47 protein-coding genes, 5 tRNA genes and 1 pseudogene are annotated in these 54,271 nt (G+C 67.0%); 16 read left to right on the forward strand and 37 right to left on the reverse strand.

Going from position 1 to position 54,271, the window contains the following annotated elements; all coding sequences use genetic code 11:
- Positions 1-159 precede the first annotated feature (159 nt).
- From asd to leuC, 5 genes are all read right to left on the reverse strand, one after another.
- Positions 160-1,272 (reverse strand): aspartate-semialdehyde dehydrogenase, encoded by a 1,113-nt coding sequence (asd, locus tag P3W75_RS15935; RefSeq protein WP_276228279.1) that lies wholly within the window; start codon positions 1,270-1,272, stop codon positions 160-162.
- Positions 1,273-1,354: 82 nt separating this feature from the next.
- Complete coding sequence (gene leuB / locus P3W75_RS15940) at positions 1,355-2,437, reverse strand: 3-isopropylmalate dehydrogenase (RefSeq protein ID WP_276228280.1); 1,083 nt, start codon at positions 2,435-2,437, stop codon at positions 1,355-1,357.
- Between the two features lie 73 nt (positions 2,438-2,510).
- Positions 2,511-3,275 carry a class I SAM-dependent methyltransferase gene (locus tag P3W75_RS15945; RefSeq protein WP_276228281.1) on the reverse strand — a complete coding sequence of 255 codons (765 nt, stop codon included), beginning with the start codon at positions 3,273-3,275 and terminating at the stop codon, positions 2,511-2,513.
- A 33-nt stretch (positions 3,276-3,308) separates the two neighbouring features.
- Positions 3,309-3,953: a 3-isopropylmalate dehydratase small subunit gene (gene leuD, locus P3W75_RS15950; RefSeq protein ID WP_276228282.1), complete on the reverse strand. Its 645-nt coding sequence runs from the start codon at positions 3,951-3,953 to the stop codon at positions 3,309-3,311.
- Between the two features lie 11 nt (positions 3,954-3,964).
- Positions 3,965-5,392 carry a 3-isopropylmalate dehydratase large subunit gene (gene leuC / locus P3W75_RS15955; protein WP_276228283.1) on the reverse strand — a complete coding sequence of 476 codons (1,428 nt, stop codon included), beginning with the start codon at positions 5,390-5,392 and terminating at the stop codon, positions 3,965-3,967.
- A 173-nt stretch (positions 5,393-5,565) separates the two neighbouring features.
- Between leuC and P3W75_RS15960 the strand changes: the two genes are divergently transcribed.
- A complete protein-coding gene (locus P3W75_RS15960) occupies positions 5,566-6,459 on the forward strand; it encodes a LysR family transcriptional regulator (protein WP_276228284.1) in 894 nt (297 codons plus the stop codon).
- A 106-nt stretch (positions 6,460-6,565) separates the two neighbouring features.
- Here the strand turns inward: P3W75_RS15960 and P3W75_RS15965 are convergent, their stop codons facing one another.
- Positions 6,566-7,189: a helix-turn-helix domain-containing protein gene (locus P3W75_RS15965; RefSeq protein WP_276228285.1), complete on the reverse strand. Its 624-nt coding sequence runs from the start codon at positions 7,187-7,189 to the stop codon at positions 6,566-6,568.
- A 107-nt stretch (positions 7,190-7,296) separates the two neighbouring features.
- On the opposite strand from P3W75_RS15965, the gene P3W75_RS15970 reads away from it, so the two are divergent.
- The 3 genes from P3W75_RS15970 (at position 7,297) to P3W75_RS15980 (ending at position 9,959) form a co-directional block, all read left to right on the forward strand.
- The gene (locus tag P3W75_RS15970; protein WP_276228286.1) at positions 7,297-8,418 is read left to right on the forward strand and encodes an NAD(P)/FAD-dependent oxidoreductase; all 1,122 of its coding nucleotides are present in this window, start codon (positions 7,297-7,299) and stop codon (positions 8,416-8,418) included.
- A 22-nt stretch (positions 8,419-8,440) separates the two neighbouring features.
- Positions 8,441-8,815 carry a RidA family protein gene (locus tag P3W75_RS15975; protein ID WP_276228287.1) on the forward strand — a complete coding sequence of 125 codons (375 nt, stop codon included), beginning with the start codon at positions 8,441-8,443 and terminating at the stop codon, positions 8,813-8,815.
- A gap of 76 nt (positions 8,816-8,891) precedes the next feature.
- A complete protein-coding gene (locus P3W75_RS15980) occupies positions 8,892-9,959 on the forward strand; it encodes a YkvI family membrane protein (protein WP_276228288.1) in 1,068 nt (355 codons plus the stop codon).
- A gap of 74 nt (positions 9,960-10,033) precedes the next feature.
- On the opposite strand, the gene P3W75_RS15985 is transcribed toward P3W75_RS15980, so the two are convergent.
- Complete coding sequence (locus P3W75_RS15985) at positions 10,034-10,480, reverse strand: Hsp20 family protein (RefSeq protein WP_276228289.1); 447 nt, start codon at positions 10,478-10,480, stop codon at positions 10,034-10,036.
- Between the two features lie 143 nt (positions 10,481-10,623).
- On the opposite strand from P3W75_RS15985, the gene P3W75_RS15990 reads away from it, so the two are divergent.
- Positions 10,624-11,370 carry an SDR family oxidoreductase gene (locus tag P3W75_RS15990; protein WP_276228290.1) on the forward strand — a complete coding sequence of 249 codons (747 nt, stop codon included), beginning with the start codon at positions 10,624-10,626 and terminating at the stop codon, positions 11,368-11,370.
- 128 nt (positions 11,371-11,498) lie between these two features.
- Here the strand turns inward: P3W75_RS15990 and P3W75_RS15995 are convergent, their stop codons facing one another.
- From P3W75_RS15995 to P3W75_RS16040, 10 genes are all read right to left on the reverse strand, one after another.
- Positions 11,499-12,458 carry a tRNA dihydrouridine synthase gene (locus tag P3W75_RS15995; RefSeq protein ID WP_276228291.1) on the reverse strand — a complete coding sequence of 320 codons (960 nt, stop codon included), beginning with the start codon at positions 12,456-12,458 and terminating at the stop codon, positions 11,499-11,501.
- A 66-nt stretch (positions 12,459-12,524) separates the two neighbouring features.
- On the reverse strand, positions 12,525-12,968 hold the full coding sequence (locus P3W75_RS16000) for an acyl-CoA thioesterase (RefSeq protein ID WP_276228292.1): 444 nt from the start codon (positions 12,966-12,968) through the stop codon (positions 12,525-12,527).
- Between the two features lie 97 nt (positions 12,969-13,065).
- Positions 13,066-13,911 carry an alpha/beta fold hydrolase gene (locus tag P3W75_RS16005; RefSeq protein ID WP_276228293.1) on the reverse strand — a complete coding sequence of 282 codons (846 nt, stop codon included), beginning with the start codon at positions 13,909-13,911 and terminating at the stop codon, positions 13,066-13,068.
- A gap of 21 nt (positions 13,912-13,932) precedes the next feature.
- The gene (locus P3W75_RS16010; RefSeq protein ID WP_276228294.1) at positions 13,933-14,505 is read right to left on the reverse strand and encodes a TetR/AcrR family transcriptional regulator; all 573 of its coding nucleotides are present in this window, start codon (positions 14,503-14,505) and stop codon (positions 13,933-13,935) included.
- Between the two features lie 161 nt (positions 14,506-14,666).
- Positions 14,667-14,742: transfer RNA gene (locus P3W75_RS16015), tRNA-Glu, on the reverse strand.
- Between the two features lie 42 nt (positions 14,743-14,784).
- Positions 14,785-14,860, reverse strand: a tRNA-Ala gene (locus P3W75_RS16020).
- Between the two features lie 45 nt (positions 14,861-14,905).
- Positions 14,906-14,981, reverse strand: a tRNA-Glu gene (locus P3W75_RS16025).
- 53 nt (positions 14,982-15,034) lie between these two features.
- Positions 15,035-15,110, reverse strand: a tRNA-Ala gene (locus tag P3W75_RS16030).
- A 277-nt stretch (positions 15,111-15,387) separates the two neighbouring features.
- Positions 15,388-16,872: a glutamate--tRNA ligase gene (gene gltX / locus P3W75_RS16035; protein ID WP_276228295.1), complete on the reverse strand. Its 1,485-nt coding sequence runs from the start codon at positions 16,870-16,872 to the stop codon at positions 15,388-15,390.
- A 50-nt stretch (positions 16,873-16,922) separates the two neighbouring features.
- On the reverse strand, positions 16,923-17,843 hold the full coding sequence (locus P3W75_RS16040; RefSeq protein WP_276228296.1) for a LysR family transcriptional regulator: 921 nt from the start codon (positions 17,841-17,843) through the stop codon (positions 16,923-16,925).
- 107 nt (positions 17,844-17,950) lie between these two features.
- Here P3W75_RS16040 and P3W75_RS16045 point away from each other — a divergent pair, with 107 nt between their 5' ends.
- Together P3W75_RS16045 and P3W75_RS16050 are read left to right on the forward strand one after the other, a co-directional pair.
- Positions 17,951-18,985 carry an HlyD family secretion protein gene (locus P3W75_RS16045; RefSeq protein ID WP_276228297.1) on the forward strand — a complete coding sequence of 345 codons (1,035 nt, stop codon included), beginning with the start codon at positions 17,951-17,953 and terminating at the stop codon, positions 18,983-18,985.
- A gap of 49 nt (positions 18,986-19,034) precedes the next feature.
- Positions 19,035-20,534, forward strand: coding sequence for an MDR family MFS transporter (locus P3W75_RS16050; protein ID WP_276228324.1), 1,500 nt, complete (start codon positions 19,035-19,037; stop codon positions 20,532-20,534).
- A gap of 18 nt (positions 20,535-20,552) precedes the next feature.
- Here P3W75_RS16050 and uvrB read toward each other — a convergent pair whose 3' ends face one another.
- Positions 20,553-22,568 (reverse strand): excinuclease ABC subunit UvrB, encoded by a 2,016-nt coding sequence (uvrB, locus tag P3W75_RS16055; protein WP_276228298.1) that lies wholly within the window; start codon positions 22,566-22,568, stop codon positions 20,553-20,555.
- Positions 22,569-22,751: 183 nt separating this feature from the next.
- On the opposite strand from uvrB, the gene P3W75_RS16060 reads away from it, so the two are divergent.
- Both P3W75_RS16060 and P3W75_RS16065 read left to right on the forward strand, forming a co-directional pair.
- Entirely contained in the window at positions 22,752-23,948 is a 1,197-nt protein-coding gene (locus P3W75_RS16060; protein ID WP_276228299.1) for an amino acid aminotransferase, read from the forward strand.
- Between the two features lie 69 nt (positions 23,949-24,017).
- A tRNA-Asn gene (locus P3W75_RS16065) sits at positions 24,018-24,093 on the forward strand.
- Between the two features lie 189 nt (positions 24,094-24,282).
- Here the strand turns inward: P3W75_RS16065 and P3W75_RS16070 are convergent.
- From P3W75_RS16070 to mtnA, 15 genes are all read right to left on the reverse strand, one after another.
- Positions 24,283-24,624 (reverse strand): ComEA family DNA-binding protein, encoded by a 342-nt coding sequence (locus P3W75_RS16070; protein ID WP_276228300.1) that lies wholly within the window; start codon positions 24,622-24,624, stop codon positions 24,283-24,285.
- Between the two features lie 177 nt (positions 24,625-24,801).
- Complete coding sequence (locus tag P3W75_RS16075) at positions 24,802-26,793, reverse strand: polysaccharide biosynthesis protein (RefSeq protein ID WP_276228301.1); 1,992 nt, start codon at positions 26,791-26,793, stop codon at positions 24,802-24,804.
- An 82-nt stretch (positions 26,794-26,875) separates the two neighbouring features.
- Positions 26,876-27,883, reverse strand: a complete 1,008-nt coding sequence (locus P3W75_RS16080; RefSeq protein WP_276228302.1) for an MraY family glycosyltransferase — start codon at positions 27,881-27,883, stop codon at positions 26,876-26,878.
- Positions 27,880-28,839: an NAD-dependent epimerase/dehydratase family protein gene (locus tag P3W75_RS16085; protein ID WP_276228303.1), complete on the reverse strand. Its 960-nt coding sequence runs from the start codon at positions 28,837-28,839 to the stop codon at positions 27,880-27,882. The genes P3W75_RS16080 and P3W75_RS16085 overlap by 4 nt, the downstream gene beginning before the upstream one ends.
- Positions 28,840-28,897: 58 nt before the next feature.
- Complete coding sequence (locus P3W75_RS16090) at positions 28,898-30,052, reverse strand: tetratricopeptide repeat protein (RefSeq protein WP_276228304.1); 1,155 nt, start codon at positions 30,050-30,052, stop codon at positions 28,898-28,900.
- A gap of 6 nt (positions 30,053-30,058) precedes the next feature.
- Positions 30,059-30,361, reverse strand: a complete 303-nt coding sequence (locus P3W75_RS16095; RefSeq protein WP_276228305.1) for a LapA family protein — start codon at positions 30,359-30,361, stop codon at positions 30,059-30,061.
- A gap of 26 nt (positions 30,362-30,387) precedes the next feature.
- Positions 30,388-30,675 (reverse strand): integration host factor subunit beta, encoded by a 288-nt coding sequence (gene ihfB / locus P3W75_RS16100; protein WP_276228306.1) that lies wholly within the window; start codon positions 30,673-30,675, stop codon positions 30,388-30,390.
- A gap of 135 nt (positions 30,676-30,810) precedes the next feature.
- The gene (gene rpsA, locus P3W75_RS16105) at positions 30,811-32,493 is read right to left on the reverse strand and encodes a 30S ribosomal protein S1 (RefSeq protein ID WP_276228307.1); all 1,683 of its coding nucleotides are present in this window, start codon (positions 32,491-32,493) and stop codon (positions 30,811-30,813) included.
- A 249-nt stretch (positions 32,494-32,742) separates the two neighbouring features.
- The gene (gene cmk / locus P3W75_RS16110; protein WP_276228308.1) at positions 32,743-33,447 is read right to left on the reverse strand and encodes a (d)CMP kinase; all 705 of its coding nucleotides are present in this window, start codon (positions 33,445-33,447) and stop codon (positions 32,743-32,745) included.
- Positions 33,447-35,660, reverse strand: a complete 2,214-nt coding sequence (locus tag P3W75_RS16115; RefSeq protein WP_276228325.1) for a bifunctional prephenate dehydrogenase/3-phosphoshikimate 1-carboxyvinyltransferase — start codon at positions 35,658-35,660, stop codon at positions 33,447-33,449. Before P3W75_RS16115 ends, cmk begins: the two co-directional genes overlap by 1 nt.
- A gap of 4 nt (positions 35,661-35,664) precedes the next feature.
- Positions 35,665-36,777: a histidinol-phosphate transaminase gene (hisC, locus tag P3W75_RS16120; protein WP_276228309.1), complete on the reverse strand. Its 1,113-nt coding sequence runs from the start codon at positions 36,775-36,777 to the stop codon at positions 35,665-35,667.
- 81 nt (positions 36,778-36,858) lie between these two features.
- On the reverse strand, positions 36,859-37,956 hold the full coding sequence (pheA, locus tag P3W75_RS16125) for a prephenate dehydratase (RefSeq protein WP_276228310.1): 1,098 nt from the start codon (positions 37,954-37,956) through the stop codon (positions 36,859-36,861).
- On the reverse strand, positions 37,956-39,041 hold the full coding sequence (gene serC, locus P3W75_RS16130; RefSeq protein WP_276228311.1) for a 3-phosphoserine/phosphohydroxythreonine transaminase: 1,086 nt from the start codon (positions 39,039-39,041) through the stop codon (positions 37,956-37,958). The genes pheA and serC overlap by 1 nt, the downstream gene beginning before the upstream one ends.
- Before the next feature lie 17 nt (positions 39,042-39,058).
- Positions 39,059-41,818 carry a DNA gyrase subunit A gene (gene gyrA, locus P3W75_RS16135; RefSeq protein WP_276228312.1) on the reverse strand — a complete coding sequence of 920 codons (2,760 nt, stop codon included), beginning with the start codon at positions 41,816-41,818 and terminating at the stop codon, positions 39,059-39,061.
- A gap of 212 nt (positions 41,819-42,030) precedes the next feature.
- Positions 42,031-43,107 (reverse strand): S-methyl-5-thioribose-1-phosphate isomerase, encoded by a 1,077-nt coding sequence (gene mtnA / locus P3W75_RS16140; RefSeq protein ID WP_276228313.1) that lies wholly within the window; start codon positions 43,105-43,107, stop codon positions 42,031-42,033.
- A gap of 166 nt (positions 43,108-43,273) precedes the next feature.
- Between mtnA and P3W75_RS16145 the strand changes: the two genes are divergently transcribed.
- The 5 genes from P3W75_RS16145 to P3W75_RS16165 all read left to right on the forward strand — a co-directional run bounded on the left by P3W75_RS16145 (position 43,274) and on the right by P3W75_RS16165 (position 48,088).
- Positions 43,274-44,599 (forward strand): TRZ/ATZ family hydrolase, encoded by a 1,326-nt coding sequence (locus P3W75_RS16145; RefSeq protein ID WP_276228314.1) that lies wholly within the window; start codon positions 43,274-43,276, stop codon positions 44,597-44,599.
- 115 nt (positions 44,600-44,714) lie between these two features.
- Positions 44,715-45,413 (forward strand): bifunctional 2-polyprenyl-6-hydroxyphenol methylase/3-demethylubiquinol 3-O-methyltransferase UbiG, encoded by a 699-nt coding sequence (gene ubiG, locus P3W75_RS16150; RefSeq protein WP_276228315.1) that lies wholly within the window; start codon positions 44,715-44,717, stop codon positions 45,411-45,413.
- Entirely contained in the window at positions 45,410-46,090 is a 681-nt protein-coding gene (gene mupP / locus P3W75_RS16155) for an N-acetylmuramic acid 6-phosphate phosphatase MupP (protein WP_276228316.1), read from the forward strand. The genes ubiG and mupP overlap by 4 nt, the downstream gene beginning before the upstream one ends.
- A gap of 83 nt (positions 46,091-46,173) precedes the next feature.
- The gene (locus P3W75_RS16160; protein ID WP_276228317.1) at positions 46,174-46,917 is read left to right on the forward strand and encodes a YciK family oxidoreductase; all 744 of its coding nucleotides are present in this window, start codon (positions 46,174-46,176) and stop codon (positions 46,915-46,917) included.
- Between the two features lie 244 nt (positions 46,918-47,161).
- The gene (locus P3W75_RS16165; RefSeq protein ID WP_276228318.1) at positions 47,162-48,088 is read left to right on the forward strand and encodes a GGDEF domain-containing protein; all 927 of its coding nucleotides are present in this window, start codon (positions 47,162-47,164) and stop codon (positions 48,086-48,088) included.
- A gap of 337 nt (positions 48,089-48,425) precedes the next feature.
- Here the strand turns inward: P3W75_RS16165 and rluB are convergent.
- Positions 48,426-49,649, reverse strand: a pseudogene (gene rluB, locus P3W75_RS16170) (23S rRNA pseudouridine(2605) synthase RluB); the annotation flags it as partial.
- 138 nt (positions 49,650-49,787) lie between these two features.
- On the opposite strand from rluB, the gene P3W75_RS16175 reads away from it, so the two are divergent.
- Positions 49,788-50,237, forward strand: a complete 450-nt coding sequence (locus P3W75_RS16175) for an NUDIX hydrolase (protein WP_276228319.1) — start codon at positions 49,788-49,790, stop codon at positions 50,235-50,237.
- A gap of 139 nt (positions 50,238-50,376) precedes the next feature.
- Here P3W75_RS16175 and P3W75_RS16180 read toward each other — a convergent pair whose 3' ends face one another.
- From P3W75_RS16180 to zwf, 3 genes are read right to left on the reverse strand one after another with little or no spacing between them, the layout of a single operon-like run.
- Positions 50,377-51,027, reverse strand: a complete 651-nt coding sequence (locus tag P3W75_RS16180) for a bifunctional 4-hydroxy-2-oxoglutarate aldolase/2-dehydro-3-deoxy-phosphogluconate aldolase (RefSeq protein ID WP_276228320.1) — start codon at positions 51,025-51,027, stop codon at positions 50,377-50,379.
- 19 nt (positions 51,028-51,046) lie between these two features.
- The gene (gene pgl, locus P3W75_RS16185; RefSeq protein ID WP_276228321.1) at positions 51,047-51,760 is read right to left on the reverse strand and encodes a 6-phosphogluconolactonase; all 714 of its coding nucleotides are present in this window, start codon (positions 51,758-51,760) and stop codon (positions 51,047-51,049) included.
- Positions 51,747-53,216, reverse strand: coding sequence for a glucose-6-phosphate dehydrogenase (gene zwf / locus P3W75_RS16190; RefSeq protein ID WP_276228322.1), 1,470 nt, complete (start codon positions 53,214-53,216; stop codon positions 51,747-51,749). Before zwf ends, pgl begins: the two co-directional genes overlap by 14 nt.
- 200 nt (positions 53,217-53,416) lie before the next feature.
- On the opposite strand from zwf, the gene P3W75_RS16195 reads away from it, so the two are divergent.
- The coding region (locus P3W75_RS16195; RefSeq protein WP_276228323.1) for a MurR/RpiR family transcriptional regulator at positions 53,417-54,271 on the forward strand (855 nt) is incomplete at its 3' end.

Here is a 54,271-nt window from a genome sequence, read left to right on the forward strand (position 1 = left end):
CTGCGAGGATAAGCAGCGCGCGGCCACGGCCAGCCCGCGCTCCGTCACAGAAAGCGATACGCGCGCGGACGAGTTTTCCGTTCTGTCGAGTGATCGACCTTTTCCACCCGCGCAAAGCAAGACGCCGGCACTGGGCCGGCGTCTTCGGGGGTGTCGCTATCAGCGCTCCAGCAGGATGCGCAGCATGCGCCGCAGCGGCTCGGCCGCGCCCCACAGCAGTTGGTCGCCGACGGTGAAGGCGCCGAGGTACTGCGAGCCCATGTTGAGCTTGCGCAGGCGGCCGACCGGGACGCTCAGGGTGCCGGTGACGGCGGCCGGGGTCAGTTCGCGCATGCTGATCTCGCGCTGGTTGGGGATCAGCTTGACCCAGGGGTTGTGCTGGCTGATCAGGCCCTCGATGTCGGCCATCGGCACGTCCTTGTTCAGCTTGATGGTCAGCGCCTGGCTGTGGCAGCGCATGGCGCCGATGCGCACGCAGATGCCGTCCACCGGGATCGGGCTCTTGAAGCGACCGAGGATCTTGTTGGTCTCGGCCTGGCCCTTCCACTCTTCGCGGCTCTGGCCGTTGGGCAGTTCCTTGTCGATCCACGGGATCAGGCTGCCGGCCAGCGGCGCGCCGAAGTTCTCGGTGGGGAAGCCTTCGCTGCGGATGCTCTCGGCGACCTTGCGGTCGATGTCGAGGATGGCGCTGGACGGGTTGGCCAGGTCATCGGCGACCGACGCGTGGATCGTGCCCATCTGCTTGATCAGCTCGCGCATGTTCTGCGCGCCGGCGCCGGAGGCGGCCTGGTAGGTCATGGCGCTCATCCACTCGACCAGGCCGGCTTCGAACAGGCCGCCGAGGGCCATCAGCATCAGGCTGACGGTGCAGTTGCCGCCGATGTAGTTCTTGGTGCCGGCGTCCAGCGACTGGTCGATGACGCGACGGTTCACCGGGTCGAGGACGATCACCGCGTCGTCCTGCATGCGCAGGCTGGAGGCGGCGTCGATCCAGTAGCCCTGCCAGCCGGCTTCGCGCAGCTTGGGGAAGACTTCACTGGTGTAGTCGCCGCCCTGGCAGGTCAGGATGACGTCGAGGGTCTTGAGTTCCTCGATGCTGTAGGCGTCCTTGAGGGTAGCGATGTCCTTGCCGATCAACGGGCCTTCGCCACCGACGTTGGAAGTGGTGAAGAAAACCGGCTCGATCAGGTCGAAGTCCCGCTCCTCCAGCATGCGCTGCATGAGCACCGAACCTACCATGCCACGCCAACCGATCAGACCTACACGCTTCATCGCTACTACACCTTCGAATAAGTAGTGGACCGCCGCCCCCGCCCGTGTTTTCGGGTGCCCGGGGGCGGGCGAACCGGAGAGATTACAGATTCCGCAGCGCGGCGACTACCGCATCGCCCATTTCGCGGGTTCCGACTTTCTTGCAGCCTTCGGACCAGATGTCACCGGTGCGCAGGCCCTGGTCGAGGACCTGGCTCACGGCCTTCTCGATGGCGTCCGCGGCAGCGCCCTGGTTGAAGCTGTAACGCAGCATCATCGACACCGAGAGGATGGTCGCCAGCGGGTTGGCGATGCCTTTGCCTGCAATGTCCGGCGCCGAGCCGTGGCACGGCTCGTACATGCCCTTGTTGTTCGCGTCCAGCGAGGCGGAGGGCAGCATGCCGATGGAACCGGTGAGCATGGAAGCTTCATCCGACAGGATGTCGCCGAACATGTTGTCGGTGACCATCACGTCGAACTGCTTGGGCGCGCGCACCAGCTGCATGGCGGCGTTGTCGACGTACATGTGGCTCAGCTCGACATCCGCGTAGTCCTTCGCCACGTCTTCGACGATCTCGCGCCACAGCTGGCTGGAAGCCAGGACGTTGGCCTTGTCCACCGAGCACAGCTTCTTGCCGCGCACGCGGGCCATGTCGAAGCCGACGCGGGCGATGCGACGGATTTCGCTCTCGCTGTACGGCAGGGTGTCGTAGGACTGGCGCTCGCCGTTCTCCAGCTCGCGGGTGCCGCGCGGGGCGCCGAAGTAGATGCCGCCGGTCAGCTCGCGGACGATGAGGATGTCCAGGCCGGCGACGATTTCCGGCTTCAGGCTGGAAGCGTCGGCCAGTTGCGGGTAGAGGATCGCCGGGCGCAGGTTGGCGAACAGGCCCAGTTGCGAGCGGATCTTCAGCAGGCCGCGCTCGGGGCGGATGTCGCGCTCGATCTTGTCCCACTTCGGCCCGCCCACGGCGCCCAGCAGCACGGCGTCGGCCGCGCGCGCGCGCTCCAGGGTCTCGTCGGCCAGCGGCACGCCGTGCTTGTCGATGGCGGCGCCGCCGATGACGTCCTCGGTCAGTTCGAAGCCCAGCTGGAACTTGTCGTTGGCCAGTTCCAGGACCTTGACCGCCTCGGCCATGATTTCCGGGCCGATACCGTCACCGGGGAGAACCAGAATCTGCTTGCTCATCTTTCCTATGCCCCTTGGCAAATAACGTAACGCTCCGGGCGGCTCGCGCCACCCGGAGCGGTCAGAAGGTTGTTCAACGCTCGGCCCAGAGCACCAGTACGTCAGTGCTGAAGGAGCCCTCGGCGTCGATCTCGAAATATTCGCGCACCTCGTCACCCACGGAAAGCTGCAGGGCGCGAATGGCCTGGCGCATCACGTCCGGCGTGCGCATGCGCTCGACCCAGGAGGTGAACTCCAGGCGCAGGCGCTGGCGGCTGCAACCGGTGACCGCAAGCCCCGCCTCGCCGACCAGGCGCGCCCACTCGGACGGCGAGTAGTCGCGCACATGGCTGGTGTCGCGCAGCAGCTCGACCGCCTGCAGGTGGGTGTCGAGCAGCGGCAGCCCGGGGGCCGCCACGTCGATGAAGCAGGCCACGCCGCCAGGTGTCAGCACCCGGCGCACTTCGCGCAGGGCCTGGCCTACGTCGCGCCAGTGGTGCGCCGAGTAGCGGCTGAAGACGAAGTCGAACTCGCCGTCCTCGAACGGCAGGCGCTCGGCCACGCCCTGGCGCGTACGGATATTGCCCAGGCCGCGTTCGGCGGCGGCCGAGGCCACCACGTCGAGCATCTGCTGGGACAGGTCGTAGGCCACCACCTCGCCGGCCAGCGGCGCGACCTGGAAGCTCACGTGCCCCGCCCCGCAACCCAGGTCCAGCACGCGGGCGCCGCTGCTCGCCGACAGTCGCTCGCGCAGCAGGGCGAATTCCTCGCCCTGGGCGTGTACGGCGCTGGTCAGGTAGGCGTTGGCCTGGGCGCCGAACTGGCGCTCGACCACGGCTTCGTGGCGACTCTGGGTCATGATTCTCTCCGTTCGCGGGGTGCTGCGACGCCCTCAGGCGTCGCGGAACAACCAGGGTTGGCGCTGTTTGTAGCCGGCTTCGAAGTCACGGATGGCATCCGCGGCCTGCAGGGTCAGGCCGATATCGTCCAGGCCGTTGAGCAGGCAGTGCTTGCGGAAGGCGTCCACCTCGAAGTGGTACTGCTTGCCGTCCGGGCGGGTCACGGTCTGCGCGGCGAGGTCGACGGTCAGCTGGTAACCCTCGGTGGCTTCGCACTGCTGGAACAGCTCGTCGACTTCTTCGTCCTTCAGGATGATCGGCAGCAGGCCGTTCTTGAAGCTGTTGTTGAAGAAGATGTCGGCGAAGCTCGGCGCGATCACGGTGCGGAAACCGTACTCGTCCAGGGCCCAGGGCGCGTGCTCGCGGGAGGAGCCGCAACCGAAGTTCTCGCGGGCCAGGAGCACGCTGGCGCCCTGGAAGCGCGGGAAGTTGAGGACGAAGTCCTTGTTCACCGGGCGCTTGGAGTTGTCCTGGTTCGGCTGGCCGACATCCAGGTAACGCCACTCGTCGAACAGGTTCGGGCCGAAGCCGGTGCGCTTGATCGACTTGAGGAATTGCTTGGGAATGATCTGGTCGGTGTCGACGTTGGCGCGGTCGAGCGGCGCGACGAGACCGGTGTGCTGGGTAAAGGCTTTCATCTCGGTTTTCCTCAGGCCTGCATCAATTCACGAACGTCGATGAAGCGACCGGTCACCGCGGCGGCGGCGGCCATCGCCGGGCTGACCAGGTGGGTACGCCCACCGGCGCCCTGGCGGCCTTCGAAGTTGCGGTTGGAGGTCGACGCGCAATGCTCGCCGCTCTCCAGGCGATCCGGGTTCATCGCCAGGCACATGGAGCAGCCCGGTTCACGCCACTCGAAGCCGGCCTCGAGGAAGATCTTGTCCAGGCCTTCCTGTTCGGCCTGCGCTTTCACCAGGCCCGAGCCGGGGACGACCAGCGCCTGCTTGACGGTGGCGGCGACCTTGCGGCCCTTGGCCACGGCGGCGGCGGCGCGCAGGTCTTCGATCCGCGAGTTGGTGCAGGAGCCGATGAACACGCGGTCCAGCTGGATGTCGGTGATCGCCTGGTTGGCGTTCAGGCCCATGTACTTGAGAGCGCGGACGATGGAGTCGCGCTTGACCGGATCGGCCTCGACGGCCGGGTCCGGCACGTTCTGGTCGACGGCCAGGACCATCTCCGGGGAGGTGCCCCAGCTGACCTGCGGCTTGATGTCCTCAGCACGCAGCTCGACGATGGTGTCGAAGTGCGCGTCGGCGTCGGACACCAGGTCGCTCCAGGCTTCCACGGCCTTGTCCCAGTCGCTGCCCTGGGGTGCGAACGGGCGGCCCTTGACGTAGGCGACGGTCTTCTCGTCGCAGGCCACCATGCCAACGCGCGCACCGGCTTCGATGGACATGTTGCAGATGGTCATGCGGCCTTCCATGGACAGGTCGCGGATGGCGCTGCCGGCGAACTCCAGCGCGTGGCCGTTGCCGCCGGCGGTGCCGATCTTGCCGATCACCGCGAGGACGATGTCCTTGGCGGTCACGCCGAAGGGCAATTGGCCCTCCACGCGCACCTGCATGTTCTTCATCTTCTTGGCCACCAGGCACTGGGTGGCGAGCACGTGCTCGACCTCGGAGGTGCCGATGCCGTGGGCCAGCGCACCGAAGGCGCCGTGGGTGGAGGTGTGCGAGTCGCCGCAGACCACGGTCATGCCCGGCAGGGTCGCGCCCTGCTCCGGGCCGACCACGTGGACGATGCCCTGGCGCACGTCGTTCATCTTGAATTCGAGGATGCCGAAGTCGTCGCAGTTCTCGTCCAGGGTCATGACCTGGATGCGCGAGACCTCGTCGGCAATCGCCTGCAGGCCGCCCTGGCGCTCGGCGCGGGTGGTCGGCACGTTGTGGTCCGGGGTGGCGATGTTGGCGTCGATGCGCCACGGCTTGCGGCCGGCCAGGCGCAGCCCTTCGAAGGCCTGGGGCGAGGTCACTTCGTGGAGGATGTGGCGGTCGATGTAGATCAGCGAGGAGCCGTCGTCGCGGCGCTTCACTTCGTGCATTTCCCAGAGTTTGTCGTAGAGCGTCTTGCCGGCCATCAGAGAATCCTCATCAGCGTCTTTCTATGCCCCTTGGGCTTGTGGGGATGATGCTATGGGCTGGCCACGAATAACTCAAATTCATATTTTTTATTCAAAGGATTCCCAGGAGGAATGCGAGTGCGTTATAAATTTCCGCGCCGCCCTCGCCCGCCTCCCGGAGCCAGCCCCCGATGGACCTGACCAGCCTCAATACCTTCCTCGCCATCGCCGAGTCCGGCAGCTTCTCCGAAGCCGGGGAACGCCTGCACCTGACTCAGCCAGCGGTGAGTAAGCGCATCGCCGCCCTGGAAAGCCAGCTCGGTGTGCGCCTGTTCGACCGGGTCGGCCGCGAGGTGAGCCTGACCGAAGCCGGCCGCGCGCTACTGCCGCGCGCCTACCAGATCCTCAACGTGCTCGACGACACGCGGCGCGCGCTGACCAATCTCAGCGGCGAGATCAGCGGCCGCCTGGTGCTCGCCACCAGCCACCACATCGGCCTGCACCGCCTGCCGCCGCTGCTGCGCGCCTTCACCAAGGCGCACCCGCAGGTGGCCCTGGACATTCAGTTCTGCGACTCGGAGGTGGCCTATGAGGAAATCCTCCATGGCCGCGCCGAGCTGGCGGTGATCACCCTGGCCCCGGAAACCGCCGAGCCGGTCCGCGCCGTGCCGGTGTGGGACGACCCGCTGGACTTCGTCGCCGCTCCCGAGCACCCGCTGGCCATGCAGGGCACGGTGTTCCTCGCCGACGTGGCGCGGCACCCGGCCGTATTCCCCGGCGGCAACACCTTCACCCACCACATCGTGCGGCGTATGTTCGAGGCCGAAGGCCTGACACCGAACATCGGCATGAGCACCAACTACATGGAGACGATCAAGATGATGGTTTCCATCGGCCTGGCCTGGAGCGTGCTGCCGCGCACCATGCTCGACGAAACCGTGGCGCGCCTGCCGCTGCAGGACATCCAGCTGAGCCGCCAGCTGGGCTACATCCTGCACACCGAGCGCACCCTGTCGAACGCCGCGCGGGCGTTCATGGCGCTGCTCGACGCCCAGGCCGTATCGCCCATGGCCTGCCTGGTCTGACCCGAAGCACAGCGTTTCTCCCGTAGGAGCGGGCCACGCCCGCGATTCGCACGCATGGCGAGCTCCTACGCAAGAGGCATCGCCCCCCTCTGTCGGTTGGCAGGCCCTAGCGCTCGGACATCACCACCATCACCTGCGCCTCGTCGGCCTCGCCGTCGTTCAGGTACAGGTGGCCGACGCTGCTGTCGAAGTAGGCTGTCTCGCGCGGGCCGATACTCACCGACTCGCCGTTCTCGAACTGGATGCGCACGCGCCCGGACATGACCAGGGCGAACTCCTGGCCGGGGTGGCGCACGAAGTCGTCGAACTCGCCGACGTCGCGGGCGAAGATGCGCGCGTAGAGCGGAGTCATGGCGCGCTGCGGGAAGTCGCCGGCGATCGGGTAGTACTCGTAGCCGCCGGTGTCGTAGCCGGCCACTTCGTCGACCAGGGTCTTCACCACCACCGCCTGCGCCGGATGCACGGCGCGCGGTTGCAACGGACGGAACAGCTGGGCGATGTCCACCTGCAGCGCGCGGGCGGCGGCGGCCAGCTTGTCGTAGCTCACCGCGACCTGCGCCAGCTCCATCTTCGACAGCGTCGAAACCGCCACGCCGGAACGCTCGGAAAGCTGCTTCAGGGTCAGTTTCTGCTGCTTGCGCACGGCCCGCAGGCGCGCGCCGACCTCATGCCGGTCCAGTGACGAAGTAGCGCCCTCGACGGGCAAGGGCTGGGTATCGCTGGCGCTCATGGGAGGTCTCGAAAGTGGATGGGCGGAGTTTACCGGGCCTTGCGTTGGGCGCAAAAATTCTCATATCTTAGATTTCTCACATACGAGAAATATCCTGAGGCGCCACCGTGAGCCCCACCCCACCCTACGATTTCGTCATTATCGGCGCCGGTATCGCCGGCGCGTCGCTGGCCTACCGGCTGAGCGAAAGCCATCGCGTGCTGGTCCTGGAACGCGAGGAGCAACCCGGCTACCACTCCACCGGGCGCTCCGCCGCGATGTTCATGGAGGCCTACGGCACCCCGCAGATCCAGGCGCTGACCCGCGCCAGCCGGGCCTTCTACGAAGCGCCGCCGGCCGGCTTCAGCGACCACCCGATCCTCACCCCGCGCGGCTGCCTGTACGTCGGCGGCCCCGAGCATGGCGCGCTGCTGCGCGACGCCGCCAACACCCCGGGCGTGCATCCCATCAGCGTGGCGCAAGCCCTGGAGCGCCTGCCCTGCCTGCGCGCGGACGCCATCATCGGCGCGCTCTACGAGCCCGACGCCCGCGACCTCGACGTGCACGCCCTGCACCAGGGCTACCTGCGCGGCCTGCGCCAGCGCGACGGCGAGCTGCGTTGCGGCCTGGAGCTGCTCTCGGCGAACTTCGCCGACGGCGCCTGGAGCCTCGAACTGAGCAACGGTGAGCGCCTGGGCACGGCGCAACTGGTGAACGCCGCCGGCGCCTGGGCCGACCATGTCGCCGGCCGTTGCGGCGTCCGCCCGGTGGGCCTGCAGCCCAAGCGTCGCACCGCCTTCACCTTCGCCGCGCCGGAAGGCGTGGATTGCAGCGCCTGGCCGGCGGTGATCGGCATCGACGAGAGTTTCTACTTCAAGCCCGACGCCGGCCAACTGCTCGGCTCGCCGGCCAACGCCGACCCGGTGGAGGCGCAGGACGTGCAGCCCGAAGAGCTGGACATCGCCCTGGGCGTGCACCACATCGAAGAACACACCACGCTGAATATCCGCCGCCCCGGCCACAGCTGGGCGGGCCTGCGCTCGTTCGTCGCCGACGGCGACCTGGTGGTCGGCCGCGACCCGGAGCGCCCGGCGTTCTTCTGGCTGGCCGCCCAGGGTGGTTACGGCATCCAGTCGGCCGATGGCGTCTCGCGCCTGGCCCAGGCGCTGCTGCTGGACCAGCCGCTGCCCGAACCCCTGCGCCAGGAAGGCGTCGATCCCCAGCGCCTGAGTCCGGCGCGCTTCCGTTGATCCACCCCCTGGAGACCAGACCATGAGCGACATCCAGCGTTACCCCAGCAGCCTGCCCTTCCCCTTCTCCCGCGCGGTCAAGGCCGGCGGTTTCCTGTTCCTCTCCGGGCAGATCCCGATGAGCGCCGACGGCCAGGTGGTCAAGGGCGACATCCAGGCCCAGACCGAGGCGGTGATGGAGCGCATCGGCGAAAGCCTGGAGGCCTGCGGCGCCCACTTCGGCCAGGTGATCAAGGCCACCGTGTGGCTGACCGACATGGCCCACTTCGCCGGCTTCAACGAGGTCTACAAGCGCTACTTCGAACAGGGCCTGCCGGTGCGTTCCTGCGTCACCGCCGGCCTGGCGCTGGGCGTGGACGTCGAGGTCGAAGTCCAGGCCTACGTCGGCGCAGCCTGATCCCGCACGCCCGCGGCGCCGGCGAGGGGCCGGTGGCGCGGGCTTCCCAACGAAAAGAACAACAGGGATTCACTTCATGAAGACCAGTCTCAAGCTCGGCGGCGCGTTCATCGGCCTGGTGGTGGGCGTCGGCTTCGCCTCCGGCCAGGAAATCCTCCAGTTCTTCGGCGGCTTCGGCGTCATGGGCCTGATCGGCGCCCTGGTCGCCCTGGCAATGTTCGCCTTCCTGGTGATGAACCTCTACCAGATCGGCAGCCGCCTGCAGACCCAGTCGCACAAGGAGGCCATGGAGTACATCTGCGGCCGCCACCTGGGCCGGGTCGTCGACCTGATGCTCACCTTCTTCCTGTTCGGCACCGTGGTGGTGATGCTCGCCGGCGCCAGCTCGTCGTTCGAGCAGCAGCTGGGCATCGGCCACTCCATCGGCGGCGTGGTCCTCGGCGTGCTGACGGTCATCACCGTGTGCCTGGGGCTGAAGCGGGTGATCACCCTGATGAGCCTGATCACCCCGGTGCTGATGCTGATCGTGGCGATCATCGCCGTCTACGCGCTGACCCACATCGAGAAGCCGCTGGCGGAGCTGGAGCAGATCGCCCTGGCCATGCCGCACCCGGCGCCCAACTGGCTGCTCAGCGCCTTCCTCTACGTGTCCTACAACATCGCCGCCACCGCGGCGGTGCTGGTGGTGATGGGTGGCAGCGTGGCGAACCTGCGCCAGGCCGGCCTCGGCGGCCTGCTCGGCGGCGCCGGCGTGGGCTTGCTGATCCTGGTCATGGCGCTGGTGATGCTGCTGCAGATCGACGTCATCGGCGGCAGCGCCATCCCCACCCTGCTGCTGAGCAACAACATCGCGCCCTGGTTCGGCGACGTGATGCTGGCCCTGCTGCTGGTCAAGCTGTACTGCACCACCACCGGCCTGACCTACGCCCTGGTGGCGCGCTGCGCGGCCTACGGCCTGCCGTTCCGCCTGTGCACCGTGGCCGCGGTGATCCTGGCCTTCGTCGGCAGCCAGTTCGGCTTCGTCAAGCTGGTCGGCATGGTCTACCCGGCCATGGGCTACCTGGGCTTCGTGCTGATGCTGGCCATCGTCGTCACCTGGTGGCGCGATCGCGGCGCTCCGTTGAGCGAGGCACAGCGCGGCTGAGTTTCCCCCGCGCAACGAAAAACGCCCGCCTTGTTCAAGGCGGGCGTTTCTCATTCAGCGTCGGACGGGGCTGTTCAGCCCTCGATGGCCGGACGCTGGCCGTTGATGGCGATCCGCTTGGGCTTGGCCTCCTCCGGAACGATGCGCACCAGTTCGATACTCAGCAGGCCGTTCTTCAGCGCAGCGCCCTGGACCTCGATATGGTCGGCGAGGCGGAACGAAAGCTTGAAGGCGCGCTGGGCGATGCCCTGGTGCAGGAAGGTGACCCCTTCGTTGGCTTTCTCGCGTTTGCCGCCGGTCACGGTCAGCACGCCACGCTCCACTTGCAGTTCCAGGTCCTCTTCCTGCAAGCCGGCGGCGGCGACCACGATGCGGTACTGGTCTTCACCATGCTTCTCGACGTTGTAGGGCGGGTAGGAACTGCCGCTTTCGCTGCGCAGGGCCGACTCGAACAGATCGTTGAAACGATCGAAACCGACGGACTGGCGGAACAGCGGGGCGAGAGAAAGTACGTTGCTCATGCGAATCTCCTGAATAATTCAGCAAGGTTTTTTGTGGAGCCTGTCTGCAGGACTCCGGGAGCGGGACCCGATTTCGGCCTCCCGCACGAATACAGATAGGGGCGCATCGAAGCCTTTCAAGTCCGCTCGTCGAAGGAATGCCCATGAGCAAAGTCATGCTGATCACCGGCGCCAGCCGTGGCATAGGCGCCGCCACCGCACTGCTGGCCGCCGAACGCGGCTACACCGTCGCCCTCAACTACCGGCGCCAGCGCCAGGCGGCCGAGGCACTGGTGCGGCGCATCCGCGCCGCCGGCGGACAGGCCGAGGCCTTCGCCGCCGACGTCGCCGAGGAGGCCGAGGTGGTGCGGCTGTTCCAGGCCGTCGAGCGGACCTTCGGCCACCTCGACGTGCTGGTGAACAACGCCGGCGTGCTGGAGCGCCAGATGCGCCTGGAGGACATGGACGCCGCGCGCCTGCAGCGGGTCTTCGCGGTGAACGTGACGGGCAGCTTCCTCTGCGCCCGCGAGGCGGTGCGGCGCATGGCCCGCGCCCACGGCGGCAGCGGTGGGAGCATCGTCAATGTGTCGTCGATGGCCTCGCGCCTGGGCTCGCCCAACGAGTACATCGACTACGCCGCGGCCAAGGGCGCCATCGACAGCATGACCATCGGCCTGGCCAGGGAGGTCGCGGCCGAAGGTATTCGGGTCAACGCGGTGCGGCCGGGGTTGATCGATACCGAAATCCACGCCAGCGGCGGCGAGCCGGGGCGCGTGGAACGGCTGAAGAGCGCCATCCCGCTCGGCCGTGGCGGTCAGGCGGAAGAAGTGGCGCGGGCGATCCTGTTCCTCGCCGGCGACGAATCGAGCTACAGCACCGGGACTTTCGTCGACGTCAGCGGCGGCCGCTAGCGTGGGGAAGCGCCCTGCTCACGGCGAACTGTAGGAGCGAGCTTGCTCGCGAATGAGCCCCGCAGCGGAGCCTGTTCGCGAGCAAGCTCGCTCCTACGAAAGGCACTTCGGCGCAACCGGCGCCCCTCCTACGCGGCCTCTTCGACCTCGACCTGCAACAGCCGGTCGATCAGCTCGCAATCGCTCTCGCGGCGAATCTGCGCGAACAGCTCCACCGCCTCGGGATAGCTGCGGGTGAGCATGCCCAGCCACTGCTTCAGGCGCCCCGGCGCGTAACGCGGCGCCAGCTTGCGCCGCGCCTGCCGCCAGAAGTCTTCGAGCAGCACGCGCAGCTCTTCCCAGGCCATCGGCTGCACGTCGCGGCCGTCGCGCCAGGCGGCGATCTGCCGGGCCAGGTCGGGGCGCGAGACCAGCCCGCGACCGAGCATGATGTCGTCGACGCCGCTGATGGAACGGCAACGCAGGTAATCCTCGAGCGTCCAGACCTCGCCGTTGGCGAACACCGGCACCTTCACCGCGTCCGCCACCCTGGCCACCCACTCCCAGTGCGCCGGCGGCTTGTAGCCATCGGTCTTGGTCCGCGCGTGCACCACCACGTGGGCCGAGCCGCCGTCGGCCAGGGCGCGGGCGCAATCCAGCGCGCCATCCGGGGTCTCGTAGCCCAGGCGCATCTTCGAGGTCACCGGGATGTGCGCCGGCACCGCGCGACGCACGGCTTCGACGATGGAGAACAGCAGCTCCGGCTCCTTGAGCAGGACCGCGCCGCCGCGCGACTTGTTCACCGTCTTCGCCGGGCAGCCGAAGTTCAGGTCGATCACCGGCGCGCCCAACTCACAGGCGTGGGCGGCGTTTTCCGCCAGGCACTGCGGGTCGGAGCCGAGGAACTGCACGCGCATCGGCGTGCCGGCGCGGGTGCGGCTGCCGTGCAGCAGCTCCGGCGCCAGCTTCTCGTAGGTGGCGAGCGGATGCACACGGTCGGTGACGCGGATGAACTCGGTGACGCACCAGTCGATGCCGCCGACCCGGGTCAGCACATCGCGGAGGATTTCGTCGACCAGCCCCTCCATCGGGGCCAGGGCAATTTGCACGGCGGGGAACCTTTGATTTCGCAGGCGGCGGATTCTAGTGGCTGGCGCCGCCCGCGCAAAGTGCCGTCAGGCCGGCGCGGCGCCGAGCAGCGCGCGGCCGTAGCCTTCGATGAACTCCGCCGGCATGCGCTTGGGCCTGCCGCTGGAGAGCTCGATGCAGACGAAGGTGGTGCGGGCGCGCAGCAGGGTCACGCCATCGGCCGGGCGCACCAGCTGGAAACAGCGGTCCATGCGCAGCTTCTGGTCGGATTCGACGATCCAGGTGCCCATCTGCAGCTCCTCGCCCTCGTAGGCGGCGGCGAGGTAGTCGATTTCATGGCGCACCACGGCCATGGCGCGATCGAGCCGGCGATACTCGGCCAGGTCCAGGCCGAGGCGCTGCGAATGACGCCAGGCGCAGCGCTCCAGCCAGCTGACGTAGACGGCGTTGTTGGCGTGGCCGAGGCCGTCGATGTCCTCGGCGCCCACGCGGATGTCGATGACGAAGGGTTCGGGCAGGTCCCAGGCCATGCGCTTGCTCCAGTCCGGGGCCGGGTCGGGTGACCCGGCCGCATGATCGAAGCCGGCAGTCTACAGGGCCCGGACGCGTCCCGCTGCCCCGCCGTGCTCAGGAGGCCAGGGCGAGAGGTAGCAGGTAACGTTCTTCCTGGCCTTCCAGCAGTGCCAGCACGGCGTCGCTCAGCCGCTGGTCGGCCAGCACGCGCTGGTGACCGCCATCGTCCAGGCGCAGCAGGCGGCTGCGCGGCCAGACCGCGTGGATGTCCAGCGCATCCGCGACGGGTACCTGCGGGTCGTCCTCCGCGTGCACCACCAGGCCGGGCATGTCCAGGTCGTAGCGACTGACATCCAGCTGCGCCGCCGGCATCCCGGTGCTCGCCTCGACCTGGCGGATGAAGCGGTAGCGCGCCTCGGCCGGCAGCCCCATGAAAGCGGCGAAGCGGCGCAGCACGGAGATCACCCGGCTCGGCGCGGCGATGGTGACCAGCGCCTCGGTGCGCAGGCCCATCTGCGTCGCCAGCAGCGCGCTGGCGCCGCCCATGGAATGGCCGATCACCGCGCGCAGCGGCGGCAGCTCGCTGGCGGCCTCCAGCAGCGCGCGGGCGAACAGCAGCGGATGCGCTTCGCGCCCCGGCGAGCGGCCGTGGGCCGGGCCGTCCAGCGCCACCACGGCGTAGCCCGCGCCGACCAGCTCGCGGATCAGGTGGGCGAACTGCGTCGGCCGCCCTTCCCAACCGTGCATCAGCAGCACCGCCGGGCCTTCACCCCAGCGCAGCGCGGAAAGCCCGAAGCGCAGGGTGACGCGCTCGGAACTGGCCAGCAGTGGCAGCTCCCAGTCGCGCGGCTGCAGCGCGCGCGGGGTCATGAAGATGTCGCGCATGCGCCGCGCCGCCCATTCCGGCGCCACACGGCCGAGGCTCGCGTTGATGCCACGTATCCAGGTCAAGCTGCTCATTGCCAGTCCCTCCTTCGAGGATCAATCCACCGCTTTCTTGGCGGCACGCAAAACGCGGTCGGACAAATCGCACGAGCCCAGGGCTCGCGACAGCGCCAGTCCGCCCACCATCAGGGCGATATCGGCGAGCACGGTGTCGGCGTCCTCGGGACGCTCGGCCAGCTCGGCGACCATGAGTTCGATGTGTTCGGCGAGGGTTTGCCGGAAACCCTCCGGGAGCTGCTCCAGGCCGCCCAGGGAGCTGGGGATGGGGCAACCCGGCTCCTCGCTGTCGCGGTGCTTGCGCGACAGGTAGAAGGCCGCGGCCAGCTGACGGCGCTCGCTGAACGGCATGTCCGGATCGAAGTGCTTGAGCTTTTCCCGGCGCGTCGCCAGCAGTTGGCGGAAGGCCTCCAGCATCAGCGCGTCCTTGCTCTCGAAGTGCGCGTAGAAGCCGCCGACGGTCAGCCCGGCGGCGCCCATCACTTCGGCCACGCTGGGCTCCAGCGGGCCACGACGGACCAGCGCGTCGGCGGCCGCGCAAAGAATGCGTTCGCGGGTCTGGGCTTTCTTCTCGCCTACTGCCCTGTCGCTGCTGGCGGTCTTGCGGCTCATGGCGCTCTCCAAAAATATTATGAGTAGAATATTATTCTCATAATAAAAATCGGCAAGCGTTGAGCGCGACCGCTGGTCGGGAAACGAAATTTTCGGGAGGGAAAAACAAAAGGGCCACTCGAAAATTGAGTGGCCCTATAGGCCCCGCAGAGCGGGAAAATTGGCGTCCCCTAGGGGACTCGAACCCCTGTTACCGCCGTGAAAGGGCGGTGTCCTAGGCCACTAGACGAAGGGGACTTAACCTTCGAAGAAATCCGCGATTCGCGAATTCTGGCAATTTGGTGGAGCTAGACGGGATCGAACCGTCGACCTCTTGCATGCCATGCAAGCGCTCTCCCAGCTGAGCTATAGCCCCAGATGACTCTGGCGGACGACGCGAGCGCATCGTCGCTGGAAAAAGTGGCGTCCCCTAGGGGACTCGAACCCCTGTTACCGCCGTGAAAGGGCGGTGTCCTAGGCCACTAGACGAAGGGGACGCAATCCTTCGATTTTCGGCACCGTCAGCGAGTGACGCTGCCTACTGGTAATTTGGTGGAGCTAGACGGGATCGAACCGTCGACCTCTTGCATGCCATGCAAGCGCTCTCCCAGCTGAGCTATAGCCCCAAAGTACCGCTACATCTACCGTTCCCGCTTCGCTCTGTCGTTCAGTTCGTCGCTGGAACGGGGCGCATCTTAGGGGTGGGGCGTAACCCTGTCAACAAGAATTTTCGACTTTTTTAATTTTTTTCTCCCAAAGAACAATCACTTAGCAGAGCGGGCCATTATCCCCTGCCCTGCGTCGCAGGCTTCGGGCCCCGCGCGCAGCGGTTCCAGCGCGGATTATGGACATGAAAAAGGCCGGGCGCTCGAAGGCAGCCGGCCTTTTGTCAGAAGGCGTCCGTCAGCCGGCGATGGCGTCGCGGATCTTCTCCCACTCCTTGGCTTCCTTCTTCGACGCCCCGCCCAGCAGCTCCAGGGCCTGGCGCAGGCGATAGCGCGAGAGGTCGGCACCGAGGATTTCCATGGCGTCGAGCACCGATACCGAACTGGCCTGGCCGGTGATGGCCGGGAACATCAGCGGCATGACGTCACGCAGCTTCAGCTCCAGGTGTTCGGCCACGGCCTGGATGGTCGCGGTGATGCGATCCTTCTCCCACTGGCGCAGCGCTTCCAGCTTCCACAGCACCAGCTGCAGAACCTGGCGCACCTGGGTGGCGTCGAGCTTCTTGTGCTCGAACAGCTTGGCGTCCAGCTGCACGCCGCCGCTGAAGAAGAACCCGGCGAGCGGCGCGATCTGGCTGAAGTTCTCCACCCGGCCCTGGACGTGCGGCGCGATCTGCATCAGGTACTCGGGGTTGAGCGCCCACTTCTGCACTTCGCGGGCGAACTCCTCGACCGACTGCTCGCGAATCCACTGGCCGTTCAGCCAGGACAGCTTCTCCATGTCGAAGATCGGCCCGCCAAGGGACACGCGCGACAGGTCGAAGTGCTCGATCATCTCCGCCAGGCTGAACTTCTCGCGCTCGTCGGGCATCGACCAGCCCATGCGGCCCAGGTAGTTCAGCAGCGCCTGGGGCAGGAAGCCCATGCGCTCGTAGAAGGTGATGGAGGTGGGGTTCTTGCGCTTGGACAGCTTGCTCTTGTCCGGGTTGCGCAGCAGCGGCATGTAGCAGAGCACCGGCTGCTCCCAGCCGAAGTACTCGTACAGCTTGATCAGCTTGGGCGCCGAGGGCAGCCACTCTTCGCCGCGCAGCACATGGGTGATGCCCATCAGGTGGTCGTCGACGACGTTGGCCAGGAAGTAGGTGGGCAGGCCGTCGGCCTTCATCAGCACCTGCATGTCCATGCGGTCCCACGGGATCTCGACGTCGCCGCGGAGCATGTCCGGCACCACGCAGACACCCTCGGTCGGCACCTTCATGCGCACCACGTGGGATTCGCCGGCGGCGATGCGACGCTGCGACTCTTCCTTCGGCAGGTGCATGCAGTGGCCGTCGTAGCGCGGGGTTTCCTTGCGCGCCTGCTGCTCGGCGCGAATGGCGTCCAGGCGCTCGGCGGAACAGAAGCAGGGGAAGGCGTGGCCCTTTTCCACCAGCTCGTCGCTGTACCGCTTGTAGATCGCGCTGCGCTCGCTCTGCCGGTACGGGCCGTGCGGGCCGCCGACGTCCGGGCCCTCGTCCCACTCGATGCCCAGCCAGCGCAGGGCGTCGAAGATCTGCTGTTCCGACTCGCGGGTGGAACGCACCTGGTCGGTGTCCTCGATGCGCAGGATGAACTTGCCGCCGTGCTGGCGAGCGAAGCACAGGTTGAACAGCGCGATGTAGGCGGTGCCGACGTGCGGGTCGCCGGTGGGAGACGGCGCGATACGGGTGCGGACAGTGGTCATGGAGGCTCTCGTGAAAAGCGGGTTGGAACGGCGCGGCGCGTGGCCGGCGCTCATGGTAGCGATGTTAACAGGCGCGCCGCCCCCGGCTCCAGCCGATGGGCTTCGTCGATGGGCAGGCGGTGGATCAGGTAGTCGAGGAAGGTCTTCACCTTCATTGCCTGGAAACGCCGCGACGGGTACACCGCGTAGAGCTCGCCGATAGGCAACTGGACCTGCGGCAGCAGGCGCTCCAGGCGCCCGCCCTGCAGCGCCGCGTCGACGATCAGCTCCGGCAGCGAGGCGATGCCGACCCCGGCCAGCACCGCCTCGCGGGCGAAGGAAACGTTGTTGCAGGACAGCGCGCGCTGGCACGGCACGCTTTCGTGCAGCAGCGGCCAGTAGCGTTGCGAGTCCTGCGACATCAGCACCGCGCGATGCCTGGCCAGGTCCTCGACGCGCTCGGGCCGGCCGTGCCGTTCGAGGTAGGCGGGGCTGGCGCACAGGCAGCGGCTGGTGACCAGCAGGCGGCGGGCGATCAGCGTCGAATCCTCCGGCTGGCCGACGGTGATGGCGATGTCCACGCCCTCCTCCAGCGGGTCGACGTTGCGCGAGCTGAGCTCGACTTCGGCGGTGATCTGTGGATAAAGGCGCATGAAGTCGCCGAGCACCTCGCCCAGGTACATCTGGCCGAACTCGATGGGCGCGGTGATCCGCAGCAGCCCGGTGGGCGCCTGCTGCAGCTGCATCACCGCCTGCTCGGCCTCGGCGAAGTCGAGCATGATCTGCCGGCAGCGGTCGTAATAGGCCTGGCCCACTTCGGTCAGGCGCAGCTTGCGGGTGGTGCGGTTGAGCAGGCGCACGCCGAGGCGCTCTTCGAGCAGGGCCAGGCGCCGGCTCACGGTCGACTTCTGCATGCCCAGACTGTGCGCGGCCTGGGTGAAACTGTGGAACTCCACCACGCGGGTGAAGATCAGCGCATCATCCAGCCCCATTATTGTTCCCTATACACAACAAAGTTTCCGAATTGTAGCGACTGCGCCCCGACCGGGAACACTGGTAAATTGGTGAACATTTTGGCCAACCAAACGCTCGTTTTCCCATGCCCGCACAATTACAACGCCGCCTGAGCATCTTCCTCGTCCTCCTCACCCTGGTCGGCCTCGCCTTCCTCGGCCGCTGGTACTTCATCGGCCGTTTCCAGGAGACCACCGACAACGCCTACGTCCAGGGCGAGATCACGCGCATCGCCAGCCAACTGGGCGCGCGCATCGACCAGGTGCTGGTCACCGACAACCAGCACGTGGAAAAAGGCCAGTTGCTGGTCAAGCTGGAGGACGCCGATTTCCGCCTGGCGCTGGACCGCGCCAAGGCCAGCCTGGCCACTCACGAAGCCGAACTGGTGCAGGCACGCAGCAAGCTCAAGGGCCAGGGCAGCATGATCGCCGCCAGCGAGGCCGACCTGAACGCCAGCCAGGCTACCTTCGGCCGCACCCAGATAGACCTGAACCGCGCGCAGACCCTGCGCAAGCCCGGCTACGTCTCCGAGGAGCGCGTCACCACCCTGACCGCCGACTCCCACGTGGCCCGCTCCCAGGTGGCCAAGGCCCAGGCCGACCTGCAGGCCCAGCACATCCAGGTCGACGCCCTGAACGCCGACATCAAGCGCCTGCAGGCACAGATCGACGCCTCCCGCGCGGAGATCGCCCAGGCAGAGATCAACCTGGCGCGCACCGAGATCCATGCCCCGGTGAGTGGCCTGGTCGGCCAGCGCAACGCCCGCGTCGGCCAGTACGTGCAGGTCGGCAGCCAGCTGCTGTCGCTGGTGCCCGACGACGGCATCTGGGTGCAGGCCAACTTCAAGGAAACCCAGGTCGGCAAGATGCGCCCGGGGCAGAAGGCCCGGCTGATCCTCGACAGCTTCCCCGACCAGCCCATCGAGGGCTGCGTGGACAGCCTGTTCGCCGCCTCCGGCGCGCAGTTCAGCCTGCTGCCGCCGGACAACGCCACCGGCAACTTCACCAAGGTGGTGCAGCGCATTCCGGTCAAGATCACCTTCGCCGCCGACAGCCCGCTCAAGGGCCTGGTGCGCCCGGGCATGTCGGTCGAGGCCGAGGTGCAGATCGGTGAGCGCTGATCCCCTCGTCCGACCGGTCGGGGAACCCAGCCGGCGCGACTGGATCGCCGTGCTCGCGGCGATGCTCGGCGCCTTCATGGCGGTGCTCGACATCCAGATCACCAACTCCTCGCTGAAGGACATCCAGGGCGCGCTGGCCGCGACCCTGGAGGAAGGCTCGTGGATCTCCACCTCCTACCTGGTGGCCGAGATCATCATGATCCCGCTCACCGCCTGGCTGGTGCAGCTGCTCTCGGCGCGGCGCCTGGCGGTGATGGTGTCGATCGGCTTCCTGTTCTCCTCGCTGCTGTGCTCCTTCTCCTGGAACCTGGAGAGCATGATCGTGTTCCGCGCCATGCAGGGCTTCACCGGCGGCGCGCTGATCCCCCTGGCCTTCACCCTGAGCCTGCTCAAGCTGCCGGACCACCACCGGCCCAAGGGCATGGCGCTGTTCGCCATCACCGCCACCTTCGCCCCGTCGATCGGGCCGACCCTGGGCGGCTGGCTGACCGAGAACTTCGGCTGGGAATACATCTTCTACATCAACATCCCCCCGGGCCTGCTGATGATCGCCGGGCTGCTCTACGGCCTGGAGAAGAAGCCGCCGCACTGGGAGTTGCTGAAGAGCACCGACTACGCCGGCATCGTGACCATGGCCGTCGGCCTGGGCTGCCTGCAGGTGTTCCTCGAGGAAGGCCATCGCAAGGACTGGCTGGAGTCGAACCTGATCGTCAGCCTGGGCAGCATCGCCCTGGTCAGCCTGATCCTGTTCGTCATCCTGCAGACCTCGCGGCCCAACCCGCTGATCAACCTCGGCATCCTGCGCAACCGCAACTTCGGCCTGTCGAGCATCTCCAGTGTCGGCCTGGGCATGGGGCTGTATGGCTCGATCTATGTGCTGCCGCTGTACCTCGCGCAGATCCAGGGCTACAACGCCATGCAGATCGGCGAGGTGATCATGTGGATGGGCGTGCCGCAGCTGTTCCTCATCCCGCTGATTCCCAAGCTGATGAAGATCATCCAGCCGCGCCTGCTATGCGCCATCGGCTTCGGCCTGTTCGGCCTGGCGAGCTTCTGCTCGGGGGTGCTCAACCCGGACTTCGCCGGCCCGCAGTTCAACCAGATCCAGTTATTGCGCGCGCTCGGCCAGCCGATGGTGATGGTCACCATCTCGCTGATCGCCACCGTCTACCTGCAACCGCAGGACGCCGGCTCCGCCTCCAGCCTGTTCAACATCCTGCGCAACCTCGGCGGCGCCATCGGCATCGCCCTGCTGGCGACCCTGCTGGATAGCCGCGCCAAGGTCTACTACGACTACCTGCGCGAGGCCGTGGTGCCGCTGAACGGCGCCGTGGACGAGCGCCTGGCGCAGTTGACCACGCAGCTCGGCAGCCAGCAGGCGGCGCTGGCGGAGATCGGCCAGATCGTCCACCAGCAGGCGGCGATCATGGCCTACAACGACGCCTTCCACGCCATCGGCATCGTGCTGGCGATCAGCATGCTCGCCGTGCTGCTGACCCGCCCGCTACCGGCCGGCTTCGGCGCCCAGGCCGGCGCCGGCGCGCACTGACGACGGCGCCGGTGGGGGTCAGCCGACCTCCACCAGGCGCTCGCGCAGCTTGTGGATTTCGTCGCGCACGGCCGCGGCGGACTCGAACTCCAGGTCGCGGGCCAGCTGGTACATCTTCTCCTCCAGCTGGCGGATGCGCTTGCCGATCTCGTTCGGCGAGCGCAGCTCGCCCTCGTAGCGGCCGCTCTCCTCCGCCACCTTGGCCACCCCACGGCGCTTGCCCTTGGCGCCCGGCACGCTGGCGCCCTCGAGGATATCCTTGATGTCCTTCTTCACGCCCTTGGGCACGATGCCGTGCAGCTCGTTGAAGGCGAGCTGCTTGTTGCGCCGCCGCTCGGTCTCGTCCATCGCCCGCTGCATCGAGCCGGTGACGTTGTCGGCGTAGAGGATCGCCTTGCCGTTGAGGTTGCGCGCGGCGCGGCCGATGGTCTGGATCAGCGAACGCTCGGAACGCAGGAAGCCTTCCTTGTCGGCGTCGAGGATGGCCACCAGTGACACCTCGGGCATGTCCAGGCCCTCGCGCAACAGGTTGATCCCCACCAGCACGTCGAAGGTCCCGGTGCGCAGGTCGCGGATGATCTCCATGCGCTCGACCGTGTCGATGTCCGAGTGCAGGTAGCGCACCCGCACGTCGTGGTCGCCCAGGTAGTCGGTGAGGTCCTCGGCCATGCGCTTGGTCAGGGTGGTGACCAGCACGCGCTCCTGCTGGGCGACCCGCAGGCGGATCTCCGAGAGCAGGTCGTCGACCTGGGTCGAGGCCGGGCGCACCTCGATCTGCGGGTCGACCAGGCCGGTGGGGCGCACCACCTGCTCGATCACCCGCCCCGCGTGCTGCTCCTCGTAGGGGCCCGGCGTGGCCGAGACGAAGATGGTCTGCGGGCTGATCGACTCCCACTCCTCGAAGCGCAATGGCCGGTTGTCCAGCGCCGAGGGCAGGCGGAAGCCGTACTCCACCAGGGTTTCCTTGCGCGAACGGTCGCCCTTGAACATGGCGCCGACCTGCGGAACGCTGACGTGGGACTCGTCGATCACCAGCAGCGAGTTGGCCGGCAGGTAGTCGTAGAGGGTCGGTGGCGGCTCGCCGGGGCCGCGCCCGGAGAGGTAGCGCGAGTAGTTCTCGATGCCGTTGCAGTATCCCAGCTCGAGGATCATCTCCAGGTCGAAGCGGGTGCGCTGCTCCAGGCGCTGGGCTTCCACCAGCTTGTTGTTGTTGCGCAGGTAGTCCAGGCGCACCTTGAGCTCTTCCTTGATCTGCTCCACCGCCTCCATCAGGGTCTCGCGCGGCGTCACGTAGTGGCTCTTGGGGTAGAAGGTGAAGCGCGGCAGCTTGCGGATCACCTCGCCGGTCAGCGGGTCGAAGGCGGAAATGTTCTCCACTTCGTCGTCGAACAGCTCGACGCGGATCGCCTCCAGCTCCGATTCCGCCGGGAAGATGTCGATCACGTCGCCGCGCACGCGGAAGCTGGCGCGGGCGAAATCCATGTCGTTGCGGGAGTATTGCAGGCTGGTCAGGCGGCGCAGCAGCTCGCGCTGGTCCATGCGGTCGCCGCGATCCAGGTGCAGGACCATCTTCAGGTAGGACGCGGGGTCGCCCAGGCCGTAGATCGACGACACCGTGCAGACGATGATCGCGTCCTCGCGTTCGAGCAGCGCCTTGGTCGCCGACAGGCGCATCTGCTCGATGTGGTCGTTGATCGACGAATCCTTCTCGATATAGGTGTCGGAAGACGGGACGTAGGCTTCCGGCTGGTAGTAGTCGTAGTAGGAAACGAAGTACTCCACCGCGTTGTGCGGGAAGAAGCTCTTGAACTCGCCATACAGCTGCGCGGCCAGGGTCTTGTTCGGCGCCAGGACCATGGTCGGGCGCTGCACCTGGGCGATCACGTTGGCGATGCTGAAGGTCTTGCCGGAGCCGGTCACCCCCAGCAGGGTCTGGTGGGACAGGCCCGCCTCCAGGCCCTCGACCATTTGTCGGATCGCCTCGGGCTGGTCGCCCGCCGGCTTGAAGCGCGAATCCAGTTGGAATGTCGACATGGGAACCTCGCTGTGGGGTGTGACGCGGGCGCGGCTGCGGCGTCAAACCAGGCGAAAGCATGCGCGATCAACTCGCAGCCTGCCATAGAGGCCTATATAATACCGGCCCGTCGACGCATCCCCCAGCGCCGTGCGCGGGGGTTGCAATTGCATCTTCACTCCCGCCTTAGAGCTGCCGCCAAAATGAGTCTGTTCTCCGCTGTCGAAATGGCCCCCCGCGACCCCATCCTGGGCCTGAACGAAGCTTTCAACGCCGATACCCGCCCGGGCAAGATCAACCTCGGCGTGGGCGTGTACTACAACGAGGAAGGCCGCCTCCCGTTGCTACGCGCCGTACAGGCCGCGGAGAAAGCCCGCATCGAGGCCCACGCGCCGCGTGGCTACCTGCCGATCGAGGGCATCGCCGCCTATGACCAGGGCGTGCAGAAACTGCTGTTCGGCGCCGATTCCGAGCTGCTGGCCGAAGGCCGCGTGGTCACCACCCAGGCCGTGGGCGGCACCGGCGCGCTGAAGACCGGCGCCGACTTCCTCAAGCGCCTGCTGCCCAATGCCACCGTCGCCATCAGCGACCCGAGCTGGGAAAACCACCGCGCGCTGTTCGAAGCCGCCGGCTTCCCGGTGCAGAACTATCGCTACTACGACGCCGCCAGCCACGGCGTGAACCGCGCCGGCCTGCTGGAAGACCTGAACGCCCTGCCCTCGCAGTCGATCGTGGTCCTGCACGCCTGCTGCCACAACCCGACCGGCGTCGACCTGAGCATGGACGACTGGAAACAGGTCCTGGACGTGCTCAAGGCCAAGGGTCACGTGCCTTTCCTCGACATCGCCTACCAGGGCTTCGGTGACGGCATCGACGAAGACGCCGCCGCCGTGCGCCTGTTCGCCACGTCGGGCCTGAACTTCTTCGTCTCCAGCTCCTTCTCCAAGTCGTTCTCGCTGTACGGCGAGCGCGTTGGCGCCCTGTCGGTCGTGACCAACAGCCGCGAGGAGTCCACCCGCGTCCTGTCCCAGGTCAAACGCGTGATCCGCACCAACTACTCCAACCCGCCGACCCACGGCGCCAGCGTCGTCTCCGCCGTGCTCAACAGCCCGGAACTGCGCGCCCAGTGGGAAGAGGAACTGGGTGAAATGCGCAGCCGTATCCGCAACATGCGCGTCGCCATGGTCGAGCAACTGGCCGCCCTGGGCGCCAAGCGCGACTTCGGCTTCGTCGCCGAGCAGCGCGGTATGTTCTCCTACTCCGGCCTGACCGCCGAGCAGGTGGAACGCCTGAAGAACGAGTTCGGCATCTACGCCGTCGGCACCGGCCGCATCTGCGTTGCCGCGCTGAACAACGGCAACCTGGACACCGTTACCCGCGCCATCGTCCAGGTGCTCTGAAAAAAGTCGGGGAAGTCGTCGCTAGATTGTTGACTTCCCCTTCTTAATCAGTAAGATACGCACCGTTGTTCCGCGATAGCTCAGTCGGTAGAGCAAATGACTGTTAATCATTGGGTCCCTGGTTCGAGTCCAGGTCGCGGAGCCAAATTCGAAAAGCCCTCGGCACATGCCGAGGGCTTTTTCTTTGCGCCGAAGAAAAGCGCCCTGGACGCGTATCCGCCGCAAGGCCGAACTGAAGCGCATCAGGCCTCTCGGCGCCGAGCCCCCCAGACTCCCTTCGGAAAATGAAAAGGGCCGGTCGGATCGACCAGCCCTTTTCTCCATCGCTCCCCGCTCACTCCACCGTCAGCAGGTCACGATTCTTGTCCAGCAGGGCCTTGCCGACCCCCTTCACTTCCAGCAACTGGTCCACGCTGGTGAACGGTCCATTGGCCTCGCGATAGGCCAGGATGGCTTCCGCCTTGGCCTTGCCGATCCCCTTCAGCTTTTGCTCCAGCGATGCCGCGTCGGCGGTATTGAGGTTCAGCTTGTCGCCAGCCTCGGCCGTCACGTGCATCGTCACCGTCGCCGGCTTCAGCGGCTCGACGGCAGGCTCGACGGCGGGCGCAGCGGCGGCCAGCGAATGGAAGGTCATGCCGGAGAACAGGATCAGCAGTGCTGCGAACAGTCTACGCATGGTATCGCTCCTTGAAATGAAGGTATGCGCGAGTCGCCATGGACCCGCCCCGATACCTTCAACCCAGGAAGCAATCCGAAAATAGCCCTTTAACCGGATGGAGCGCCTAAATAGACACCCCTTACGCACTGACGGGAAATCTTCCCCTGCATCAGGGAAGGTTCGCGCAGGCAGCCGTCAAGGCTCCATACGACGCTGCTGGTGCACCAGGTCGACGATGTCGCCGTCCGGGCAGTAGCCGTTCACCGTTTCGCGCAGCAGCATGCGCACCTGGGCGTAATCGCCGGCCTCCACCGAGCGCAGCAGGGAACCCAACACGACCTTGAAGGCGTCCCAGGGCAGCATCTCCTCACTGGCTTTCATGATCATCGGGTGCTCGGTCGCCCCTACCTCGTCACCGATCAGCAGCTCCTCGTAGAGCTTCTCGCCCGGACGCAGGCCACTGAACTCGATGGAGATGTCGCCGTGCGGGGTAGCTTCCGAGCGCACGCTGAGACCGGACAGGTGGATCATCCGCTGGGCCAGCTCGAGGATCTTCACCGGCTGCCCCATGTCGAGCACGAAGACGTCGCCGCCACGCCCCATGGCGCCCGCCTGGATCACCAGCTGGGCGGCTTCGGGAATGGTCATGAAATAACGGGTGATCGCCGGGTGGGTGACGGTCACCGGGCCACCGCGCTTGATCTGTTCGCGGAACAGCGGGATGACCGAGCCGGACGAGCCGAGCACGTTGCCGAAGCGCACCATGGTGAAACGGGTCTTGTTCACCTGATGGACGCCGGCCTTGTCGCCGAACAGGACCGGCGCCTGCTCCTGGCTGAGCGCCTGCAGGATCATCTCGGCCAGGCGTTTGGTGCCGCCCATCACGTTGGTCGGGCGCACCGCCTTGTCGGTGGAGATCAGCACGAAGTTCTGCACGCCCGCCTGGATCGACGCCTGGGCCGCGTGCAGCGTGCCGACCACGTTGTTCAGCACGCCCTCGGAAATGTTGTGCTCGACGATGGGCACGTGCTTGTAGGCCGCCGCGTGGTAGACCGTGTTGATCTTCCAGCTGTTCAGCACTTCGAGCAGGCGTTCGGGGCTGCGCACGGAGCCCAGGATCGGCACCAGCTGCACCGCCAGCGACTCGCGCCGCACGCGGTGCTCCAGCTCCTGGTGGATGCGGTAGAGATTGAACTCGCAGTGCTCGAACAGCACCATCACCGTCGGCCCGCAGGAGAGGATCTGCCGGCACAGCTCGGAACCGATGGAGCCGCCAGCCCCGGAGATCATCACGGCCTGGCCGCGAATGCAGTGTTCCAGCAGCTCGCGGCGCGGCGCCACCGGGTCGCGCCCCAGCAGGTCGGCGATGTCCACTTCCTGGATGTCGTCGACCTTCACCCGCCCGTTGGCCAGCTCGATGAACCCCGGAACGCTGCGCACGTGCAGCGGATAGGGCTCCAGCAGGCCGAGAATCTCGCGACGACGCGCCCGAGTGGCCGAAGGAATGGCCAGGAGCACTTCCTGGGCCCCGGTCTCGTCGATCATCTGCTGAATGTGCCTGGGCTTGAATACGCGCAGGCCGGCGATCACCCGATCGGCGATCTCGTCGTCGTCATCGATGAAGGCCACCGGGCGCATCGCCCGACCCAGGCGCAGGGCCGCCACCAACTGGTTGCCCGCGGAGCCGGCGCCATAGACGACCACCTTGATCAGGCCGTCATCCTGTCGCCCCAGGAAAGGCACGCCCTGCACGGTGCCGTACCAGTCACCCATGAAGTACTGGCGCATGACCAGGCGCAGGCCACCCACCATCACCAGGCTCAACCACCAGTAGTTGAGCACCAGGGAGCGCGGCACCGCCTCGATCACCGAGCGGTTCCAGTAGACCACCAGCGACAGCACCAGGGCCGAAATGGTCACCGCCTTCCAGATCGCGATCAGCGCGTCGTTGCCCAGGTAGCGCATGACCGCCCGGTACATGCCGAAGCGGATGAACAGCGGAATGGCGATCAACGGCGCGGTGATGAACAGCCAAGCGTGCACCCGGAAGGGATAGGCCAGATCATCCGTGCCCAGGCGCACCACGAAGGAGAGCCACAGCGCCATCCATACGAGGAAGACGTCGGTGACCACCTGCAGCATGCGTTTGTAACGACGTGGGAGCCTCAGAAGGCGCTCTCGCAGCATATCCTTTCGTCCTTTTCGAGCTTGGGAGTCTTCTCCCGCCTTACATTGACCACCATTTCCCATGGAGTTCAGCGCAATTTCCCTATTCCGGGGCTCCCGCCCCCAAGATCGCGACGACCAGCACCAATGGAGCATAGGCAACAATCAGCCCCAGCACGCCATCGATCCACCCCAGCGTCACCAAAACCGCGATCGGTAACAGCCACGCGAGATTGACCGCGACCACCGCGAGGCTGACCGCGCGGTGCTGCCCGAGCCGGCGCGAGGCACGCTGGTACGCGTGGCTGCGATGCGCCAGGTAGACGCGCTCGCCGCGCAACAAGCGACGCGCCAGCGTCCAGGTGGCGTCGACCACGAAGACCCCGAGCAGGATGAGCCAGGCCCAGAACAGTTGCGGCGCCGTCCAGGCCGCCTGCAGTGACAGACCGCCCAGCACCAGGCCGAGGAAACCGCTGCCGGCGTCACCCATGAAGATTCTTGCCGGCGGGAAGTTCCACAGCAGGAATCCCAGCGCCGCCGCCGCCAGCAGCAGCGGCAGACCGGCCTGCGCGCCCGCCCCGACGAACCAGTAGCACAGCGCGCCGCCGACGCAGACGGTGATGGCTTCCAGGCTGGCGATGCCGTCGATGCCGTCCATGAAGTTGTAGAGGTTGAGCAGCCACACCAGGTAGAAGAGCGCCGCCAGCCAGCCGACGACCCCGAGGTCCCAATTCGCCCCGGCGACCGGCAGCGCCGGCAAGCCTCCCAGCACGTAGAGCAGCAGCGCGGCACCGAGGAAATGCCCCAACAGGCGCCAGCGGGCCGGCACGGGACGATGATCGTCGACGAAGCCGACCAGGGCTATCAGGGCACCCGGCAGGACCAGGCTGAGCATCTCGCGCGTATCGGCCAACCCCAGCCACCAGGCCAGCAGCAGCACCAACAGGAAACTCAGGACGATCGCCACCCCGCCACCGCGAGGAGTGGGCACGCTATGCGAACTGCGCTCGTTCGGCACATCCATGACGCTGCGCGCCAAGGCGTAGCGACGCACGCTGGCGGTACCCGCCCAGGCCAGAAGCACGGCGAGGAGCAACAGCACGACAGTCATCGGCCAGCCTCCCGGTACCAGCTCGCGGTGACGGCGAGCGCCTGCGCGACGCCCACCGGCGGGCGCCAACCCAGCAGCTCGCGATTCTTGTCGACGCTTACCTGCAGCGAACCGAGCACCCGCTGCGCCTGCTCACGACGCCCGAGCAGCGCGGCGGCGCCGTGCAGCAGGAATTCCGGCACCGGCAGCTGCCGTGACGGCACGCCAAGGGCAACCGCCAGGTGGCGGCACAGCTCGGCGGTAGAGAGATCGTCATCGTCGCTGGCCAGGAACACCTGATTGGCGGCGCGCTCGTGGGCCAGGCAGACCCACACGAGGTCGACCAGGTTGTCCCGGGAAACCAGGCTGCGCTTGTTGCGCACCCAGGCGAAAGGCAGCGGGACCTGCCGCTGCACCGCGCGCATCAGGGCGGCGAAATTGGCTCCCACACCCGGCCCGTAGACCAGCGGCGGGCGAATGACCACCACTTCCAGGCCGGTCTCCGCGGCGAGGGCCGCCAATGCCCTCTCCGCCTCCAGCTTGGAGACACCGTAGGGGTCCGCTGGCGCGGGCGCGTCATCGGCGCGGAACGGCCGCCCCGGCAGCGTGGCCTCGCCATTGACCTTGACCGAGCTGATGAAGATGAAGCGGCGCACCCCGGCCGCGGCGGCCTGGCGCGCAAGATCGAGGGTCGCCTGCAGGTTGATCGCGCGAAACGCGGCCAGCGGATCGGCGGAGGTTTCCCGCATGACATGGACCCGCGCCGCCGCATGCACGATCACATCCACGCCACGCAGCGTCGGCCGCCAATCCCTTGCGCCCTCCAGTCCGTCGATGGGATGAACCTCGACACCAGGAAACTCGCCGCCCAACGGTGAGCGCACGGCCACCGCGAGACGCAACCCGGGCTCAGCCGCGAGTCGCTCGAGCAACCCTCGCCCGACGAAGCCGGTAGCCCCCGTCAAAAGTACTTTCAAACCCACTCCCCAGAAACCCAGGCGCCGGGAATGTCCCGCGCGATATCCATTTCAAGCATCAAGGTTGCGGCGTCACTATTGGTCTGAGTGTGTTCCAGGCATGGCAGCCAGGGCACTGCCAATGCAGTTCGCGGCCGGCGAACCCACAGTTGCCGCAGCGGTAGCGCGGCATCGACTGGTAGAGCCCGGCGATGATCGGCTGCATGCGCGCAACCATCTCCGGATCGGCGCGCCCGCCGCCAAAGCTTGCCAGCACATCCAGCAGGCCGCGCCAGGAGGGCTGCTGCTGCACGCGGGCGAGCAGCCTGCCACGCCAGCCCTGGGCGTCGGCATCCAGCTCGGCGAGGATCGCCAGCAGCGCCGGCGGGGCGTCCGGAGCCTCCGCCAGGCGGCGCAGGCCGGCGAGAATCTCCGGCTCGGCGCTGCGCTCGCGGCGACGCAACAGGGGCAGCAGCTCGCCCAGGAAGCTGGCGTCCGCCGTGCACAGCTCGGCGATGGAAGCGTTCGCGGCGGGGAAATTGCCCTGCCACAACTCGCAGTCCAGGCGAATCAGCAGCGCCCTTACGCAATGCGGATCGACCCGCAGTGCCTCGTTGAGCTGCTCCCGGGCCTTCGCGCGCTCGCCGGCGCGCACGCGCTCCTGGGCCAGCTCGCAGTAATAATTGGCCAGCACCGCCTTCAATTGCGGTCGCTGGCTCACCAGGCGCGACGCCAGGTCGACGGCGCGGGCCCAGTCCTTCTCGCGCTCGGCGATGCGCCTGAGCTCGTCCAGGGCTTCCAGGGAACTGGCCTGGTCATCGCGCCCCATCAGCTCGTCGAGCAGTTCCTCGGCGCGCCCCAGCAGGCCGCCGGCGATGAAGTCGCGCGCCAGCTCCAGGCTGATCTGCGCGGACAGCACGGCATTGTCGCCGGCCTTTTCGAGCAGTTCCTGGTGGATCTGGATGGCCTTTTCGATATCGCCGCGACGGCGGAACAGGTTGCCGACATGGACATGGCTTTCGAGGGTGTCGGCGTTCAGCGACAACCCCTGGGAGAGGCGCTCGAGTGCGTCGTCAGAGTGCCGGTCGAGCAGGTTGTGCATGTTGCGCACCCGCTCGCGCAGCGCCTCGTCAGCCGCTGCCGGGATGCTTCCGGGGCGCGCGGAACGCCGGCCCAGCCACCAGCCCACGGCGAGCGCGAGAACGAACAGCAGCCAAGCGAGAAGGCTGGACATGCGGCGTCACTGGGTCTTCAGCGACTGGTCGCGCAGGTTCTGGTTTTCCTTGCGGAAGCGGGACACCTCGGAACGCAGCCCGGAAAGGTGCAGGCGCGTACGGGCGCGGAAGGGAATGCTCAGCAGCAGGCCGATGACACCACCGACGACGAAGGCCAGGGTGACGAAGACCACCAGCGGCCACTCGGGCGTCTGCCAGCCGAGGAAGGACAGCTGGACCTTCTGCAGGTTTTCCAGCACGAAGACGACGACCACCGCGCACAGCAGGATAGCCGCCAGGAAGGCCAGAAAGCGTTTGAGCCTAAGCATGCGAAATCCTCGATCGTTCCAGCCGGCTACTCGAGCTCGTCATTGACCCGGTCGCGCAATTCCTTGCCCGGCTTGAAGTGCGGAACGAATTTACCATCCAGGCGCACCGATTCGCCGGTCTTCGGATTCCGGCCGACGCGCGGCGCGCGGTAATGCAGAGAGAAACTGCCGAACCCACGGATCTCGATGCGATCGCCGGTCGCCAGAGCCTGGGACATCTGCTCAAGCATGGTCTTGATCGCCAGCTCCACGTCCTTTGCGGAAAGCTGCCCCTGATGGGTAACGATTCTCTCGATCAACTCCGACTTGGTCATGGTTTTCCCTTCTTTTTCAAGCGGCTAGATCAGCTCTAGATTCTTTTAGCACGCTGATCAGGCTTTGAACAGCCTGAAGGAGGGAAAACGAAAAAGGGCGACCGAAGTCGCCCTTTTCCTTGAAAGAATCAGGACTTAGCCCTGGTTCTCCATTTGCGCACGGATCAGATCACCAATGGTGGTCGGACCGGTGTTTTCTACGTCTTGCTTGCTACGCAGTTCTTTCATCGCATCTTTCTCGTCATCAACGTCCTTGGACTTGATGGAGAGGCTGATGACGCGGCTCTTGCGGTCGACGCTGATGATCTTGGCTTCGACTTCTTCGCCTTCTTTCAGAACGTTACGAGCGTCTTCAACGCGGTCACGGCTGATTTCGGAGGCTTTCAGGACGCCTTCGATGTCGTCGCCCAGGCTGATGATGGCGCCTTTGGCGTCAACTTCCTTGACGATACCGCGAACGATGGTGCCTTTCTCGTGCTGGCCGGCGTAGCTGGAGAACGGATCGTCTTCCAGTTGCTTGATGCCCAGGGAGATGCGCTCGCGCTCCGGATCGACGGAGAGGATGACGGTTTCCAGCTCGTCGCCCTTCTTGAAGCGACGTACGGCTTCTTCGCCGACTTCGTTCCAGGAGATGTCGGACAGGTGAACCAGACCGTCGATGCCGCCTTCCAGGCCGATGAAGATACCGAAATCGGTGATCGACTTGATGGTGCCGGAGATCTTGTCGCCCTTGTTGAAGCGGCCGGAGAAGTCTTCCCACGGGTTGGACTTGCACTGCTTGATGCCCAGGGAGATACGACGACGCTCTTCGTCGATGTCCAGAACCTGAACTTCCACTTCGTCGCCAACCTGAACGACTTTCGACGGGTGGATGTTCTTGTTGGTCCAGTCCATTTCGGAGACGTGTACCAGGCCTTCCACGCCCTCTTCCAGCTCGGCGAAGCAGCCGTAGTCGGTGAGGTTGGTGACGCGGGCCATGACGCGGGTGCCTTCCGGGTAACGAGCCTTGATGGCAACCCACGGGTCTTCGCCCAGTTGCTTCAGGCCCAGGGATACGCGGTTGCGCTCGCGGTCGAACTTCAGAACCTTGACATCGATCTCGTCGCCAACGTTGACGATTTCCGACGGGTGCTTGATGCGTTTCCAAGCCATGTCGGTGATGTGCAGCAGGCCGTCTACGCCGCCCAGGTCCACGAATGCGCCGTAGTCGGTGAGGTTCTTGACGATACCTTTGACTTGCTGGCCTTCCTGCAGGGATTCCAGCAGGGCTTCGCGCTCGGCGCTGTTCTCGGCTTCGAGGACGCTACGACGGGAAACGACAACGTTGTTGCGCTTCTGGTCCAGCTTGATGACCTTGAACTCGAGCTCTTTGCCTTCCAGGTGAGTGGTGTCACGCACCGGACGCACGTCGACCAGCGAACCCGGCAGGAACGCGCGGATGCCGTTGACGTCGACGGTGAAGCCACCCTTGACCTTGCCGTTGATAACGCCCTTGACCACTTCGTCGGCAGAGAAAGCAGCTTCCAGAACAATCCAGCTCTCGGCACGCTTGGCTTTTTCGCGGGACAGCTTGGTTTCACCGAAGCCGTCTTCTACCGCGTCCAGCGCAACGTGGACTTCGTCACCCACACTGATGGTCAGCTCGCCCTGTTCGTTGTAGAACTGCTCGACCGGGATGACGCCCTCGGATTTCAGGCCGGCATGGACGGTGACCCAGTCACCATCGATGTCGACCACGATGCCGGTGATGATTGCACCCGGCTGCATGTCGAGGGATTTCAGACTTTCTTCAAAGAGTTCTGCGAAGCTTTCGCTCATGTCTATACCTGTAGTCAAAGGCTTGTAAGCCCGATTCCGCGTCACCAGCCAACGCGGTCAAGTGATGAAAAAGAAGCCGCCAGGATCAAGACTGGTATCCTGTCGGTCCCCGGCCGCGCCCATCGGATGACGGGCGCTCCACATTCAGATTTTTCGGGTTGCTTCGCCAGATATGGGCAAAAGCCTCCCAATACAAGGTCTGGAATGTTAGCAACCGCCGTCACAGGCGTCAAACGCCAACGGTGTCGCTCAGGCATCCAGGCCCAGTTTGGCGACCTCGGCGAGGATGCTGTCCACCACGCCGTCGATGCTCATGCTCGTGGAGTCGACCACGATAGCGCCCTCGGCGGGTTTCAGCGGCGCCACGCTACGCTGGCTATCCCGTTCGTCGCGTGCGCTGATTTCCGCGGTCAGCGCGACGATGTCGCACTCGATGCCCTTGCCCTTGAGCTGCAGGTAGCGACGGCGGGCGCGCTCCTCCGCCGAAGCGGTGAGGAAGATCTTCAGCGGCGCGTCGGGGAACACCACGGTCCCCATGTCACGCCCGTCGGCCACCAGGCCCGGCGCCTCGAGGAAGGCGCGCTGGCGCTGCAACAGCGCGTCGCGCACCGCCGGCAGCGCGGCGACCTGGGAGGCGCCGGCGCCGACCTGTTCGGTGCGGATGGTGTCGGTGACGTATTCGCCTTCGAGGATGATGTGCTGACCCTGGCCGCCCTTGGCGTGGGTGAACTGCACGTCCAGGTGCGCGGCCAGGACCTTGAGGGCTTCCTCGTTGGTCAGGTCGATGCCGTGGTTGCCGGCGGCGAACGCCAGCAAGCGGTAGAGCGCGCCGGAGTCGAGCAGGTTCCAGCCCAGCCGCTTGGCCAGGATGCCGGCCACGGTGCCCTTGCCCGAGCCGCTGGGCCCGTCGATGGCGAGTACCGGCCAGGCCGAGGCGAAGTCGGAGGCGGCCATCAGTTGCCCTCCTCCGCCACGCGGATGCCGGCGCCCGCGGCCAGGCCGAGGAAGTTCGGGAACGAGGTGGCGACGTTGGCGCAGTCGTGGATGCGGATCGGCGCCGAAGCGCGCAGCGAGGCGACGCTGAAGGACATGGCGATGCGGTGGTCGCCGTGGCTCCAGACTTCGCCGCCGGCGTAGGCGCCGCCGTCGATGATGATGCCGTCCGGGGTCGGCTCGCACTTCACGCCCAGCGCCAGCAGGCCGTCGGCCATGACCTGGATGCGGTCGGATTCCTTGACCCGCAGTTCTTCCGCGCCGCGCAGCACGGTGCGGCCTTCGGCATTCGCGGCGGCGACGAACAGCACGGGGAATTCGTCGATGGCCAGCGGCACCAGGTCTTCGGGGATGTCGATGCCCTTCAGCTTCGCCGAGCGCACGCGCAGGTCGGCCACCGGCTCGCCGCCGACTTCACGCTGGTTTTCCAGGGTGATGTCGGCGCCCATCAGCTTGAGGATGTCGATCACGCCGGTACGGGTCGGGTTGATGCCGACGTGTTCGAGGACGATCTCCGAACCTTCGGCGATGCTCGCCGCGACCAGGAAGAAGGCGGCGGAGGAAATGTCGGCCGGCACCTCGATCTGGGTGGCGGTCAGCTTGTGGCCCGACTCGACCCTGGCGGTGGCGCCCTGCACGTCCACCGGATAGCCGAAGCCACGCAGCATGCGCTCGGTGTGATCGCGGGTCGGGGCCGGCTCGGTGGTCGAGGTTTCACCGGCGGCGTAGAGGCCGGCGAGTAGCAGGCAGGATTTCACCTGGGCACTGGCCATGGGCATGTCGTAGTGCATGCCGGTCAGCTTCTGGCCACCCTTGATGTTCAGCGGCGGACGACCTTCGGCCGCGGTCTCGATGACCGCGCCCATCTCGCGCAGCGGCTTGGCCACGCGGTTCATCGGGCGCTTGGACAGCGACGCATCGCCGGTCAGCACGCTGTCGAACGGCTGCGCCGCCAGCAGGCCGCTGAGCAGGCGCATGGAGGTGCCGGAGTTGCCCAGGTAGATCGGACCCGGCGCCGGCTTCAGGCCGTGCAGGCCGACGCCATGCACGGTGACCCGGCCATGGTGCGGGCCTTCGATGACCACGCCCATGTCGCGAAACGCCTGAATGGTGGCCAGGGCGTCTTCGCCCTCGAGGAAGCCTTCCACCTCGGTGGTGCCTTCGGCCAGCGAGCCGAGCATGATCGAGCGGTGGGAGATGGACTTGTCGCCCGGAACGCGTACGCGCCCGGACAGGCGGCCACCCGGCTGGGCCAGGTAAATCAGGTCGTTGTTATGCATGGCGTCCACATAGGCCCGGCGGGCCAGGATTTTGCTGAAATGTTCACGGGCGACGCGGGCGCGGGTGAAGACGCCCATCAGTTGTTGCCCGTCCCCTGCGTCGACGGCCTCGCGCAGGGCGTCGAGGTCGTCGCGGAAGACGTCGAGGATGCGCAGCACCGCCTTGCGGTTGGCAAGGAAGATGTCGTGCCACATCACCGGGTCGCTACCGGCGATCCGCGTGAAGTCGCGGAAGCCGCCGGCGGCATAACGGAAGATTTCCAGATTTTCGCTGCGCTTGGCCAGCGAGTCGACCAGCGTGAAGGCCAGCAGGTGCGGCAGGTGGCTGGTGGCGGCGAGCACTTCGTCGTGGTGCTCGACTTCCATCAGCTCGACGTCCGCGCCCAGCTCGCGCCACAGCGCCTCGACGCACTGGATCGCGTCTTCCTCGGCATTATCCAGCGGCGTGAGGATGACTTTATGACGGCGGAACAGTTTCGCGTTGGCCGCCTCCACCCCGCTCTGCTCGGAACCGGCGATCGGGTGGCCGGGCACGAAGCGCGCCGGCATGCCGCCGAACACCGCGGTCGCGGCGCGCACCACGTTGCCCTTGGCGCTGCCGACGTCGGTGAGCACGGCGCGGCCGAGGTCGAAGCCGGCCAGTTCGGCGAGCACCTTCTCCATGGCCAGGATCGGCACGGCGAGCTGGATCACGTCGGCGTCGCGGCAACCTTCGCGCAGGCTTTCCTCGCAACGGTCGACCACCCCCAGCTGAACGGCCAGGCGGCGGGTTTCCGGGTCACGGTCGACCCCGACGACTTCCTCGAACAGGCCTTTCTCGCGGATGCCCTTGGCAAAGGAACCGCCGATCAGGCCGAGCCCCACCACCACCAGGCGGCGGAGCTTGCGCGGCATCACCTCAGGCACGGCCGAGGACCTTGGCCAGGGCGTCGAGGAAACGCGCGTTCTCCTGCGGCAGGCCGATGGAGATGCGCAGGTGTTGCGGCATGCCGTAGCCGCCTACAGGGCGAACGATCACACCTTCGGCGAGCAGGGCCTGGTAGACCGGGCCGGCGTCGCGCTGCAGGTCCACGGCGAGGAAGTTGCCCTTCGACGGGATCCAGGCCAGGCCCAGCGCACGCAGGCCATCCTGCAGCTGCTGCATGCCGGCATCGTTGACGCGCTTGCCTTCGGCCAGGTACTCGGCGTCGTCCAGCGCGGCGCAGGCGGCGGCCAGGGCCAGGCTGTTGACGTTGAACGGCTGGCGCACGCGGTTCAGCACATCGGCGATGCGCGCCGAGGAGATGGCGTAGCCGACCCGCAGCGAGGCCAGGCCATAGGCCTTGGAGAAGGTGCGCGAGACCAGCAGGTTCGGGTAGCGGGCCAGGTAGGTCAGGCCGTCGGGCAGCTCGTCACCCTCGGCGTACTCGATGTAGGCCTCGTCCAGCACCACCAGGACGTTCTCCGGCACGCGAGCGAGGAAGCGCTCCAGCGCGTCAGGGCCGAACCAGGTGCCGGTGGGGTTGTTCGGGTTGGCGATGAAGACCACGCGGGTGTTGGCGTCGATCGCCGCCAGCATGGCTTCCAGGTCGTGACCCCAGTCCTTCGCCGGCACGCTGCGACCTTCGGCGCCGACGGCCTGGGTGGAGATCGGGTAGACGGCGAAGGCGTACTGGCTGAACACGGCGTTCAGGCCCGGGGCCAGGTAAGCGCGAGCGACCAGGTCGAGGATGTCGTTGGAACCGTTGCCCAGGGTCACTTCGGCGGTGGAGACGCCGCAGCGCTGCGCCAGCTTGCTCTTCAGCTCGAAGCCGTTGCCGTCGGGATAGCGGGTCATTTCCGCCAGCTCGGCGCGGATCGCCTCCAGCACCTTGGCGCTGGGGCCGAGCGGGTTCTCGTTGCTGGCCAGCTTGACGATCTTCGCCGGGTCCAGGTTGAGTTCGCGGGCCAGCTCGTCGACCGGCTTGCCCGGGACGTAGGGCGAGAGTTTCTGTACGCCCGGCTGGGCCAGGGCGAGGAAGTCACACGACATTGCTACAAGCCTCAAGCTGAGGGCCGCCCGCCGGGAACCCCAGGGCCGAGCAGCCCGGGCTCGCGGCGAGCGACCGGCGGTTCAGAGAACCGCTTTGGGGTAGGAGCCCAGCACTTTCAGCGCCACGGCTTCGCTGTTGATCTTCTCCAGCACGTCCTTGATCAGCGGGTCCTTGTGGTGGCCGACGAAGTCGATGAAGAACACGTAGGTCCACTTGCCGCTGCGCGACGGGCGGGTCTCGATGCGGGTCAGGTCGATGCCGTTGGTGTGGAACGGCACCAGCAGCTCGTGCAGCGCGCCGGGCTTGTTGCGCATGGAGACGATGATCGAGGTCTTGTCGTCGCCGGTCGGCGGCACTTCCTGGTTGCCGATGATGAGGAAGCGCGTGGAGTTGTCCGGGCGGTCCTCGATCTTCTCGTGCAGCTTGTCCAGGCCGTACAGGCTGGCCGCCATGTCGCCGGCGATGGCCGCGCTGTTCCACTCGCTCTTGACCCGCTTGGCGGCGTCGGCGTTGCTCGGCACCGCCACGCGCTCGACGTTCGGGTAGTGCGCGTCCAGCCACTTGCGGCACTGGGCCAGGGACTGGGCGTGGGAATAGATACGGGTGATGCTGTCGGTCTTGGTGTTCTCGCCCACCAGCAGGTGATGGTGGATGCGCAGCTCGACCTCGCCGCAGATCACCATGTCGTGCTCGAGGAAGCTGTCGAGGGTGTGGTTGACCGCGCCCTCGGTGGAGTTTTCCACCGGAACGACGCCGAAGTTCACCGCTCCGGCGGCCACTTCACGGAACACTTCGTCGATGGCGGTCATCGGCGTACTGATCACCGCGTGACCGAAGTGCTTGAGCGCCGCGGCCTGGGTGAAGGTGCCCTCGGGGCCGAGGTAGGCGACCTTGAGCGGCTGCTCCAGGGCCAGGCAGGAGGACATGATCTCGCGGAACAGGCGCGCAACTTCCTCGTTGTCCAGCGGGCCCTTGTTCAGTTCCATGATGTGCTTGAGCACCCAGGCCTCGCGCTCGGGCCGGTAGAACACCGGCTTCTCGCCTTCGGGCAGGGATTGCATCTTCACCCGCGCCACGTCGGTGGCGCAGCGGGCGCGCTCGCTGATCAGCTCGAGGATCTTCTCGTCGAGGCTGTCGATGCGAACGCGCAAAGCCTTGAGCTGGTCAACGTCGCTCATCAGCCGTGCTCCTTCTCGAACTCGGCCATGTAGCCCACCAGGGCCTCGATGGCGTCCAGGCCCAGGGCGTTGTAGATGGAGGCACGCATGCCGCCCACCGAACGGTGGCCCTTCAGGTTGAGCAGGCCGCGCGCGTCGGCGCCTTCGAGGAAGGCCTTGTCGAGCTTCTCGTCGGCCAGGCGGAACGGCACGTTCATCCAGGAGCGGGCGCTGGGCTGAATCGGGTTGGTGTAGAACTCGCTGCCGTCGATGAAGCCGTACAGCATGTCCTTCTTGGCGCGGTTGCGACGCTCCATGGCGTCGACGCCGCCCTGCTCCTTCAGCCACTCGAAGACCAGGCCGGAGAGGTACCAGGAGTAGGTGGCCGGGGTGTTGTACATGGAGCCGTTATCGGCGGCGACCTTGTAGTTGAGCATGGTCGGGCAGATGCTGCGGGCGCGGCCGAGCAGGTCTTCGCGAACGATCACGACAACGAGGCCGCTTGGCCCGATGTTCTTCTGCGCGCCGGCATAGATCAGGCCGAACTTCGACACGTCGATCGGGCGCGAGAGGATGTCCGAGGACATGTCCACCACCAGCGGCACGTCGCCGACCTGCGGAATCCAGTCGAACTCCAGGCCGCCGATGGTCTCGTTGGATGCGTAGTGCAGGTAGGCGGCGTCCTTGCTCAGGTTCCACTCGTTCTGCCCGGGAATGGCGAAGTAGTCGTACCTGGACGCGCTGGCGGCGACGTTGACGTTGCCGAAGCGACGAGCCTCTTCGATGGCCTTCTTCGACCAGATGCCGGTTTCCACGTAGTCCGCCACGCCGTCTTCGGGCAGCAGGTTCAGCGGAATCTCGGCGAACTGCTGGCTGGCGCCGCCCTGGAGGAACAGCACCTTGTAGTTCGACGGGATCGCCATCAGGTCGCGCAGGTCCTGCTCGGCCTTCTCGGCGATGGCCACGTAGTCGTCGCTACGGTGGCTCATCTCCATGACCGACAGGCCCTTGCCCTGCCAGTCCAGCAGTTCGGCGCGGGCGCGCTCCAGCACCTCGGTGGGGAGTGCCGCCGGGCCGGCGCAGAAGTTATAGGCTCGCTTGCTCACGTCTTCAGTCTCGCTAATCAGTCTTCGCTGGCCTGCGGCGCTTCCTCGGCCGCGGCTTCGCCTGCTTCTTGGTTCTCGTCGAGCGCTTCGTCGTCCACGACTTCGCCTTCGACGACGGTCGGTTCCTGGACCCGCTCCAGGCCCACCAGGGTCTCGTCGCTGGCCAGCTTGATGAGGATCACGCCCTGGGTGTTGCGGCCGGCGCCGCGGACTTCGTCGACGCGGGTGCGGACCAGGGTGCCCTGGTCGGAAATCAGCATGATCTCCTCGCCGTCGAGCACCTGCACGGCGCCCACCAGGCTGCCGTTGCGCTCGTTGATGACCATGGCGATCACGCCCTGGCCGCCACGGCCGCGACGCGGGTAGTCGGCCAGCGGGGTGCGCTTGCCGTAACCGCGCGCGGAGGCGCTGAGGATCTGCGCCTCGCGGCATTCCGGGATCAGCATGGAGATGATCCGCTGGTCTTCGGCCAGGCGCATGCCGCGCACGCCACGGGCGTTGCGGCCCATGATGCGGACCTTGCTTTCCTTGAAGCGGATTACCTTGCCGGCGTCGGAGAACATCATCACGTCCTTCGAACCGTCGGTGATGGCGGCGGCGATCAGCGAATCGCCCTCTTCCAGCTTCAGCGCGATCAGGCCGTTGGAGCGCGGCTTGGTGAACTGGATCAGCGGGGTCTTCTTCACGGTGCCTTTCATGGTGGCCATGAAGATGTACGCGCCGGTCGGCTCGTCCTGGCTGAAGTCGGCGTCATCGCCCTCTTCGGCCTCTTCGCTTTCCACCACTTCGGCGACCTGCTCGGCGACCACGTCGTCGTCATCGCCATCGTCGCCGGCGAACTGCGCGCGCACGGCTTCCAGGTCGATCTGCAGCATCGCGGTGATGCGCTCGCCCTCGTCCAGCGGCAGCAGGTTGACCAGCGGACGGCCGCGCGCGGTACGCGAGGCTTCCGGGATCTCGAAGGTGCGCAGCCAGTAGACCTTGCCCTTGCTGGAGAACAGCAGCAGGGTCGCGTGGCTGTTGGCCACCAGCAGGTGTTCGATGTAGTCCTCTTCCTTCACCGAGCTCGCCGACTTGCCCTTGCCGCCGCGACGCTGGGCCTCGTAGGCGGCCAGCGGCTGGGACTTGGCGTAGCCGCCGTGGGAGATGGTCACCACGCGCTCTTCTTCGGTGATCAGGTCGGCGATGGTCAGGTCCACCTGGGACGCGACGATCTCGGTGCGACGGGCGTCGCCGAACTCGGCCTTGACCTTCTCCAGCTCCTCGCGAATGACTTCCATCAGGCGCTGCGGGTTGGTCAGGATGCGGATCAGCTCGCCGATCAGGGCGAGGATTTCCTGGTACTCGGACAGGAGCTTCTCGTGCTCCAGACCGGTCAGGCGGTGCAGGCGCAGTTCCAGGATGGCCTGGGCCTGTTCCGGCGACAGGAAGTACTTGCCGTCGCGCAGGCCGTATTGCGGATCGAGGTCTTCCGGACGGCAGGCGTCGGCGCCGGCGCGCTCGACCATGACTTCCACGGCGCTGGATTCCCAGGGCGTGGCGATCAGGCGCTCCTTGGCCTCGGCCGGGGTCGGCGAGTTCTTGATCAGCTCGATCACCGGGTCGATGTTCGACAGGGCGACCGCCTGGCCTTCGAGGATGTGGCCGCGCTCGCGGGCCTTGCGCAGCTCGTAGACGGTCCGCCGGGTCACCACTTCGCGGCGGTGGCGGATGAAGACTTCGAGCATGTCCTTGAGGTTCAGCGTGCGCGGCTGGCCATCGACCAGGGCCACGACGTTGATGCCGAAGACGCTCTGCAGCTGGGTCTGGGCGTAGAGGTTGTTCAGCACCACCTCGCCGACTTCGCCGCGGCGGAGCTCGATGACCACGCGCATGCCGTCCTTGTCGGACTCGTCGCGCAGTTCGGTGATGCCTTCGATCTTCTTCTCTTTCACCAGCTCGGCGATCTTCTCGATCAGCCGCGCCTTGTTCAGCTGGTAGGGCAGCTCGGTGATGATGATCTGCTGGCGGTTGCCGCCCTTCTCCATGTCCTCGATATCGGCGCGGGCACGGATGTAGATGCGCCCGCGACCGGTGCGGTAGGCCTCGATGATGCCGGCGCGACCGTTGATGATGCCGGCGGTCGGGAAGTCCGGACCGGGGATGTACTGCATCAGCTCGTCGACGGTCAGCTCGGCGTTGTCCATCAACGCCAGGCAGCCGTCGATGACCTCACCGAGGTTGTGCGGCGGGATGTTGGTCGCCATGCCCACGGCGATACCGCTGGAACCGTTGACCAGCAGGTTGGGGATCTTGGTCGGCATGACCGCCGGGATCTGTTCGGTGCCGTCGTAGTTGGGCACCCAGTCGACGGTTTCCTTGTCGAGGTCGGCGAGCAGCTCGTGGGCCAGCTTGGACATGCGCACTTCGGTGTATCGCATGGCCGCGGCGTTGTCGCCGTCCACCGAACCGAAGTTGCCCTGGCCGTCCACCAGCATGTAGCGCAGCGAGAACGGCTGGGCCATGCGCACGATGGTGTCGTACACCGCGGTGTCGCCGTGCGGGTGGTACTTACCGATCACGTCACCGACCACACGGGCGGATTTCTTGTAGGGCTTGTTCCAGTCGTTGCCCAGTTCGCTCATCGCGTACAGGACGCGACGATGCACGGGCTTGAGGCCATCGCGCGCATCGGGCAGGGCACGACCGACGATCACGCTCATGGCGTAATCGAGGTAGGACTGTCGGAGTTCGTCTTCGATGTTGACCGGGAGGATTTCTTTGGCCAGTTCGCCCATGAGAAGCCTGGTTCCTTTTGCAGATGGAACTCCGCCTCGCCCATCCCGAGCCCGGCGGAGTGCGGGGGCGCCATCAAAACGCCACCGACTCACAACAAATCAACGACTTAGGTCGTTGATCCGCGCAATCGACGGGGTCGAAAAAAGGACCCCCTTAGAACCGTCGGAGCTTACCACAAGCCCCGGGGAACACCTATCCCCGGCAAACGCCGTCAGTGCAGGCGTTTGCGGCTCATCAGCTGGGCCATGCGCTCGGCGTCGGGACGTTCGACCACGCCGCGCTCGGTCACGATGGCGTCGATCAGGTCCGCCGGGGTCACATCGAACACCGGGTTGTAGGCATCCACTTCTGCCGCCACGCGCTTGCCGCCGATTTCCAGCAGCTCGCGGCCGTCGCGCTCCTCGATCGGGATGTCTTCGCCGCTCTCCAGGTTCATGTCGATGGTCGAGCTGGGCGCCACCACCATGAAACGCACGCCGTGGTGCATGGCGTTCACCGCCAGCTGGTAGGTGCCGATCTTGTTCGCCACGTCGCCGTTGGCGGTGATGCGGTCGGCGCCGACGATGACCCAGGTGATGCTCTCGGTCTTCATCAGGTGCGCCGCCGCGGCGTCGGCGTTGAGGGTCACCGGCACGCCTTCGTTGACCAGCTCCCAGGCGGTCAGGCGCGCCCCCTGCAGCCAGGGGCGGGTTTCGTCGGCGTAGATGCGCTCGACCAGGCCCTCCAGGTGCGCCGCGCGGATCACCCCGAGCGCGGTGCCGAAGCCGCCGGTGGCCAGGGCGCCGGTGTTGCAGTGGGTGAGGATCTTCTGCGGGCCGTCGTGCTGCTTGCGGATCAGCTCGACGCCGAGCTGGGCCATGGTCAGGTTGGCCTCGCGGTCGCTCTCGTGGATGGCGATGGCCTCGGCTTCCAGCACCTGCAGCGGGTCGTCGGTCGGTTTCAGGCGCTCCAGGCGATCGCGCATGCGGTTCAGCGCCCAGAACAGGTTGACTGCGGTGGGCCGCGACTCGGCGAGCACCAGGAAGTCGTCTTCCAGGGCCTTGCGCCAGTCGCCGCCGACCAGCAGCCGCGCGCGCAGCCCGAGCACCAGGCCATAGGCGGCGGCGATGCCGATGGCCGGCGCGCCGCGCACGACCATCTGGCGGATCGCTTCGGCGACGCCGGCGGCGCTGTCGTAGCTCAGCCAGGTCTCTTCCAGCGGCAGCAGGCGCTGGTCCAGCAGACGAAGGGTGCCGTTGCGCCAATCAATGGCGGTGACCCGCTCGGCCGCCAACAGTCGCTCACGCATGGAACACCTCTTCTGCTTTCTATCTATCCAGGTTCGGGCCGCGCTCGCCGGCGCGCCAACTTCGGCCCCGGGCGCGGCCCGGGAAAACCGCCGAGTATAACGAGCCGGAGGCGAAGGCGCTCGGGTATACTGCCGGCCACCCGTTGCCGCGCCGCAGGAAGCGCCCATGCCCGAAGCCAAAGCCCCTCTCGACCTGCTTCTGCTCCCGACCTGGATCGTTCCGGTGGAGCCCGCCGGCGTGGTCCTGCGCGATCACGCCCTGGGCATCCGCGATGGCCGCATCGCCCTGCTCGCCCCGCGCGCCGAGGCCCTGCGCCACCCGGCGGCGGAAACCCGCGAACTGCCGGGCATGCTGCTCGCCCCGGGCCTGGTCAACGCCCACGGCCACGCGGCCATGAGCCTGTTCCGCGGCCTGGCCGACGACCTGCCGCTGATGACCTGGCTGCAGGAGCACATCTGGCCGGCCGAGGCCAAGTGGGTCAACGAGGACTTCGTGCGCACCGGCAGCGAACTGGCCATCGCCGAGCAGATCCGCGGCGGCATCAGCTGCTTCTCGGACATGTACTTCCACCCGCGCATCACCTGCGAGGCCATCCACGACAGCGGCGTCCGCGCCCAGGTGTGCACGCCGGTGCTGGACTTCCCGGTGCCCGGCGCCCGCGACGCCGGGGAAGCCATCCGCCAGGGCGTCGCGCTGTTCGACGACCTCAAGCACCACCCGCGCATCCGCGTGGCCTTCGGCCCGCACGCGCCCTACACGGTCAGCGACGACAAGCTGGAAAACGTGCTGATGCTGGCCGAGGAGCTGGACGCCGGCATCCAGATGCACGTCCACGAGACCTCCTTCGAAGTCCAGCAGGCGCTGGAGAAGAGCGCCGAACGCCCGCTCGCCCGCCTGCACCGCCTGGGCCTGCTCGGCCCGCGCTTCCAGGCCGTGCACATGACCCAGGTGAACGAGGAGGACCTGGCGCTGCTGGTCGAGACCAACAGCTCGGTGATCCACTGCCCGGAATCCAACCTCAAGCTGGCCAGCGGCTTCTGCCCGGTGGAGCGCCTGTGGCAGGCCGGGGTCAACGTGGCCATCGGCACCGACGGCGCGGCCAGCAACAACGACCTCGACCTGCTCGGCGAGACCCGCACCGCCGCCCTGCTGGCCAAGGCCGTGGCCGGCCAGGCCACCGCCCTGGACGCCCACCGCGCGCTGCGCATGGCCACCCTGAACGGCGCCCGCGCCCTGGGCCTGGAGCAGGAAATCGGCTCGCTGGAGCTGGGCAAGTCCGCCGACCTGGTCGCCTTCGACCTCTCAGGCCTGGCCCAGCAGCCGGTCTACGAGCCGGTTTCGCAACTGATCTACGCCAGCGGCCGCGACTGCGTGCGGCACCTCTGGGTCGGCGGCAAGCAGCTGCTCGACAGCGGCCGCCTGACGCGCCTGGACGAGGGCCGCCTGGCCGCCGAGGTCGGCGCCTGGGGCCGGCGCATCGCCGGCGCCTGAACACGCCGGGCGACGCTGCGACAATCTGTCCTGCGGCGCCCATCCGCCGCGCGAAGCTGGCATCATAGCCAGCCTGCGCGCCACGATTTCCCATGATTTGCAACGAAGGTACGCCATGAGCAACGTCGACCACGCCGAGATCGCCAAATTCGAGGCCCTGGCCCATCGCTGGTGGGACCGCGAGAGCGAGTTCAAGCCGCTGCACGACATCAACCCGCTGCGCGTCAACTGGATCGACGAACGCGTCGGCCTGGCCGGCAAGAAGGTGCTGGACGTCGGCTGCGGCGGCGGCATCCTCAGCGAAGCCATGGCCCAGCGCGGTGCCACCGTCACCGGCATCGACATGGGCGAAGCGCCCCTGGCGGTGGCCCAGCTGCACCAGCTGGAATCCGGCGTCGAGGTGGAGTACCGGCGCATCACCGCCGAGCAGCTGGCCGAGGAAATGCCCGGCCAGTTCGACGTGGTCACCTGCCTGGAGATGCTCGAGCACGTGCCGGACCCGGCCTCGGTGATCCGCGCCTGCCACAAGATGGTCAAGCCCGGCGGCCAGGTGTTCTTCTCCACCATCAACCGCAACCCCAAGGCCTACCTGTTCGCCATCGTCGGCGCCGAGTACGTCATGCGCCTGCTGCCGCGCGGCACCCACGACTTCAAGAAGTTCATCCGCCCCTCCGAGCTGGGCGCCTGGTCGCGCGACGCGGGCCTGGCGGTGCAGGACATCATCGGCCTGACCTACAACCCGCTGACCAAGCACTACAAGCTGGCCAACGACGTCGACGTCAACTACATGATCCAGACCCTGCGCGAGGAATGACGCCGATGCAGCTCAGAGCGGTTCTCTTCGACATGGACGGCACCCTGCTGGACACAGCGCCGGACTTCATCGCCGTGTGCCAGGCCATGCTGGCCGCCCACGGTCGGCCTGCGATCGACGACCAGCGCATCGCCGACGTGGTCTCCGGCGGCGCCCGCGCGATGGTCGCCGCGACCTTCGACATGGACCCCGAAGCCCCCGGCTTCGAGGACCTGCGCCAGGAGTTCCTCGACCGCTACCAGGACCACTGCGCGGTCTACAGCCGGCTCTACGACGGCATGCCCGAACTGCTGGAAAGCATCGAGCGGGCCAAGCTGATCTGGGGCGTGGTGACCAACAAGCCGGTGCGCTTCGCCGAGCCGATCATGCAGCAACTGGGCCTCGCCGAGCGCTCGGCGGTGCTGGTCTGCCCGGACCACGTGAAGCACAGCAAGCCCGACCCGGAACCGCTTCTGCTGGCCTGCCAGCAGATCGGCGTCGACCCGGCGCAGGTGCTGTTCATCGGCGACGACCTGCGCGACATCGAGTCCGGCCGTGCCGCCGGGACCAAGACCGCGGCGGTGCGCTACGGCTATATCCACCCCGAGGACAACCCCGCGCACTGGGGCGCCGACGTCATCGTCGACCACCCGCGCGACCTGCTGGCGGTGCTCGACCGCGCCCTCTGTTCCTGCTGAACCGACCTCAAGCCACGAGCCGCGAGCCCAAGCCCCACAAGGCGCTTGCGGCTTGACGCTTGCCGTTCTCCGAAGGAGTTAGCATGTTCCAGTATTCCGCCCGCCCCGACCTGCTCAAGGACCGGGTGATCCTGGTCACCGGCGCCGGCCGCGGCATCGGCGCCGCCGCCGCGCGGGCCTACGCGGCCCACGGCGCCACCGTGCTGCTGCTGGGCAAGTCCGAGGAAAACCTCAACGAGACCTACGACCAGATCGAGGCCGCCGGCCATCCGCAGCCGGTGGTGATCCCCTTCAACCTGGAAACCGCCCAGCCGCACCAGTACGACGAACTGGCGGCGACCATCGAGAAGGAATGCGGATGCCTCGACGGCCTGCTGCACAACGCCTCGATCCTCGGCCTGCGCTCGCCCATCGAGCAGATCTCCGGGGAAAACTTCATGCGCGTCATGCAGGTCAACGTCAACGCGGTGTTCATGCTCACCCACGCCATGCTGCCGCTGCTCAAGCTGGCCGAGAACGCCTCGGTGATCTTCACCTCCAGCAGCGTCGGGCGTAAGGGCCGCGCCTACTGGGGCGCCTACGCGGTGTCCAAGTTCGCCACCGAGGGCCTGATGCAGGTGATGGCCGACGAGTGCGACGGCACCAACGCCGTCCGCGCCAACAGCGTCAACCCTGGCGCCACCCGTACCAGCATGCGCGCCATGGCCTACCCGGGCGAGAACCCGGCGAACAACCCGGCGCCCGACGAGATCATGCCGGTGTACCTGTACCTGATGGGCCCCGACAGCCTCGACGTCAACGGCCAGGCCTTCGACGCCCAGGCCTGATCCCTCCGGGGCGGTCGCCCGACCGCCCCGCCGGTTTTCCGGCTCGCCCGGATACAACCACCCGCCACATCCCGCGTTTTTCGCCATCATTTTGACATCGCTCACAGCGGTAGTTTGTCCCACCCAGGAACAAAGCCTCCGTCAGACGGTCATTAAGGCCACCAGTCAGAACTTTCCGCGGGTTGGCACGAAAATAGCTCAGCCCTCAGTGTCGCCGTTTTTGCGCCAGAGGTCGCCACGCGTCATGGCCCCGCCCAAGCAGTCCAACACCATCGATTTCGACACCGCCAAGCTCCAGCGTCTGGCGCTCGGCGAAAGCCGCACGCGCAACCGCCGCCAGGTCAGCCTGACCGAGGTGCGCCGGCAGCTCGGCCTGCAATTGCAGACCAGCCTCGAGGCCGAACGCATCCTCGCCCTGTTCTTCCGCGAACTGCAGGCGCTGCTGCCCCTGGACCACCTGAGCTACCAGCACAGCGGCGCCGACCTGCGCCTGGAATTCGGCGAGCCGGGCAACCACAGCGCCACCTATCACCTGACCCACGCCGGCGAATACCTCGGCGAACTGGGCTTCCGCCGCCGCCGGCCGTTCAGCGAGGCCGAGCTCGGCCAGCTGGAAAGCCTGATCGCCAGCCTGCTCTACCCGCTGCGCAACGCCCTGCTCTACCGGGCGGCGATCCAGGCGGCGCTGCGCGACGCGCTGACCGGCACCGGCAACCGCATCGCCATGGACCAGGCCCTGGGCCGCGAAGTCGAGCTGGCGCGGCGCAACCTGCAGCCGCTGTCGGTGCTGATGCTCGATCTCGACCACTTCAAGAACATCAACGACCAGTACGGCCACAGCCACGGCGACGAGGCCCTGCGCAGCGTCGCCGACGCGCTCAAGGCCAGCCTGCGCAATGTCGACATGGTCTTCCGCTTCGGCGGCGAGGAGTTCCTCGTGCTGCTCTCCAACACCCCCGGCAGCAGCGCCGCGCAGGTGGGCGAGCGGCTGCGGCATGCCGTCGAGCACCTGCAGTTTGCCGTCGACGGCAAAAGGGTGCCGCTGTCGATCAGCCTCGGCTGCGCCACGCTGATCGCCGGCGAGAACGTCGACGACCTGCTGCACCGCGCCGACGCCGCGCTCTACGCCGCCAAGCGCGACGGCCGCAACCGCCTGGCCAGCGCCGGCTGATTGCGCCGGGCAAAAAAAAGGGGCTCCGAGGAGCCCCTTTTGCATTGCTGTCGCCTTAGCGCTTGAAGCCCGGACGCATGCCGTCACCGGCCGCCTGCGGACGGCGCTTGTTCAGCGGCTTGCGCACCACCGGCTTGGACGGACGCTGCTCACCCTCGGCGCTCGGCTTGGCCGGACGCGGGCGCGGCGTATCGCCAGCCGGCGCCTTGCCACGACCTTCCGGACGCGGCGCGCGGGCCGGGCGATCGGAATCCTGGCGCGGGGCACGAGCCGGGCGATCGGAGTCCTTGCGCGGGCCACGGGCCGGGCGATCCGAATCCTGACGCGGAGCGCGAGCCGGACGATCCGAATCCTGACGCGGACCACGAGCCGGACGATCCGAATCCTGACGCGGGCCACGAGCCGGACGATCCGAATCCTGACGCGGAGCGCGAGCCGGGCGATCCGAATCCTGACGCGGACCACGGGCCGGACGATCCGAATCCTGACGCGGACCACGGGCCGGACGATCGGCGTCCTGGCGCGGACCACGGGCCGGACGATCGGCGTCCTGGCGCGGACCACGGGCCGGACGATCGGCGTCCTGGCGCGGACCACGGGCCGGACGCTCGCTGGCACCCGGACGCGGGCTACGGGCCGGACGCTCGCCTTCGAAGGACTCCTTGCGCTGGCGGTTGCCGCGACCGGCATCCGGGCGCTCGCTGCGCGCCAGCGGCTTGGACAGCTTGCGCTGCTGGCGTTCGAGCTTGTCCTTGGCCTTGGTGGTCATTTCCGGCAGTTTCACCGGCTTCAGGCCGACTTCCTCGCTGAGGATGTCCAGCTCGCGCTGGTCCATTTCGCGGAAACGCCCCATAGTCAGCTCGGAGGTGAGGAACACCGGGCCGAAGCGCACGCGCTTCAGGCGGCTCACCACCACGCCCTGGGACTCCCACAGGCGACGCACTTCGCGGTTACGGCCTTCCATCACCACCACGTGGTACCAGTGGTTGAAACCTTCGCCGCCCGGCGCCTGCTGGATGTCGCTGAACTTGGCCGGGCCGTCTTCCAGCATCACGCCGGCTTTCAGGCGCTCGATCATTTCCTCGTCGACTTCGCCACGTACGCGCACGGCGTATTCGCGGTCCATCTCGTAGGAGGGGTGCATCAGGCGGTTGGCCAGCTCACCGTCGGTGGTGAACAGCAGCAGCCCGGTGGTGTTGATGTCCAGGCGGCCGACGTTGATCCAGCGGCCGCTGCGCAGGCGCGGCAGACGCTCGAACACGGTGGGGCGGCCTTCCGGGTCGTCGCGGGTGCAGACTTCGCCTTCGGGCTTGTTGTAGATCAGTACGCGGCGCACGTGCTCTTCGGCCTGCTCGCGGCGGATCAGGTGCTCGTCGACGGCGATGGCGTCGTTGCTCTCCACGCGCTGGCCGAGGCTGGCGACCACGCCATTGACCTTGACCCGGCCTTCTTCGATCCAGGCCTCGACGTCACGGCGCGAGCCGACGCCCAGGCGGGCCAGGACCTTCTGCAGCTTTTCGCCGGAGGGGGAAATTTCTGTGGTTTCGTGCGTGTCGTTCATCTGGGCACCTCCCGGTGTGTCATGCAACGAAGAAAAAGGTCGCGCATCATACGCGCTTGGGCGCGGTAAAGCACCGTCCATGATCGGGAAAGCCTAGCCGTTTTTATCCGTCCCGCCGTTTCGCCAGGGAGAAACCCGTTGCACGACGATTCCGCCTTCACCGGCGCCAAGCTGGCGCTGTTCCACGCCGATCACCTGGTGGTGTACCTGCGCGACGCCAAACCCGGCATCCCCTTCCCCGCCTGCTGGGATTTCCCCGGTGGCGGCCGCGAAGGTACGGAAAGCCCGGTGGAATGCGCGCTGCGCGAACTGCACGAGGAGTTCTCGATACGCCTGGATGGCGCACGCATCGAATGGCAACGGCGCTACCGCGCCACCCACGGTCCGGCGCCCTGGGCCTGGTTCATGGTGGCGCGGCTGGACGCGGCGGAGTTCGCCGCGATCCGCTTCGGCGACGAAGGGCAGTACTGGCGACTGATGAAGGTGGAGGAATACCTCGGCCTGGACGCGGGCGAGGCGGTTCCCTACCTGCAGGAGCGGTTGCGGAATTACCTGGAAGATAACGGCACTCCGGCCAACGGCGGATAACCGCGAACGGTTATGCGCCCTACACACCCACCCTTCGTAGGGCGCATAACGCCTATGGCGTTATCCGCCGCTGACCTCGGCCGCCGGCGTACATAAAAAAGCCCGGCACAAGGCCGGGCACGTCCGATCGTGGGACAGCTCAGTGTCTATCGAGCAGCGCCAGGGCCTCGCGCGACAGGCGCTCGACCGTGGCCCAGTCACCGCTGGCGATGGCCGCCTTGGGCAGCATCCAGCTGCCGCCCACGCACATCACGTTGTCCAGGCGGTAATAGTCGTTCAGGTTGTCCGCGCCGACGCCGCCGGTCGGGCAGAAGCGCACTTCCGGGAAGGGACCGCCGAAGGCCTTGAGCGCCTCGACGCCGCCGCACACCTTGGCCGGGAACAGCTTGAAGCGGCGCAGGCCATGGCGATAGGCGGCCATGATCTCGGAGGCGGTGGCCACGCCGGGCAGCAGCGGCACCGGGCGGGTCACCGCGTGCTGCAGCAGCTCTTCGGTGCAACCGGGGGTGACGATGAACTGTGCGCCGGCCTCTTCGGCCTGGCGGAAGGTTTCCGGGTCCAGCACGGTGCCGGCGCCGATGCACAGCTCCGGGCGCTGCTGCGCCAGGGTGCGGATCGCGCTCAGGCCGAGCGCGGTGCGCAGGGTCACTTCCAGCACGGTGATGCCGCCGGCGGCCAGGGCGTCGGCCATGGGCAGGATGTCCTGTTCGCGATCGATGGTGATCACCGGCAGGATGCGGGCGCGCTCGGCGAGGGCGTCGATGCGCTGGATGTGGGGATCAAGGCTCATGGTGCGGTAACTCCGTGCCTCAGGGGCACCAGTGGATCGACAGGGGGGCGCGGAGGAAGGCGCCCACCGGCATGCGTGTTTCGTCGGCGGCCAGCGCCGCCTTCAGGGTGGCCAGCTTGGCCTCGCCCTGGATCGCCAGCAGCTGCACCCGCGAAGCGGCCAGCAACGCGCGGCTGAGGGTGATGCGCTGGTGCGGCACGCTCGGCGCCCAGGCCGGCAGGCACTGGCGCGCGCCGCTCGGGTCGAGCGCCTCGGCCAGGCCCGGGCTGGCCGGGAACAGCGAGGCGGTGTGACCATCGTCGCCCATGCCCAGCACCAGCACGTCGATCGGCAGGGCCAGCTCGGCGACCTGGCGGTCGGCGATGGCCGCGGCCTCTTCCAGGCTCGCCGCCGAGTGGTACAGGCCGCAGAACAGCGCCTTGGCCGCCGCGCCCTTGAGCAGGTGGCGACGCACCAGGCCGGCGTTGCTGTCCGGGTGCGACTCGGGCACCCAGCGCTCGTCGGCCAGGGTCACGGTCACCTTGTCCCAGGCCAGGACCTCGCCGCTCAGCGCTTCGAGGAACGCCACCGGGCTGCGCCCGCCGGACACCGCCAGCAACGCGTGGCCGCGCTCGGCGATGGCCGCGCGCAGCTGCTCGGCCACCCCGGCAGCCAGCCCACGGGCCTGCGCCACCGGGCTTTCCCAGGCCGTCCAGCGCACGCCGGCCGGCAGATTCAGATCAATGTTCGCCATACCAGTCCTTCCCGTCTCGCGCGATCAGTGCCACGGCCGCCTGCGGCCCCCAGGTGCCCGCCGGATAAGGCTTGGGCGCATCGCCCAGGCGCTCCCAGCCGGCGATCAGGTGGTCACACCACTTCCAGGCGAACTCCACTTCGTCCTTGCGCACGAAGAGGTACTGGTTGCCCTGCATCACCTCCAGCAGCAGACGTTCGTAGGCGTCCGGCACACGCGCGGCCTGGAAGGTCTCGGAGAAGTTCAGCTGCAGCGGCCCGGTGCGCAGCTGCATGCCCTTGCCCAGGCCCTGGTCCTTGGTCATCACCTGCAGGGAGATGCCCTCGTCCGGCTGCAGGCGGATGATCAGGCGGTTGCTGATCAGCGAGCGCTGCTCCGGGGCGAAGATGTAGTGCGGCGGATTCTTGAAGTGGATGACGATCTGCGACAGCTTCTGCGGCATGCGCTTGCCGGTGCGCAGGTAGAAAGGCACGCCGGACCAGCGCCAGTTGCGGATGTCCACGCGCAGCGAGACGAAGGTCTCGGCGCCGCTCATGCGGTTGGCGTGTTCCTCTTCCAGGTAGCCGGGCACCGCCTTGCCGTCGATGAAACCGGCGGTGTACTGGCCGCGCACCACGCGGCTGGCCAGTTGCTCCGGCGGAATCGGCTCCAGCGCGCGCAGCACCTTGACCTTCTCGTCGCGGATGCTGTCGGCGGAGAGGTCGCTGGGCGGGTCCATGGCGATCAGGCAGAGCAGTTGCAGCAGGTGGTTCTGCACCATGTCGCGCAGTTGCCCGGCCTGGTCGAAATAACCCCAGCGGCCCTCGATGCCGACCTTCTCGGCCACGGTGATTTCCACATGGGAGATGTGGTTCTGGTTCCACTGGGTCTCGAACAGGCTGTTGGCGAAGCGCAGCGCGATGAGGTTCTGCACCGTCTCCTTGCCCAGGTAGTGGTCGATCCGGTAGATGCGGTTCTCCGGGAAGAACTTCGCCACCGCCTCGTTGACCTCGCGGGACGACGCCAGGTCGTGGCCGATGGGCTTCTCCAGGACCACCCGGGTGCGCTCGGCCAGGCCGACGGCGGCGAGGTTCTCGCAGATGCCGCCGTAGACCGCGGCCGGGGTGGCGAAGTAGGCCACCAGCGGCAGGCCGGCGGGCACCGCGTCACGCAGCGCCGGGTAGGACGCGGCGTCGAGGAAATCCATGCTCTGGTAGCTCAGGCGCTGCTGGAAGCGCGCCCACACGGCGTCGTCCCATTCGCGGGCCGGCACCGCCAGGCGCAGGCGTTTCTCGAGGGTCGCCAGGTGGCCGGCGGGGTCGCCCTCCTCGCGGGCCAGGGCGAGCACACGGGTGTCGCCGTGCAGCAGGCCTTCGCGGTCGAGCTGGTAGAGGGCGGGAATCAGCTTGCGCAGGGCGAGATCGCCGAGCGCGCCGAACAGCGCCAGGGTGCAAGGCAGAACGCGGACATCAGGCATTTGTTATTACCAACCAGATTTTGAGGAACATTTGCCGAATTCACCGCGTCATTAAGGCAAAAATGTAGTAATTAAACAACATATTTTTCCCCGAACGCAGTCCTGTTGGTCGTCTGCCGACCTGACGTTAGGATAGCGCCGCTGGCCGGGGGCATGACCCCGGCCGTCGAATGCCCCACGCGGGCCACCAAGGAGTACGGATGAAGAACCTGCTGGAGCAGATCCAGTCGCGGCTGGAAGACCTGAACAAGGCCGAGCGCAAGGTCGCCGAAGTGATCCTGCAGAACCCGCAGCAGGCCACTCGTTTCAGCATCGCTGCGCTGGCCCAGGCCGCCGGTGTCAGCGAGCCGACGGTGAACCGCTTCTGCCGCTCCTTCGACATGAGCGGCTACCCCGAGCTGAAGATCCAGCTGGCGCAGAGCCTGGCCAGCGGCGCGGCCTTCGTCACCCAGGCGGTGGCCGAGAACGACGGCCCGCAGGACTACACGCGGAAGATTTTCAGCAGCACCATCGCCTCGCTGGACGCCGCCTACAAGCTGATCGACGCCCGCGCGGTGGACCGCGCCGTGGACCTGCTGATCCAGGCCCGGCAGATCCACTTCTTCGGCCTCGGCGCCTCCAGTTCGGTGGCGCTGGACGCGCAGCACAAGTTCTTCCGCTTCAACCTGGCGGTGTCGGCGCAGAGCGACGTGCTGATGCAGCGGATGATCGCCTCGGTGGCGCACACCGGCGACCTCTTCGTGGTGATTTCCTACACCGGACGCACCCGCGAGCTGGTGGAGGTGGCGCGCCTGGCGCGGGAGAACGGCGCCTCGGTGCTCGGCCTGACCGCCGCCGACTCGCCGCTGGCCAAGGTCTGCAGCCTGACCCTGGACATTCCGCTGCCGGAAGACACCGACATCTATATGCCGATGACCTCGCGGATCATCCAGCTGACGGTGCTCGACGTGCTGGCCACGGGCGTGACCCTGCGCCGCGGCGTGGACTTCCAGCCGCACCTGCGCAAGATCAAGGAAAGCCTGGTGCCGACGCGCTACCAGCTGGACGAGGAAGAC

The sequence above is a fragment of the Pseudomonas citronellolis genome, assembly GCF_029335315.1.
GTDB classification, from domain to species: domain Bacteria; phylum Pseudomonadota; class Gammaproteobacteria; order Pseudomonadales; family Pseudomonadaceae; genus Pseudomonas; species Pseudomonas citronellolis_A.

What these genes read in the sequence shown, in the direction of transcription:
- asd (WP_276228279.1), bottom strand. Translation starts at nt 1,272, where the DNA reads ATGAAGCGTGTAGGTCTGATCGGTTGGCGTGGCATGGTAGGTTCGGTG.
- leuB (WP_276228280.1), bottom strand. Translation starts at nt 2,437, where the DNA reads ATGAGCAAGCAGATTCTGGTTCTCCCCGGTGACGGTATCGGCCCGGAA.
- P3W75_RS15945 (WP_276228281.1), bottom strand. Translation starts at nt 3,275, where the DNA reads ATGACCCAGAGTCGCCACGAAGCCGTGGTCGAGCGCCAGTTCGGCGCC.
- leuD (WP_276228282.1), bottom strand. Translation starts at nt 3,953, where the DNA reads ATGAAAGCCTTTACCCAGCACACCGGTCTCGTCGCGCCGCTCGACCGC.
- leuC (WP_276228283.1), bottom strand. Translation starts at nt 5,392, where the DNA reads ATGGCCGGCAAGACGCTCTACGACAAACTCTGGGAAATGCACGAAGTG.
- P3W75_RS15960 (WP_276228284.1), top strand. Translation starts at nt 5,566, where the DNA reads ATGGACCTGACCAGCCTCAATACCTTCCTCGCCATCGCCGAGTCCGGC.
- P3W75_RS15965 (WP_276228285.1), bottom strand. Translation starts at nt 7,189, where the DNA reads ATGAGCGCCAGCGATACCCAGCCCTTGCCCGTCGAGGGCGCTACTTCG.
- P3W75_RS15975 (WP_276228287.1), top strand. Translation starts at nt 8,441, where the DNA reads ATGAGCGACATCCAGCGTTACCCCAGCAGCCTGCCCTTCCCCTTCTCC.
- P3W75_RS15980 (WP_276228288.1), top strand. Translation starts at nt 8,892, where the DNA reads ATGAAGACCAGTCTCAAGCTCGGCGGCGCGTTCATCGGCCTGGTGGTG.
- P3W75_RS15985 (WP_276228289.1), bottom strand. Translation starts at nt 10,480, where the DNA reads ATGAGCAACGTACTTTCTCTCGCCCCGCTGTTCCGCCAGTCCGTCGGT.
- P3W75_RS15990 (WP_276228290.1), top strand. Translation starts at nt 10,624, where the DNA reads ATGAGCAAAGTCATGCTGATCACCGGCGCCAGCCGTGGCATAGGCGCC.
- P3W75_RS16000 (WP_276228292.1), bottom strand. Translation starts at nt 12,968, where the DNA reads ATGGCCTGGGACCTGCCCGAACCCTTCGTCATCGACATCCGCGTGGGC.
- P3W75_RS16005 (WP_276228293.1), bottom strand. Translation starts at nt 13,911, where the DNA reads ATGAGCAGCTTGACCTGGATACGTGGCATCAACGCGAGCCTCGGCCGT.
- P3W75_RS16010 (WP_276228294.1), bottom strand. Translation starts at nt 14,505, where the DNA reads ATGAGCCGCAAGACCGCCAGCAGCGACAGGGCAGTAGGCGAGAAGAAA.
- gltX (WP_276228295.1), bottom strand. Translation starts at nt 16,872, where the DNA reads ATGACCACTGTCCGCACCCGTATCGCGCCGTCTCCCACCGGCGACCCG.
- P3W75_RS16040 (WP_276228296.1), bottom strand. Translation starts at nt 17,843, where the DNA reads ATGGGGCTGGATGATGCGCTGATCTTCACCCGCGTGGTGGAGTTCCAC.
- P3W75_RS16045 (WP_276228297.1), top strand. Translation starts at nt 17,951, where the DNA reads ATGCCCGCACAATTACAACGCCGCCTGAGCATCTTCCTCGTCCTCCTC.
- uvrB (WP_276228298.1), bottom strand. Translation starts at nt 22,568, where the DNA reads ATGTCGACATTCCAACTGGATTCGCGCTTCAAGCCGGCGGGCGACCAG.
- P3W75_RS16060 (WP_276228299.1), top strand. Translation starts at nt 22,752, where the DNA reads ATGAGTCTGTTCTCCGCTGTCGAAATGGCCCCCCGCGACCCCATCCTG.
- P3W75_RS16070 (WP_276228300.1), bottom strand. Translation starts at nt 24,624, where the DNA reads ATGCGTAGACTGTTCGCAGCACTGCTGATCCTGTTCTCCGGCATGACC.
- P3W75_RS16075 (WP_276228301.1), bottom strand. Translation starts at nt 26,793, where the DNA reads ATGCTGCGAGAGCGCCTTCTGAGGCTCCCACGTCGTTACAAACGCATG.
- P3W75_RS16080 (WP_276228302.1), bottom strand. Translation starts at nt 27,883, where the DNA reads ATGACTGTCGTGCTGTTGCTCCTCGCCGTGCTTCTGGCCTGGGCGGGT.
- P3W75_RS16090 (WP_276228304.1), bottom strand. Translation starts at nt 30,052, where the DNA reads ATGTCCAGCCTTCTCGCTTGGCTGCTGTTCGTTCTCGCGCTCGCCGTG.
- P3W75_RS16095 (WP_276228305.1), bottom strand. Translation starts at nt 30,361, where the DNA reads ATGCTTAGGCTCAAACGCTTTCTGGCCTTCCTGGCGGCTATCCTGCTG.
- ihfB (WP_276228306.1), bottom strand. Translation starts at nt 30,675, where the DNA reads ATGACCAAGTCGGAGTTGATCGAGAGAATCGTTACCCATCAGGGGCAG.
- rpsA (WP_276228307.1), bottom strand. Translation starts at nt 32,493, where the DNA reads ATGAGCGAAAGCTTCGCAGAACTCTTTGAAGAAAGTCTGAAATCCCTC.
- cmk (WP_276228308.1), bottom strand. Translation starts at nt 33,447, where the DNA reads ATGGCCGCCTCCGACTTCGCCTCGGCCTGGCCGGTACTCGCCATCGAC.
- P3W75_RS16115 (WP_276228325.1), bottom strand. Translation starts at nt 35,660, where the DNA reads ATGCCGCGCAAGCTCCGCCGCCTGGTGGTGGTGGGGCTCGGCCTGATC.
- hisC (WP_276228309.1), bottom strand. Translation starts at nt 36,777, where the DNA reads ATGTCGTGTGACTTCCTCGCCCTGGCCCAGCCGGGCGTACAGAAACTC.
- pheA (WP_276228310.1), bottom strand. Translation starts at nt 37,956, where the DNA reads ATGAGCGACGTTGACCAGCTCAAGGCTTTGCGCGTTCGCATCGACAGC.
- gyrA (WP_276228312.1), bottom strand. Translation starts at nt 41,818, where the DNA reads ATGGGCGAACTGGCCAAAGAAATCCTCCCGGTCAACATCGAAGACGAA.
- mtnA (WP_276228313.1), bottom strand. Translation starts at nt 43,107, where the DNA reads ATGCGTGAGCGACTGTTGGCGGCCGAGCGGGTCACCGCCATTGATTGG.
- P3W75_RS16145 (WP_276228314.1), top strand. Translation starts at nt 43,274, where the DNA reads ATGCCCGAAGCCAAAGCCCCTCTCGACCTGCTTCTGCTCCCGACCTGG.
- ubiG (WP_276228315.1), top strand. Translation starts at nt 44,715, where the DNA reads ATGAGCAACGTCGACCACGCCGAGATCGCCAAATTCGAGGCCCTGGCC.
- mupP (WP_276228316.1), top strand. Translation starts at nt 45,410, where the DNA reads ATGACGCCGATGCAGCTCAGAGCGGTTCTCTTCGACATGGACGGCACC.
- P3W75_RS16160 (WP_276228317.1), top strand. Translation starts at nt 46,174, where the DNA reads ATGTTCCAGTATTCCGCCCGCCCCGACCTGCTCAAGGACCGGGTGATC.
- P3W75_RS16165 (WP_276228318.1), top strand. Translation starts at nt 47,162, where the DNA reads ATGGCCCCGCCCAAGCAGTCCAACACCATCGATTTCGACACCGCCAAG.
- P3W75_RS16180 (WP_276228320.1), bottom strand. Translation starts at nt 51,027, where the DNA reads ATGAGCCTTGATCCCCACATCCAGCGCATCGACGCCCTCGCCGAGCGC.
- pgl (WP_276228321.1), bottom strand. Translation starts at nt 51,760, where the DNA reads ATGGCGAACATTGATCTGAATCTGCCGGCCGGCGTGCGCTGGACGGCC.
- zwf (WP_276228322.1), bottom strand. Translation starts at nt 53,216, where the DNA reads ATGCCTGATGTCCGCGTTCTGCCTTGCACCCTGGCGCTGTTCGGCGCG.